Source organism: Phocaeicola sp. GP0067, assembly GCF_031119655.1.
In the GTDB taxonomy this organism is placed as follows: domain Bacteria; phylum Bacteroidota; class Bacteroidia; order Bacteroidales; family Bacteroidaceae; genus Phocaeicola; species Phocaeicola vulgatus.
The window spans coordinates 1-57,671 of the sequence record NZ_JAVHZY010000028.1 but is presented as its reverse complement, the minus strand read 5'-3'; the positions used below and the strand labels follow the sequence as shown (position 1 = coordinate 57,671).

The following is a 57,671-nucleotide window of genomic DNA, read 5'->3' as shown; positions in this document are numbered from 1 at the left end:
ATAAATAGGGTTTTAAGAGATGAAAAATAAAAAATGAATTTCGTCAGTGAAGAGGGAGAATACTTTACTTTTCTTGCGGATTGCACGTAGGTAACGTGTAAGGCTGAAGGTTAGTAACGTATGGGGTTACATGTTAGTAACATGCTAGGCCGAAGGTTAGTAACGTATCGGCTCCCTCATTGTTGACATTGCAAAGATAGGTACTGTGAAATGCGTGCTGACGCTTTATGACACCTTGTGGCACTTTATGGCTTTCATCCTGTTCCAAAGAGCTTGCAGGGCTATCCGGGGCTGCCCAGATGCCGGTTGATCAGTGTCACCTGGCGGCTCGTGAAGACTTTTTGCGAGGTATGGTAACCCGTTGCGGATAACTCTTCCATCAAAGGGGGACAGCCGTTTATCCACCTCATCAGATGCCGGGTGGCTATCCGGGGATTTGAACCGGGAAAATAGAGCAGAGCCAGGCTACCTTTTGTCATGGATGGGAAATAAAGGAAATCTTTCATATTTATACATTTTAAATTCAGGAATCTTGCAAACTTGCAGAACTTGCACTCTCTCTCACACCCACACACGTACGTGTGTGCATGCGCGCGTTGAATTCGTATTCGCCACGCCCCACTTTGACCAGCTGTCCGCGTTCGGTCATACGTTTCAGCAGCGAGTCCACCGAGCCTGCCGGAACTCCTACCTGTTCTCCTTTGTCGATGGCTTCGTTGCGGGTGAAGCGCAGGGGAAGGCAGTCGAACAGGGTTTCGGGAGTCATGTTCGCCGATGGTGCGGTGGGGGTTCCTGCGGGCAGGAGCGAGAGAATGTGGCATGCATGGCGGTACAGAGGTTCCACCAGGGCCAGCACGGCATAAAAGTCGTCGGTGCGGATGGAGAGGTTGAATTGCGGTACGATTCCGTCTGCTATGTTTTCTTGTGGAATATGGGCCGACGGGGTCAGTCCGGGACAGTTCAGCAGGGTACGCACGATATTTTCCTGTGGTTCACCGCTCCTTTCGCCTCCCGGCAGCAGGGATTCCAGAGAGCGCAGCAGGGCGATAATGCTTATGATGCGGAAGATATTGATGGCAATACGGGTTACGGCGCTTTTCATCTGGTTGCCGTGAATGGCGGAGGCTCGTCCGAATACGCGGGCAAAGTGGAAGTTGAATATCTCTTTTTGCTCGTGGGTGAGCTTCATGTTGATGTTGCTCACCGAAGCGGTGATGGCGTCCAGCACTTCTTTCCATTGTGCCCCCCATTTCAGGAAACGGGAGTCATAGTCTGTATCCGCTTCGTTGAACTGGTCTTCCCATTCTTCAATGGCAGGCATATAGTAGAACAGCTGGCGAGAGAACAATCCGTTTTCGGCCGATGGGATAAGGGGCTTGATTTGTGCAGGCGTGCCGCTGAGAAGTACGCAGAGGAACGTGACGTTACATTCGCGGTATTCGTGATTGGTGCGCCGGTTGTAGGCCAGCCGGTCATGGTCGAAACATTTCCGGAGGAGGTCGCTCCAGTGTCCGTGGTCGCCTCCAATGGCGGTGCTCACGGTGTCGGCCTCGGTTTCGCATATCAGTCCTACGCCTCCGGAGTCCATCAGGTTTTCCTGTATGCCTGTACCGGTATTGTCGCCGGCTATGAGGAGCATTTTCAGCTGGGGCTGTTCGGGTTCGGGGGTATTTGCCTTTTCCTTCCCCAAAGTGTCCCATTTGGTCTTTTCCATGCGGTAGGTCTTTATTTTTTCCCGGTAGGTGTCCAGCAGCGCGTTGTGTATGGGTTCTGCCAAACGGCGTACCTAGGTCAGCGCACCTTTGCCGGAAGCGGGAGGCGCGGTGACGAATACTTGCAGACAGGGATACTTGTGCTTTCGTCCGTACACAAAACTTACCAGTTTGTTGAGGGTGCTTCCCAGCACGGTTGCCGCACCCAGCAGCAGGATATCCCGTTGGGCGGGAGAGTTACCGCAGTCTATGATTCCTTGCAGGAAGGCGGGCCAGCGGTAGTCGGGGAAAGAGGGAAGTCGGGCAGGGAGGATGGTCTTGGACACGCCGTCGGACAGGGGGGAGGCTGGGTCCGTGAAAACGGCATCGGGCGGAGTCCCGTCGGAAGCATCCGGATGGGCATTATAGGATACGCGCGCACGTGTGTGGGTGTGGAGAGACTGCAAGTTCTGCAAGTTTGCAAGTTTCGGGTCCATTTTCACCCCGGCCACCTCTGCCAGATGGAAGACGGTTCCCAGGGAATTTCTGCCTGTTCCTTTGGTCAGGGCATGTCCGTACAGTTTGTCTGCTTCATCGTGGTGGTACTTTTCGGATATGCGGCAGATGCGGTGGAACCGGGTGCGTCCTTCTTCTCCGCAACTGTTGGCTATGGCAAAGGCCAGCGGCATATATTCCTGATAGGTGGGGGCCACATTGACTCCCGCTTGTTCGATGGCTGTTACCAGCTGTTCCAAGATAGAAATAGAATCGTTCATTTTTTAATATTTATGGTTATTGATTTTCGCTTCTCCGTCGTGCGACAGAAAACAGGCTCTGGACAAGTCGGCATTGGCCCTGTCCACTTTCAGTTCGTATTTCCATTCCAGATACTCCCATGCGGTGTGCAGGGCATTGTCGAAGGATTCTTCCACGCTCAGGAAAGGGTTTATGCGGTAAGGGATAAACAGTTTTACTCCCTGGTTTCCGGGGCTGACAAAGGAAAGTACGGGGTGCAGCACTTCATCGGCAAAGAGGCGGTCGCGCCACATTGCCGCTTCTTCGGTGGAAGCCAGTTCGTCAATATCTATGACAAAGAGGCCCGAAGGAACTTGCATGCATTGCTCTTTGCAGTAAGAGAAGATACCTGCCGGAGTGACATACGGTAAAAGGGTCTGTTTATTCTTTCGGAACACTTGCTTGTCTCCGAGTCCGGCTCTGACTTTACGCGTCAGTTCTTCCAGTTGCGGATTGGTGCTGATGTAGGTATGAAGCCCTGCCACACTGCATATACATGTGGGTATTTTATTGGTGACGGGTGCATTGAAAAATGACATGATGTATTCTTTCATAAAAGAAATTGATTTTGATTTATCTGCACAAATATACGGGTAGGGAATGACGTATGGAAATCGGTTCATAACCGTTTACTATCTGTTTACTATTGGTGCATGCTATTGATTATATATTGATAAAATATGGATTTTGATTAACGATCTGTTGATAATAATTAAAGAATAGAGAAAAGAAATAGTATATGAATGAAAAACCTGATATGATGATAAATATTTATGGCGGAAACAATCTGATTGCCCCTGTGGCGTCTTCCGCCATTCAGAACTTTTATGGCGACCGGGGTGATGAGGCCGCCGACCAACCGGAAGATTCTGAGAAAACGGAGAGTACAGAAAGTGTGACGGATGAGAAGCCGGCACAGGAGCCGGCGGAACTGTCGGATGATGAATTTTACGTATCGGTCTATATACCCGATATAAAGGTGATGAGGGCTTACAAGATACTTTTGGGAGAGTGTACCACGGCACGCGAACTGGCGGTGGTGGTAGGAAAGATGCTGGCCGATGAGAACTGTAGGAATGTAGACAAACACACGGTGGTGAAAGCGGCTTTCATCAAGTCGTTGCTACCTTTTGCCAAACGGCTTGTGTCGGGCGGTACGATAGCCAATATACGGGCGCAGATTAATAATATGCTGGCTAGTAAATAATTTTTTCAGTTATCCTCTTACTCCATTGGCACGTTAGCAAATCGGCAAATTATTTATGTTGCGGGATTATCAGATAGAGATGAAAACACGTCTGATGGAAGCGTGGAAAGCTCACCGGAGTGTGATGGTGCAGATGCCTACCGGTACGGGCAAGACACATTTGCTGGCATCTGTGGTCAGTGAGTTCGTGTCTTCTGCCGGCAGCGGGGTATGGCTTATTGCCCATCGTAGGGAACTGGTGGCGCAAATGGAGGAAACGCTGGCTAAATATGGTATCCGGAGGGAGGATACTCCGGTCAGGGTGATGTCTGTCCAATGGCTGTCCCGGCACTGGAATGAGGCGGGTGATGCTCCGGGACTGATTGTGATAGACGAGGCTCATCATGCCTTGGCCGCTTCTTACACGGAGATGTGGAAGCGTTATCCTGCCGCAAAGAAACTGGGTGTGACTGCCACACCTTGCCGCCTGAACCGTAGGGGGTTCACGGAACTGTTCGAGGTACTGGTTACTTCGTGGAGTATTGCCGAGTTTATTGAAAAAGGCGTGTTGTCTGTGTTCGATTATGTATCCATCCGTCCCGGCAGCGAGGAGCAGCGGCTCATTGACGGTCTGGAGAAACGGGGGGCCGATGGGGATTATCAGGTGAAAGAGATGGATGCGGTACTGAACAGGCGTCCCGGTATCGAGCGCCTGTACCGCAGTGTCAGGCAGTTTGCTTCCGGCAAGAAGGGGATGGTGTATGCCATCAGCATTGAACATGCCCGGCGGATAGCGGAGTATTACAGCAGGCGGGGAGTGAATGCGGTGGCTGTGGACAGCAAGACTCCTGCTATGGAGCGTAAGCGGATGGTGGAGGAGTTCAGACATGGAAAAATCGAGGTGCTGGTGAATGTGGATGTATTCAGCGAGGGGTTCGACTGTCCCGATGTGGAGTTTGTACAACTGGCCCGTCCTACTTTGTCACTGGCTAAATATTTGCAGCAGGTAGGGCGCGGATTGCGGAGATCGGAGGGCAAGGAGGCGTGTATGCTGATAGACAATGTGGGGCTGTACCGCATTTTCGGGCTTCCTACACAGCGATGGAACTGGGATGCTATGTTCCGGGGACGGATGGCGGGAAAGGGGAGTTTGCCCGGACGGATGAACTGTGATGCTTCCGTTACCGCTTTTCCGGTGGTGGAAAGGCCGGCTGAAGCCGGTGGGGACTTGGTGGTGGTTATGGAGCACGGGCGTTTGCTTTCTTCCATCAGAGAGCAGGCTTTGCCGGATGAGAAGGAGCAGTCACCGTCATGCAGGCTGAGGGCATTTGTAGATAAGGAAACAGGTCTTTGGGGATTGGAAAAGGGAGATGAGATGTTGCCGGACGCTTCGTTTAAAGAGATTTTGAGTATCAAAGGACGTTTTGCCGTGGGGAGGCTTCGGAACGGGTGTGTCCGGGTACTGGATGATACGGGGGCTTTGGTGGCCGAACCGGGGCATTGCCGTGAGGTGAGGTTTCTGAAAGATGATTTGTTGCAAGTCCGTCATGCCGGGAATTCGGTGTCTTATGTGGATTTACGGAACGGCCGGTGTTATTCTGTCCGCCCGCGTGTCCTCAGATACGGGAGCATAGAATTGTTACAGGTGAACCGTACTTATTACAGCAGGACAAGGCAGGTGTATGCCAATACATGCGGGTTGCCTTCTTCGTCCATCGTGTGGATGGGGTTTTATGTGAAGATGTACGATGGCAGAGTGCCTTCCCGATGCCGCCGCATGGAAGATGGAGGCTTTTGTTGTGAACCGCAGGTTTGTCTGTTGGAGGGGGATGAGGAGCGTGCTTATTACCTGAGCGGACGGTTGCCGGATCAAAGTATTGTGGTGATGGATGAGGAGGGACGGTATTATCATGTGGAGAAAGGGCATGGAAAGCGTTATGTGGCCTGTAACCGTCCGTCGGACCGGAGTGAGGATTTTGATGAGGCGGTGGCATTGCTCCGAAGACAGGCGGACGAGCGTGTGGAGAAACGCTTGCGTGAGGAGAAGTGCGAGTATGAACGGAAACGGCAGCGTATAATCAGCAGGAGTGTGGAGGCCGTACCTTTTCAAATAGGAGTGAAATGGGGGCTGAGGACAGCGGAGCGGATTTTGATTCCACCTGTCTATCGGAGGATATTGCATCCGGTGGGTGGTTATTGCGCCTATCAGGACAGCTCCTGCCAGTGGGGGGTACTGGCTGTAGACGGAAGGATCATTATCCGGGCCCGGTATATGGAGGTGGAGATAGACAGGGATGGAACGGCGCGTCTTACTTTGGTTCCGGGGAAGATGGAAACGGTGAAGCTGACGGACTGATAGGATAAAAAGCAGGGGATAACTTTTTGTCAAACCGATATTTGGCGATGGAATACGTGTCATTATGAAAAGTTTTGTAACTTTGCAGCCGATTTTTAAAAAGGAGATATTGATATGGAATTACCTGATGACCCGATGATGCTTTTCAGCATGGTGAATATGAAACTTCGTGACTGCTATCATTCGCTGGACGAGCTTTGTGATGATATGAATGTAGACAAGGAGCTGTTGGTGAAAAAACTGAAGGCGGCCGGATTTGAGTATAGTAAGGAAAACAACAAGTTTTGGTAGATAGAGGGATCAGCCCGTTCCGGAAGAATGTGTGGAACGGGCTGATTTTTTTATTGAGGTACCTATTGATTATTTTTGTATAAGTCCTGTTTCCGGTATTGCAACAGGGATGTTCCGGTATGCCGCTTGAAGAAACGTCTTAAGGTGGCAAGATTGGCAAACCGGGTTCTTTGAACGATTTCCTGTATGCTGATGGATGGATTCTCCAATAGTGCGTAAATCTCTTGCAGGGTATAATGTATAATCCATTCTTTGGGGGATTTTCCGCTTACCAGGGTCAAGGCTTCAGTCAGGTATTTGGAGGAAACATGCAACTTTTCGGCATAGAACGCCACTTCTTTGTTTTCTTTGTAATGCTTTAACAGCAAATCCAGAAAAAAGTATCCGATTTCTTCTTTATGCAAGGTGGTGACTTTATGTTCTTTTACCGTGCTGTAATAGTCTGCATAAAGTTCCAGAAAAGGTAATTTCAGCAGATTGGTAATAGATTCTTTTGTAAATAAATAAGTTGGCGAAGTGGCTCTGTTGTATAATAACCGGAAATAGATGGAGAACTGTTCCGCTTTCTCTTGGGATAGCGAATAGACGCAGTGGGTCTGGGTGTAGGTATGAAAACCGGTCGGAAAACGTTTGATACTTCCATTGATCACGTCATAAAAAAGGACATTTGAAAAAGTACAATAGTCGATGGTGAAAGTCGGGCTGGATTTTATAAATGAAACCAGGAATCCCGGCATGAAAATAAGAATATCGTTTGCGCAAATAACATATTTCCGGAGGCCAACCTGGATCTCGGCATTTCCTTCGGTACATATACCCAAAACTCCTGCCGGCATATAAGAGGGGTATTTGCTGAAAGGCACTGTGTGCGCATCCATATAAATACTGAAATCTTGGTCGGACAGTCCTTCTTTGGTATCCTGTGGTTTTGGGTTATTATATAACATACTTTGTATCAAATCTAGCTTCACAAAATTAGAATTTAATGATACATTCCACCGGGAGTAGTGGACATAAGGGAAAATAAAACGGAAAAAAACTACGTGTATTTGATTTTTTTAATATACTGATAGGAAAACAATTTGAGCTTTCCGTAAGTTGTAGGAGAACACGGAAAATTATTCTTTTTTACAGAAAGAAGGGTGAATTCAAAAAGACCGTTTGATTGGTTTTTGAATTCACCCTTTATGAATGGATCGGAGTTATTTTTGCGCCAGTAATTTGGCTATGGCACGGTCGGGTTTCCCGGTTTCTGTCAGGGGAAGTTTGAATACCGGAACAAAACGTTTGGGACGCCAGTAGGGAGGTAATTGATGTGTGCAGGTCTGTTCTATGTCGTCGGGCAGTTGTCCTTCGGCAAGCAGTACAATGATTTCTCCGAATTTTTCGTCGGGGGCGGAGGTGATCAGGAAAGGAACGGACAGGTGTTCTTTCAATGCGGCCTCTACTTGTTCTATCTGCACTTTTACTCCTCCTGTATTGATCGTGTTGTCTTTTCTGCCTAGAATGCGGAATTGGTTCTGTCCGTTTATCTCGGCTATGTCATTGGTCACCAGTTCTTTTTCGCAAATTTCGGGAGCGTATATCACCAAGGTGTTTTCTTTACTCAGACGGATCTGTATGCTCTCGAAAGGGGTGTACCAGTCTGAAGCTTCAGGACCGTTCAGTCTGCGTAGGGCAATGTGTGACAAGGTTTCGGTCATGCCGTAGGTAGACCATACGGCATGGGGGAAATCTTTTAACGCAGCGTTCAGTTGGGAGTCGATAGGACCGCCTCCGATAATGAGGTGTCTGATTTGTTGCAATATCGCTTTCTCTTCGGGAACTTGCAGTGAGTTATAGACTTGCATGGGGATCATGGCGGCAAAGACGGGTGCTTTTGTCAGGTCTTTTAAAGGATGTCCGGAGGGGGTGACAGGCAGCAAGTCCAGTCCCGCTACCAAGGCACGTATTACCACCATTTTTCCGGCAATGTATTGCAAGGGCATACAAAGCAGGGCGGAATCTTCTTTTTGCAGTCCGAGGAAGGAACAGGTGAGGCAGGCGCTTTCCATCATGCGTTCTTTTTCTACATACAGTTCCTTGGGTTTGCCGGTGGAGCCTGAAGTATGTACCGGCAGGGTGTCTGCCGGGTCAAACCATTCGGAAAGAAAGGAGAAAAGTTCCTGCCGGAAACTTCGGTTGTCGGCAGGGATATTCATTCTTACCATTTCAATTTCCCAGTTGGAGTAGGGGATGCTTTCTATCAGAATGGTCTGTTTGTTTCTATTGGTGCAGAATTTTGTCATTGTTTCAGCCAGTTTAGTAAGTCGGGTTCTTGTTCTTCGGGGTGGAACCAAAGGCAGTCTCCTTCGATGTGAAGCGGATAGTCTATATTGTCGGTAAACAGCAAGCCGGTACCTAGTCCTTGGGGGAGGGCGGGCTGCAAGGTGGCACACCATTGTGCGATGGCATTCAGTCCGATATTGGACTCCAGAGCGGAAGTGACCCATGAGCCGATGCCTCTTTCAGCCGCCAGTTCCATCCATTCTTCGGAGCCGCTGATTCCTCCGTGCAGAGAAGGTTTCAGGATAATGTACTGAGGACGGATGGTTTCCAGCAATTCTATTTTCCGGTCGCGCCGGTTGATGCCTATCAGCTCTTCATCCAGTGCAATGGGAAAGGGGGTGGCGGCACAGAGCCGGGCCATTTCATTCCATTGCCCCGCACGGATGGGCTGTTCGATGGAATGGAGCTGGAATTCGGAAAGACGATGTAACTTTTCGAGGGCATCGGCAGGAGAGAAAGCACCGTTGGCATCTACACGCAGTTCGATTTGGGCTGGGGTGAAATGCCGGCGGATGTGCGCCAGCAGCTCCAGTTCCTTTTCAAAGTCGATGGCGCCTATTTTGAGTTTGATGCAGCGGAAGCCTTGCTGCATCTTTTCCCCGATGCGCCGGTACATCTCGTCAAAGTTTCCCATCCAGATGAGTCCGTTGATGGGGATGCCCTCTTTGCCTTTGCTGAACGGGGTGTGCCAGAATTGCAGGCTGCGTGCCCGGAAATGCAGCAGGGCGGTTTCCATACCGAACAGGATGGACGGATAGGGAAGCAAGGCTTCCCGGTCTATTTCCCCGTTCTTTTCCAAGTTCTTGCAGGCAGTGGCCAACACCTCGTCGTATGAGGGGATATCGTCACAACTCAGGGCAGGGAGAGGGGCACATTCACCCACGCCATAGTGGCGGCTGCCGGTGTCGGTGAGGAGGATGTACCATACATCCCGGGTGGTATATACTCCTCTGGAAGTACCTGCCGGTTGCTTGAAGTGTAATTGTTTTTTTATAATTCGGGTTTGGAACATTCTTATTAGTGATTAGTGGTTAATGGGAAGCAAGGAGGACTATTGGGTTGTCCTCCACCGGAAAAATGAACCACTGATTATGGGAACTTCGGATAATCCTGGAACCGTGGCTTGCGTTTTTCCAAAAATGCCTTTCCTCCTTCCTGTGCTTCCTCTGTCATGTAATACAGCATGGTGGCATCTCCGGCAAGTTCTTGTATGCCGGCTTGTCCGTCCAGTTCGGCATTCAGTCCGGCTTTGATCATACGAAGAGCGAGCGGGCTGTGCTCCATCATCTTTTCTGCCCATGCCACGGTTTCGTCTTCCAGGCGGTCGAAAGGAACGACTGTATTGACCAATCCCATTTCCAGTGCTTCCTGTGCGGAGTATTGACGGCAAAGGAACCATATTTCACGGGCTTTCTTCTGCCCTACGATGCGTGCCAGATAGGAAGAGCCGAATCCGGCGTCGAAGCTGCCTACCTTGGGACCTGTCTGTCCGAAAATGGCATTCTCTGAGGCAATGGTCAGATCGCATACCACATGCAGCACATGACCGCCGCCGATGGCGTAACCGTTTACCATGGCGATGACCGGTTTAGGCAGTGACCGTATTTGCTTTTGTACGTCCAGCACATTCAGACGGGGAACTCCATCTGTGCCGATATAGCCGCCATGACCTTTTACGTGCATATCTCCCCCGCTGCAGAAGGCTTTGTCGCCTGCTCCGGTCAGAACCACTACATTGATATCCTGGCACTCGCGGCAGTAATACAGGGCGTCGCTGATTTCCGAAGTGGTGGTGGGGGTGAACGCGTTGCGGTAACGCGGACGGTTGATGGTGATTTTCGCTATTCCGTTGTAAAAGTCAAACAGAATATCCTGATATTCTTTGATGGTTTTCCATTCTCTTGTTTCCATTATTCATTTTTATTTTTAAGTCCGTGATAATATTCTCTTAACAGGGTGGTGTCTTTTTCCTTGTCGGTAAACACCTCCAGCAGCATGGGTTGCATCCGTGTCTCGGGTGAGGTGAATGGCTGCATCGCTTCTTCCAGCTCTTCTTCTCCGGTCACTTTCATGTAAATAAAGCCGCGTTCTTCCGCCCAGCCTTTGGCGGTGGTGTAATGCTCGGCTGTGATAAACTCCCTGGAACGGCTTGATTTGTCCATTCCAGGCAGGGTATGGAATATTTCTCCTCCTTCGTTATTCAGTAACAGGATGCGGATGTTGGCACCGTAATTTTGATTCCACAGTGCGTTCATGTCATAGAAGAAGCTCAAGTCGCCTATGATGATGAAATTCAGCTTGCTGGAAGCGGCGGCATAACCGATGGCGGTGGACAGGGAGCCTTCTATGCCGTTCACTCCCCGGTTGCAACAGATTTCCACCTGGGGAGGAACTGTAAATAACTGTGCATAGCGCACGGTGGAGCTGTTTGCCAGATGCAGGGCACAGGGTTCGGGCAATGCCCGGATGAGTTTTCCGATAACGGAGATTTCGGAATAAGCAAGGTCCGGCATCGGAATGTTTTTGCAATAGTTTTCCCACATCAGCGGATAATGGGTAGGTTTGTTGTCCAGCAGGAAAGCTATTTTTTCCAAGAACTCAAACGGATCCATCTCGATGACGGTGGTCAGGCAACCGTATAAATCGGCTATCTTCCCGTCGGCGGCAACATGCCAGTGTTCGCGCGGGGGATGATTGCGCAGGTATTTCTTCAATTGTTTGGATACGATGTGTCCGCCGTAGGTAATCAGTATTTCGGGGGCCATGTCTTCCTGGCGTTCCGGTGTCATGGAATAAACGGCGGCGTCGAAATTCTTGATAGGAATGCCGGGGATGGTCTGGTTGCCCAGATGTTCCGTCAGCCAGGCGAAATGTTTATAAAGCGGTTTCACATATTTTTTTTCGAACAGGTAAATCAGATTCATCTGGCCTACCACGACCATGCGCTTGTTGTACTTGTTCAGCCGTTCGATCAGTTCCTTATAGTCACGGTCGTACACGCTCAGTCCCTGATAACGGGTGATGACACGTACTTCGGGAAGTGTTTTGGCGGTAAAGCGGTAAATGGGTTCGGAAATGGGTACATTGATATGTACAGGCCCTTTGCCGTGGTGGGTGGTTTCCAGTATGGCTTCGTTGATAAGGCGGTTGCAAAACCATTCGTCTTCCTCAGTATGTACTTCGGGCAGGTTGACAGACATCTTGACTAACGTTCCGAACACATGGGGCTGGGGCAGGGTTTGTCCGTCCATTTGTCCTATCCAGGCAGCGGGGCGGTCGGCGGAAATGACAATCAGAGGTACTTGTTGGTAAAAGGCTTCGGCTACGGCAGGGTGCAGGTTCAGCAGGGCCGAACCGGAAGTGCAGCATACTGCGGCAGGGCCTCCCCCTTGTAAAGATAGGCCGATGGCAAAAAAACCGGCACTGCGTTCATCGGTTACAGAATAACAAGTGAAGTCCTCTATATTGGCCAGAGTATGTACGATGGCAGCATTACGGCTGCCGGGACAAAGCACTATTTTCCGCACACCGTGCGCTTTGAGAAGTGCCACCAACTGAAGTATGTTCTTTTTGTCTGAATACATTATTCTTCTACTTTAATTGTTTCCATTTATTTACTTATAAAGTCAGGATGAAGGATGCTCCGCATCGTATTCATCTTGTCTCCCGTTTCCATCCATTCCGATTCTACTTCCGAGGAAGCCAGTATTCCTCCTCCTGCATACAGGATGGCTTCACCCGGCTTTATTTCCATGCAGCGCAGATTGACGTAGATATCGGTATGCCCCTCTGTGTCCAGCCAGCCGGTGAATCCGGAATAATAACTGCGGTCGTACCCTTCATTGTCCGGAATAAACCGGAAAGCCTCCTCTTTGGGCAGGCCGCAGACGGCGGGAGTGGGATGGAGTTCTTGCAATAAATCGCCTATATGGTCTGTATTTTTCAACAAGAAATAAAAATCGGTCTTGAGGTGTACCAATTGTCCGGCACGGGCGGTATAAGGACCTTTTTCCGTCATCTTGTTGCCGAATCTTTTGGCGATCCGGCGGATGTAATCAGCCACATAGCCCTGCTCTTCCCGGTTCTTCTTGTCCCAGTCTGTCGGCATCACTTCGTTCTGCATCGGCATGGTACCGGCCAGGGCCACGGTGTGCCATTCTTTGCCGTGTCCGCTTAATAAGATTTCCGGTGTGCTGCCCAGCCAGGTTCCGGAAGCAGGGGTGTGGCATAGGTAAATCATCATGCGCGGATAGTTGTTGCAGGCCCGGACAAAAGCGCCGAGTGGTGAAAAATCATCTCCGATATGTCTGGCGGAAGAACGTGACAGAACCAGTTTCTGGAACCGCTTCTCTTGTAAGGGAGTGATGAAACGCCCGAATGCGCGGGTATATTGTTCTTTATCCGTTTCTTCGGAAACAAAAGGGGAGAGTTCACTTTGCCGGCTTTTGCAGGTGAGCAGGGCATCCGCACATTCCAGTGAAGACAGTGCTTCGCTGATTTCGCTCCAGTCGTATGCGGTGACATCCGGACGGATAAGTACCAAGGGATGTTCCTCCGATATCCGGAAAGGAGCCATGACAAATCCTTTCTTTCCATTCAGTTCCTGAATGTCCGCTAATTGTTCCACATCGCCCGAGGTTTGCAATACCAGGTAGCATTCGTCTGTCCAAGGTAACCGGTAGAGGGCGAAACCGAGGCGGCTGTGTGTCAGGCAATCCAATAATTTTTGCGTATGTATATCTGGTAGATTCATTTCTTTTTCAGTATGAAATTAACGACACGAACAGTAGAAACCAGTTGTCCTTGTGGAGTGGTGATATCTATATTCCATATATGCGAGGATCTGCCGCGGTGAATCAGTTTGCCGGTAGCGAATACTTTGCCTCCGACGGGCACGGCCGACAGATGATTTCCACTTACTTGTACTCCGCAGGCATATTCGCCTTCCCGGCATAGCGACATGGAGCCATGCCCTGCCACAATCTCGGCCAGAGCCAGTGACGCGCCGCCGTTCAACATACCAAAGGGTTGTGAAGTACGATGGTCTACAGGCATTTCGGCATGTACCGCATCCTCGGTGGAGGGTAGAAACCGGATACCCAGATGTTCCGCCATCGAATTCGAATAATCAGGTTTGCAGGTTGTTTCTTCCATCATTTGTATGTCTGTTCTTTTCTATAGGGCTACAAAAATACATAAATTTTAGATGAAAATGTCGTTCATGTTGTTCTTTTAAGAACAAAAACATTCGGGGTTTGTTTCTATTATCGGAATATATTTTTTATTTTGCAAAAAGAACTTGTACAAATGCAACAACGAATGAATAAAACAATAATTTAATACTTATGCTCATTACGATTATTATCCTTGTACTGTCCGCAGTATTTTTTGTAAATGGCAAGATACGGTCGGATCTTGTGGCTCTTTGTGCTTTAGTGGCTTTGTTGATTTTTCAGATATTGACTCCTGACGAGGCTTTGTCCGGATTCTCCAATTCGGTCGTCATTATGATGGTGGGGCTGTTTGTGGTTGGCGGAGCGATTTTCCAGACAGGACTTGCCAAAATGATCAGTTCACACATTCTGAAATTAGCGGGTAAGAGTGAATTGAAATTATTCTTGCTTGTAATGTTGGTGACTTCTGCCATCGGGGCTTTTGTGAGCAATACAGGTACGGTGGCTCTGATGTTGCCTATCGTGGTCAGTCTGGCAGTCAGTGCCAACATGAATCCCAGTCGTCTGCTTATGCCGTTGGCGTTTGCCAGCAGTATGGGAGGTATGATGACACTGATTGGTACGCCGCCCAACCTTGTTATTCAAAATGCGTTGACTTCGGCCGGTTTTCCTCCGCTTTCGTTCTTCTCTTTTTTCCCGGTAGGGATTATTTGTGTGGCAGTGGGTACTTTGGTGTTGCTTCCGCTCAGTAAATGGTTTCTTTCGAAACGGGGGAAAAACGGGGAAGACAATGTTCATTCGGGCAAATCCCTGAAACAGTTGGTGAAGGAATACGGGCTATCCAGTAATTTGTTCCGGTTGAGGGTGGTGGGTGACTCCCGGCTGCATGGAAAGACGATTATAGAGTTGGATATCCGGCGCAAGTATGGATTGAATATACTGGAGGTGCGTCGTGGGGATATGTCACAACACCGCTTCCTGAAAACAATTACTCAGAAGCTGGCCGATCCCGGTACGGTTCTTCAGAAAGAGGATATTCTGTATGTGACGGGGGATTTTGAGAAAATAAAGTTGTTTGCCGAAGATTATCTGCTGGAGATGCTGGACGAGCATACTACCGAAGAAGCGAAAAACTCAGCCAATTCATTGGATTTTTATGACATAGGTATTGCTGAAATCGTTTTGATGCCTTCCTCCAATCTGATAAACCAGACGATAAAGGGGGCGGGCTTTCGTGACAAGTTTAATGTGAATGTACTGGGTATCCGCCGGAAGAAGGAATATTTGTTGCAGGACTTGGGCAATGAGCGGATTCATAGCGGGGATGTGTTGCTGGTGCAGGGTACATGGAACAATATCGCCCGGCTGAGCAAGGAGGATGCCGACTGGGTGGTACTGGGACAACCGCTGGCCGAGGCTGCAAAGGTCACGCTGGATTACAAAGCACCGGTAGCTGCCGTTATCATGGTGCTGATGGTGGCAATGATGGTGTTCGACTTCATTCCGGTAGCTCCGGTGACGGCAGTGATGATTGCGGGTATCCTGATGGTACTGACAGGATGTTTCCGCAATGTGGAGGCGGCTTACAAAACCATTAACTGGGAAAGCATCGTACTCATTGCGGCCATGCTGCCTATGTCGCTGGCATTGGAAAAGACAGGGGCTTCCGAATACATTTCGAACAGTCTGGTCAGTGAACTGGGAACATACGGACCGTTGGCACTGATGGCGGGTATTTATTTCACTACTTCCCTGATGACGATGTTTATCAGCAACACGGCTACCGCAGTGCTTCTGGCTCCTATCGCGATGCAAAGTGCAACGCAGATAGGGGTAAGTCCCGTACCTTTTCTCTTTGCGGTGACACTGGGGGCAAGTATGTGTTTCGCTTCTCCATTCTCCACTCCGCCCAATGCGCTGGTGATGCCCGCCGGACAATATACCTTTATGGATTATGTAAAGGTAGGGCTGCCGTTGCAGATTATTATGGGCATTGTCATGGTGCTGGTACTTCCTTTGCTGTTTCCTTTTTAAGTTGTTTATAATATATGATGCCGATGACGTCCGCTATAAACCATCCGATAGGAATAGACCACCAGATTCCGATGACCCCGATGGCAGGAATGCCGGCAAGCCAATAGGAAAGGGCTACACGGGTTCCCAACGATACCACTGTGAGCACTACGGACATTCCCGGCATACGGATGGCACGATAATATCCGTATAACAGGAACAAAATCCCGATTCCGCAATAAAACGCTCCCTCGATGCGTAAATAACTGATACCGATGTTCAGAATTTCCGTTTCGTGGGGACGGACAAAAATCAGCATCAATGGTTTGGCGAATAAAAAGACCAGAATGGAAATGACCAGAGAGAAGAGAACGGTGGTAATCAAGGCACTTTTCACTCCTTTGCGGATCCGTTCCTCTTTTCTCGCTCCGAAGTTCTGGGCAATAAAGGTGGAAAAGGCATTTCCGAATTCCTGTACCGGCATATAGGCGAACGAGTCTATTTTTATTGCTGCCGCAAAGGCGGCCATGACTACAGTGCCAAAACTGTTGACCAATCCTTGTACCATGAGAATGCCCAGATTCATTACCGATTGTTGTACACAGGTCAGTGCGGAGAACGAAGTGATCTCTTTCAGGCAGTGACGGTCGAAATGCAGGTCGTTGCGGTGTAATCTCAGTTCGGGGTATTTCACGTAGGCATATCCCATAATTCCCAAAGCGGATACTCCCTGTGCGGCTACCGTGGCGATGGCTGCTCCCTTGATTCCCCAATCCAACTGCAAGATAAAGAACAAATCCAGCCCGATGTTCAGTACAACGGAAACCGCCAGAAACCAAAGAGGAGTGACGGCATCTCCTATGGCACGCAGCAATGCCGCATAGAAATTATAGATAAAGGTAAAGCCGATTCCCCAAAAGATAATCCACAAGTAATCATACATCATGCCATAAATATCTTTGGGAATCTGCAATATCCTGAGGATGGGATGAATCCAGACGAAAACCGCTATATTTAGAATCAATGTTACTGTGCCGATCAGCAGGACGGATACATAGATGCTACGGCGTAGGGAATCCGTCCGTCCGGCTCCATATTGCAAGGAAAAAACGGTTCCGCTTCCCATGGACAATCCCAGCAGGATGGAAATAAGGAAAACCATCAGCGTGTAGGCGGAACCGACGGCGGCCAATGCGCCGGAACCTATACATTGTCCTACAATCAGCGTGTCGGCTATGTTGTAACACTGTTGTAGCAGTGAGCCTATAATCATAGGTAAGGTAAAACGTAGCAGAGTGCCGGTGATGCCTCCCTGCGTCAAGTCTATTTTAGATAACATGATGTGTGTCTGTTCGATTCAATTTCTTATTTATTTTGAAATTTATTGCGAAGGTAGGGAATAAAATATCAAACAACAATAGAGATTGTCTATTTAATACCCGGAATGTTCTTTCTCCTTAAAAAGAGTTAACTTGATAATATTTTCCATAGGAAACTTTTTATTATAAGAAATATCATGTATGTTTGCATAAAGTTTCCATTGGAAAATATTAAATCAAATAAAATAGTTCGATTATGAAGTATATAGTAATAGGAGGCGTAGCAGGAGGTGCAACTGCTGCCGCACGTATCAGAAGAAACACGGAACAGGCGGAAATCATTTTGTTCGAGAAGGGAGAATACATTTCGTATGCCAATTGTGGTCTGCCTTATTATATAGGAGGTGTGATTGCGGAGCGGGAAAAATTGTTTGTACAGACTCCGGAGGCTTTCGGGAAACGTTTTAACATAGATGTGCGTACCCGGTCCGAGGTAATAGCCATCCATTCTGCCGATAAGACAGTGGATATTCGTACTTCCGACGGGAAAACTTATACGGAGAGTTATGACAAATTATTGCTTTCTCCGGGTGCGTCGCCTGTTCGTCCTCCCTTGCCGGGCATTGACAATGAAGGAATTTTTACCCTACGTAATGTGAATGATACCGATGCTATCAAGAGTTACTTGCAGCAGCATAAGGTGAAACGGGCGGTAATCATCGGGGCCGGATTCATCGGGTTGGAGATGGCGGAGAATCTGCAGGAAGCCGGTGCGGAAGTGGCGGTTGTAGAGATGGCAAATCAAGTCATGGCTCCTATTGATTTCTCTATGGCTTCTTTGGTGCACGAGCATTTGTTGCAGAAAGGAGTGCATCTCTACCTGGAAAAGGCGGTGGCTTCTTTCGAGCGCACGGTCAACGGACTGGAGGTTATTTTTAAATCGGGCGAAAGGCTGCCTGCCGATATGGTGTTGTTATCCATCGGGGTACGTCCCAATACCTCATTGGCGACAGAGGCCGGACTGGAGATAGGGGAGATGCGCGGCATTAAGGTGAACGATTACTTGCAGACTTCCGACGAGCATATTTATGCGGTGGGCGACGCTATCGAGTTCCGTCATCCGCTGACTGATAGACCGTGGTTGAATTATCTGGCTGGTCCGGCCAACCGTCAGGCGCGTATTGTGGCAGATAACATGGTTTTTGGAAATAAGGTTACATACGAAGGGGCTGTCGGTACTTCCATTGCCAAAATTTTTGATATGACTGTCGCTGCTTCAGGCCTTCCGGCAAAGCGGTTGAAACAGGCAGGCATTGATTATTTGTCGGCAACCATCCATTCCGGTTCCCATGCGGGATATTATCCCGATGCTTTACAGATGTCCATTAAAATAACCTTCTCTCCTGTGAACGGGAAATTACTTGGAGCGCAGATTGTGGGGTATAACGGAGTGGACAAACGTATTGACGAATTCTCGCAAGTGATTAAGCATAACGGAACTGTATATGACTTGATGGCTTTGGAGCAGGCATACGCTCCTCCTTTCTCTTCGGCAAAAGATCCTGTAGCAGTAGCCGGATATGTAGCCGGAAATATACTGAGCGGAAAGATGAAGCCTCTTTATTGGCGCGAGTTGCAGGCTGCCGATTTGAGTAAAGTTACGTTGGTTGATGTCCGTACTCCCGATGAATTTGCACTCGGTGCTTTGAAGGGGGCTGTCAATATTCCTTTGGATGATATGCGCGAAAGGATGAAAGAGATTCCTCAGGATAAGCCGGTCTATTTGTATTGTGGAGTGGGGTTGAGAGGGTATCTGGCTTCTAATATATTGTTACAGAATGGCTTTGGGGAAGTAAGGAATTTAATAGGAGGTTTGAAACTGTATAAAGCGGCAACGGCTCCTCTGCCCAAGCCGAAGGAGTTCTCAAATTCCGGATCTTCAAGTTCTGATTCTTCAAAAGTTGATCATTCTGAACACAGTAAAGATTCTGCTGAAGCTTATACTATTGCCTCTTCCGTCATTCCTTCTATGAAAGCAATAAAAGTGGATGCTTGTGGCATATCTTGTCCCGGTCCTATCATGAAGCTGAAGAAGAGTATGGAAGAACTGGCGGACGGCGAACGTCTGGAGATTGTCGCTACGGATGCCGGTTTCCCCCGCGATGCCGAAGCATGGTGCCAGACTACCGGGAACCGTTTTGTCTCAGTAAAGTCAGGAGCAGGAAAGTATGAGGTAATTGTTGAGAAAAGTACTCCGCAATCTTCTTCCTCGGAGGTTTGCCGGGAGGATAAAGGGAAAACTTTTATTCTGTTCAGTGACGACCTGGACAAAGTTTTAGCTACTTTTGTACTCGCAAACGGTGCGGCGGCTACGGGAAAGAAGGTGACCATCTTCTTTACTTTCTGGGGGCTGAATGCTATCAAAAGATTGGACAAGCCTGCGGTGAAGAAAGATATCTGGGGGAAGATGTTCGGCATGATGCTGCCTTCCAGTTCTTTAAAGTTGAGATTGTCTAAAATGAATATGGGTGGAATGGGAGCCAGGATGATGCGATATATCATGAATAAGAAAAATATCGACTCACTGGAATCTCTGCGTACTCAAGCCATTCAGAACGGAGTGGAATTTATTGCTTGCCAGATGTCAATGGATGTAATGGGTGTGAAACGTGAGGAATTGCTGGATCATGTGACTATTGGCGGAGTGGCAACCTATATGAACCGTGCCGAACAGGCGAATGTAAACTTGTTTATTTAAATTTGCATGGAGAAAATAAAATCAATATGTGTCATGAGAGAGCTGTTCAAGGCTCTCTCTGAACTTGAAACCCGCTTGATGGAACAATATGGAGTGTCATTGAATGAGGCAATGGCACTTTGTTGCATTGGCGGAGATACGCTGACAGCCAGTGTGATATCGGAAAACACAGGTCTGTCTGCTTCGCATACTTCTAAAGTCATCCGTTCCATTGAAGAGAAAGAATTAATCGTCCGTAATTTGGGGGATAAGGATAAACGGCAGATGCATTTTACTTTATCCGATAAAGGGCGTGAATGTTTGGAAGCGCTGAAAGCAAATGAAATAGAAATACCGGAACTATTAAAGCCATTGTTTAAATAAACCCTTCTCTTTTCCATTTGTTTATTCCGGATATGAAACTGGAGAAATGGAAAAACAAGTGGAAGGAGTGGAGCAATCTGCGCAAATGGCAAATATGGAAACTGAAGCTGATTGATGCCCGTCTGTATTTCGTGAGCATATTCGTGGGGCTGCTTACGGGACTGGTTGCTGTGCCTTATCACTATCTTCTCTGGTATTTCTTTGATGTGCGGAAAACTTTTTTCACGGCGCATTATCCGTGGTATTGGCATGTATTGTTGTTTTTTATCTTATGGGGGATTCTGATCTTTGTCGCTTCTTTGGTAAAACGTATGCCATTGATAGCCGGAGGCGGTATTCCTCAGACACGTGCGGCCAATAACGGTCGTATCCGTTATGAGCATCCTTTTAAGGAACTGGTGGCCAAATTCTGCGGAGGTGTGTTGGCTCTCAGTGCGGGGCTGTCCTTGGGACGCGAGGGGCCGTCTGTTCAGATAGGGTCTTATATAGGAACACTTATCTCCCGTTGGGGACATATCCTGAAAGGGGAACGGAAACAATTGCTGGCTGCCGGAGCCGGTGCGGGCTTGTCTGCCGCTTTTGCCGCTCCGTTGTCTTCTTCTTTGCTGGTAATAGAATCCATCGAGCGTTTTGATGCGCCTAAAACCGCCATTACTACCTTGTTGGCCGGCGTGGTAGCCGGAGGAGTGGCTAGTTGGATGTTCCCCACGACTCCTTATCATCTGATTAGTGCGGTCGTTCCCGGTTTATCTTTTATCCGTCAGGCAGAGCTTTATATTATCTTTGCCGCCCTTATGGCTGTCATTGCAAAGTTTTATTCGCTCATCGTTCCTTTCTTTCAAGAAAGGATACCTGCCATGAAACTCTCCATTCCTGTCAAGATGTTGTATTTATTGATCATAGCTTATGCCATATCGTTAACAGAGACGAATCTGACAGGTGGCGGAGAGCAGTTTTTGATGATGCAGGGAATGAATGGAACTCATGATATCCGGTGGCTTACTATCATGATGCTTATTCATTTTGTTTTTACGCTGTTTTCTCTTTCTTCGGGTTTGCCGGGAGGAAGTTTCATTCCTACCTTGGTTACGGGAGGATTATTGGGACAAATCTTCGGGTTGGTATTGGTACAGCGCGGATGGATAGGGTATGAGAATGTGAGTTATATGATGCTGATCGGGATGGTGGCTTTTTTGGTGGCTGTGGTGCGTACCCCTTTGACTGCCATTGTCCTGATAACGGAGATTACCGGTCATTTCGAGGTGTTCTATCCTTCCATCGTGGTAGGTGGGTTGACTTATTATTTCACCGAATTGTTACAGATAAAACCTTACAATGTATTGCTGTATGACAGGATGTTCCGTAGCCATAATCCGGAGTCTTCCGAAGAGGCTGGTGCCCGCTATCATCTTTTTGTCGAGATAATGGATGGGTCTTATTTTGACGGAAAGGAAGTGGATACATTGGCTTTACCTAATCATTGTATCATTCGTAGTATACATCGGAATCGTAAAAACTTACTTCCTCAGGGGCAAACCCTGGTTCCCGGTGATCAAGTGGAGATAGAAATGGATGCGCAGGATATAGAAAAATTATACGAACCGTTGGTCAGTATGGCAAATATCTATTAAATTTGCCGTATGAAAAAGAAATTCCAGCTTGAAGTTCCGGGAGGAGCCGACAAAGTGTTGCTTCATACTTGTTGTGCTCCTTGTTCATCAGCCATCATAGAGTGCTTGATGCAGCATGGTGTCACTCCGGTTATCTATTATTGTAATCCCAATATTTATCCGTTGGAGGAATACATTATCCGCAAGGACGAATGTACGCGGTATGCCCAGTCCTTGGGATTGGAAATTATAGATGCCGATTATGATCATGATGCCTGGCGTTGTCGAATGGCAGGAATGGAGCAAGAGCCTGAAAGAGGAGGCCGTTGCTTGCGTTGTTTCAAGATGCGACTGCAGGAAACCGCACGTTATGCCCACGAACATGGATTCCCGGTTATCACTACTACGCTTGCTTCCAGCCGTTGGAAAAGTTTGGAACAGATAGAGGAAGCGGGCCGATATGCTACGGCTCCTTATCCGGATGTCACTTATTGGGAACAGAACTGGCGTAAAGGTGGATTGAGTGAGCGTCGCATTGCTATCATTAAGGAATATAATTTTTATAATCAGCAATATTGTGGCTGTGAGTTCAGTATGCGGAAAGAAGAAAAGGGAGGATGACGGGAATGAAGATGTTCAAACTGTGGATGGTTGTGATGTTATTGGGACTCTTGTCCGTTGTCTCAGAGGCGCAAGAAGACATAAATAATGCCATTAATGTACAGTTGGAGTATCTGAAAAAGTATCCTAAAGACAAAGACGCGCTTCGGAAAGTTAGTTTTCTCTATCTGAATAAAGCAGATTATGATCAGGCTATCTTTTATGGTCGACAATTGTTTGAGATGGGTTATAATGAACGGGATTACAATGGCGCTGTAATTTATTCTCATATTTGTCTGGGGCAGGCCCATATGATGAAGGGAAATGTAAAGGAGGCTTATAGTCATTTAGGGCAGGCCAGGCTGATAGGTGAAAGTAATAAAAATGATTCCGCCTTATGTTCCGTATATAATGGGCTGGGACTTTATGCATCGAATGTCCAAAAAGACTATTATCGTTCACTTACTTATTTCTTCAAAGGAGTTGAAGCTGCAAGATGTTGTCATTATGACAGACTCTATTCCATTTTGCTTTCTAATATTGCCGGTATTTATTATTTGAAAAATGATAGCACAGGATTGAAATCTTACTTGGGAGTACAGGCTATTTAGGGGAGCCGGAGATATACCTTTCTTTATTTTTAGATTATGCAAACTAACGGTGTAGATTTAATATACCTATAGGCTTTTCAAACTGAGCACTGCGATTAGGGAAGATATTTTCAGACTATACAGATAAAGATGTGGTTCGTGTTAAACTGGCACTTTGGTATAATGAAATTGAGGAGTTTGGCTATGATACATTTACCACGGTTGCAAATTCCATTGAGAATCATTACGAACGGATATTAAACTACTTTGTAAACAGAAGAACAAATGCTGCTGCGGAAGCTTTTAATGCAAAAATTAAAGCATTTAAGGCTTCATTTTGTGGAGTAGTAGATAAGAGGTTCTTTCTGTATGGATTACAAAGGTCTATGCATAAAGGGGAATTAGCAAAGATTAATCCCCCAAGAATTATAACTGATTCCTTATACCGACATACCCTGCACAAAGCAGGGCTACCAAATAAAAAAGCCATCGATTTATCGATGGCTTTTTTATTTGGTAGCCCGTGGGGGAATCGAACCCCCCTTTCAAGAATGAAAATCTTGCGTCCTAACCGATAGACGAACGGGCCATCCTTTTTATCGAGGATTTCTCTCTCGATTGCGGATGCAAAGGTAGTGACTTTTTTTGAATTTGCAAACATTTCCCAAACTTTTTTCTAAACTTTTTGTTCATAGTCCATTGAATTGACTATTTACCTAAACTTAACTTTTATGAAAAGTATCTTTAAATCAATGAGTTGCCTTGTATTGGGCGCAATGATTGTTACGCCGATGTTTGCGCAACAAAAAAAACTTTATCCGGAGCTGGAAGGACCGGGACCTGTTGTTATTATCTCAAAAGATAAAAATGGCAAGGAAGAATTAATCAATGTATTTGAAGAAACGCAACGTCCGCATTTCCATGATCCCCGTGCTCCTCGTTTTTTACTTACTGACCAACAGGGAAAGTTTGCATTGGGTATCGGTGGTTATTTGAAAACTACAATGGAATATGATTTTAATGGGATAGTGGATGACGTTGACTTTATCCCTGCACTCATTCCGCAACCGGGATCCACGTCTGTCCGTAATCAGTTCCAGATGGATGCAAGCACTTCCACTATCTTTTTAAAGTTGGTGGGGAGAACCAAGCATTTGGGTAACTTCATCGTTTATACAGCCGGAAACTTCCGTGGAAGTGGAAAGACTTTTGAATTGCAGAATGCTTATTTATCCTTCCTGGGCTTTACTATGGGGTATGATACCGGATTGTTTATGGACCTTGCCGCAGCTCCTCCGACTATTGATTTTCAAGGACCTGACGGGATGACTTTCTATCGCGCCACCCAGTTGCGTTATGAAGCCAATGTGATGAAAGGTTTGAAAGTGGGTGTCGGTGTGGAAATGCCGTCAGTAGACGGTACTCCGGCACAAGATGTGAGAATCGGTAAGCAGAGGATGCCGGATATTCCTGCCTATGTACAGTATTCTTGGGCAAAGGCTAGTCATATACGTGTGGGAGGAATCTTGAGAAGTATGACTTATGAGGATCAAGTGAATAATAAGGCAAAGTCATTGACCGGTTGGGGGATACAGGCATCGGGGACAGCAAGACTGGGTGGTTTCCAGCTTTACGGACAATATACTTATGGTAGAGGTATTGCTCAATATTTGAATGATATCAGCAACTTGAATGTAGATATCGTTCCTTTGGCCGATGAGTCCGGACGTATGCAGGTACTGCCCATGAAAGGATGGTATGCCGGATTACAGTATAATTTCTCGAAACGGGTATTCGCATCGGCTACGTATAGCCAGTCACGTCTGTTTACAGAAGATTGCTATGCTCACTTTAATGAAACTCAGTATAAAAAAGGTCAGTACCTGGTTGCAAATGTATTCTGGAATGTAAGTCATAACTTGCAGGTAGGTGCGGAATATCTTCATGGTTGGAGAGAGAATTTTAATGATGTGAACCGTGAAGCAAACCGTATAAACTTGAGTGCGCAATATAATTTCTAACTTATTTTTCCTATCTTTGTGTCTATCAATAATGGAAAGAGAATGAAAAAAATAGGTGCACATGTATCCGTAAGCGGGGGCGTGGAAATGGCCCCCGTTAATGCATTAGGGATAGGAGCGGACGCATTCGCTCTTTTTACAAAGAATCAGAGGCAATGGATTGCAAAACCTTTGTCTGTCGAGAGTGTTACTCTGTTTAAAGAAAACTGCGAGAAAGAAGGTTTTGATGCCCGGTATGTTCTTCCTCATGACAGTTATCTGATAAATTTGGGACATCCTGACGAGGAAGGGCTGGAGAAGAGTCGTGCAGCATTTTTGGACGAAATGCAGCGTTGCGAGCTTTTAGGATTGAAAATGCTGAATTTTCATCCCGGAAGTCATTTGAACAAGATATCCATAGAGAAGTGTCTGGACAGGATTGCCGAGTCTGTCAATATGACTTTGGATAAGACGACCGGTGTGACTGCTGTGATTGAGAATACGGCCGGACAGGGAAGTAATGTGGGAAATGAATTCTGGCATTTGAGATATATTATAGATAAGGTAGAGGATAAATCTCGTGTGGGAGTTTGCCTGGATACTTGCCATACCTATACCGCCGGTTATGATATTGTGAATGAATATGACCGGGTCTTTACCGAGTTTGATGAGGTAGTGGGGAGAAACTATTTGTGTGCCATTCACTTGAATGACTCAAAGAAACCATTGGGTAGCCGGGTAGACCGTCATGACAGTATCGGAAAGGGGCTGATTGGTATTGATTTCTTCCGCCGCTTTATGCAGGATTCCCGTTTTGACAATATGCCCGTTATTCTTGAAACTCCCGATGACACCATTTGGCGGGACGAGATTAAAATGCTTCGCAGCTTTGAACCATAGTTTGTGGCTGGATGAAAACATATTTAAGGAATTCAGCTATCATTTTGCTTGTAAGAGCGAGGCTTGCTCGCCCGAAAATAGGCTGATTTGCATATTCTCCCAAGATCGTGCCCGTTAGTTCGGGCAGGCAAAAAAACTTATATTCGTCAATCTGAGTTGGCAAATAGTATTTTCACCACCGTAGGGGCAGGCTCGTGTATCTGCCTGATAGTACGAAAGCAGTTGCAGGTTCTCTTTCCAAAGTATGACCGACCGTGGTCTTGTAAGCAGCTTCTTGACGATAAAGTCGGGAGAGAAGCGGAACTCTGGAGGAGCCTGCAGACTGTTATCTAAAACTTATAAAATGAAGAAACCGACCCTTTTGGGTCGGTGTTCTACGGTAGATGTTTTTCCTTTGCTTGACGGCTATGAGGCAATCCCTGCCCCTACAGCTGAATACATGACAGCACTATCGGACTTTCGGCATCTCCTCATTTACTTGAAATCCGTGCCATACTCCAACCAAAATACCATTGCCCAATCCTGGTCATTGGCAAACGGGTCATAAAGATGAGCTTTTTGTCCGTTCACTTTGTCCGGATAGATAAAGGCGCAGCTTCCTCTTCCGTCTTCGGTGAAGAGGCATAGATTGTTCCGGAAAATATTCAAGGCCCGTTCTGTATATTCTTGTTTTCCGGTCGCTTTGGCATAAAGACGGAAGGCAATACCCGATAAAGTGCTCCAGTAATGTGGGAAGGTATCTCCCCAAATCCGGTCTTTTCCAAACCAATAACCATCCCAGTGACGAATAGCGATGTCATAAAGGTGGAAACTGGGCTGTTTTCCGCCAAATGATTCTAATAAAGGAAGCTGGCTTTCGGCCCCTTTCAGATATTTTTCATCCCCGGTGAGCATATATACATTCAGCAGATGGATAATGGACGGAGCTACGATGCTCTGTTCGTAATTGACTTCGGAGGTCGGATAATTAGGCCCGTTTTCACAAAATACGTCTGCCATTGATTTGAAATCGTTCAGCAGAGTGTCCGCTTCGGCAGTAAATCCGTTTTCTTTCAATAGAGTATAGCCGTAGGTCGGGATATTGATGCAATAAAAACCATGCTTGAAATAACGGACCAGTGCACGCAGTGTGCCGTACCCGTCTTTCAGATATTGTTTATTGCCTGTGGTGCGGAACATGGTAAACCAGAAATCGGCTACCCACGGATAGTTGTATCCCCGGTTCTTGCTCTTGAAGTCTACGGTGGAATTGGTTGTGTAGTCCGGTTTCTGGATGCGGCGGATGAAAGATACGTAGTTGTTCAGGGCATCCATTAATTTTTTGTCGGAAGTACGTTGGTATTGTAGAGCCAGCAGAATCCCCATAGCTACCCTTTCTCTGGCTTCGTCGCAGTCAGAGCGTTTGCTGCCACTTTCTCCGTTGATGTAAAGGGATTCGGTATCGTTGTCATAAACAATGAAGGCACCGCTTCTAGGGTCACCGGGCTTGATGAACTGTTGGTGTCCGGCAATGAACTGACACCGGTGGTTGACCAGGCTGTCAAAGTTGCTGACGGCAAGACACTCTACCGACGTTTGCTTTCCGTTCCCGTAAGCCAGTGTGAAAATCTTCTCTCCGGGTTCATTTATTATGGTGGTATAATTGATGTTGTCACCGCTTACTTCTGCCACTTCTTTACCGTTCAGCAATAGCTTGCCTTTCAGTGAGGGGCAGTTGCTTTTGAACGAAACATTTATTTTTTCGCCTGTTTCTACTACATAACGGTCTGCTGAGGCTATGATCAGACCGTTGTCTATGGCTTTTGCTTGGAATTCATCCCAGTTGTCCGCCGATAGGAGTAACCATTGTATGGTATAACATTCTCCCGGCTTTAAAGTCTTGTCCTGTGGATTAAGTTGGAAAACACCGCGGAAGTTGGAGCTTCCTTTTTTCTGCGAGCGCTCCCTCACTTCATAGCCTTTAATGGCACCTTCTTCCATAATCAGTCCCAATCCGCCGGGGGCTCCGCTCATCCGGGTGCAATAGACATAGGCTTCATTTCCTCCTGCCCATATATGTGCATTGCAACGGGCTTCGTAGCAAGTCCGGGCATCCGGATAATTGTCATTGAAAGGTGTGTTGATGGCAATGTCCTGTAAGTCGGCGTCTTTTTCTCCGGTGTTTGCGAATTCGTAGGATTCTACCAGGTTCCCGTCCCTGTTCCATTTTCGGGCTACGTTTATTTCTATGTCACCTGTCTGGTATTTCACGGTCATGTGATGGCTCGTGTCATGTTTTTTTGTCGGGATATTCCAGGAGTATTCAGTGCCGTTTATCCGAAGATGTCCCAATCCCCATCCATAGCGGGAGTCCACCCATTCGTATTGTGTTCCATCCGTACGCAGGATCCAGTTCATGGAAGTGTCGCTTGTCAGATAAAGTCCGCTTAGCGCCCCTGTTTGTGAGTCGGCTTTGAACGTGATGTTTTTAGGGTAGCTACAACTGCCTAGTGCAATTAATGCCAAAGGTAATGCAGCATACAAGAAAAGCTTCATGATGTTTTTCATACTTATTTGGATTATTGATGTAACTGTGCAAAGAAAGGAATAAAAAGGGAAATTAATTTGTACTTTTCATACATAATCCTGTAAAATAGTTCATTTTCTTTATAAACAGGCTTGAAGTGCCTGTTATTTTGTGGTTTTGAATCATTTTTTAGGTGCGGGTTGTGCGGGATAACGCGGATTTTTTCTTATGATAACATGAGTTTATTATAAGACTAGCTTATAACTGACAGGAATATGAGCAAGACTGATATTGAATTTTAATAATCCTTTTGTCATTTAACTCAAAACCATCCTGTAACGAGTTATTTCTTATATCGAACTTATGTTAATGTTATATCCCGCCGGTAGAGTGGTTTGTGTCTTTCATTGTATGGTTAAGCCTTTTCTATCCTATCCCTAAGCTTAAACGAACGTATCCTTTCTATCTCCATAGCCTTTGGAGTTAACTCCCAAGCTTATGGAGATAACTCCAAAGGCTATGGAGTTAACTCCGCAAGTTTGGGAGATAGAAGTTGTCAGTAAAAGAACCCTTAACCTGAAGGATACAACCGCTTAGCTTGCCGTAGTTTATAGGATAATATATCCTTTCCGTATCCTTCGTTTATTTTATGTCCTGATTACATGTCTTTTATTTCATCCAAGTTCTTCTGGATATCTTCGTCTTTTAACTCATAATTCATCAAGTTACCTGCCAGGTATTGGTCGTATGAGGCCATATCAATCAGCCCGTGACCTGAAAGGTTGAACAGGATCACTTTCTCTTCACCGGATTCTTTGCACTTGTTCGCCTCGCGTACAGCGGCGGCGATGGCATGGCACGATTCGGGAGCCGGAATGATTCCTTCTGCTTGTGCGAACAAACAACCAGCCTGGAAGGATTCTAATTGCTGGATATCAACCGCTTCCATCAGATTGTCTTTCAATAATTGTGAAACGATGACACCTGCACCGTGATAACGGAGACCTCCCGCATGGATATTGGCCGGAGAGAAATTATGCCCCAGTGTAAACATGGGCAGCAACGGGGTATATCCGGCTTCGTCGCCAAAGTCATACTGGAATTTACCACGGGTCAGTTTCGGGCACGAAGCCGGTTCGGCAGCAATGTATCGGGTTTGTTTCCCATTCAGGATAGTGTGGCGCATAAAGGGGAAGCAGATTCCTCCAAAATTGGAACCGCCACCAAAGCAACCGATAATCATGTCGGGATATTCGCCTGCCATTTCCATTTGCTTTTCGGCTTCCAGACCGATAACCGTTTGATGCAGTGTGACATGGCTTAATACCGACCCTAGTGTATATTTACAGTTGGGAGTGCTCATTGCCAGTTCGATAGCTTCGGAGATGGCTGTTCCCAGTGAACCTTGATAATTGGGATTACGGGTAATGATATCCTTGCCGGCACGGGTAGACATGGATGGAGAGGCGGTGACCGTTGCTCCGAATGTCTGCATGATGCTGCGGCGATAGGGCTTCTGATTATAGCTGATCTTTACTTGATAAACGGCAGCTTCCAGCCCGAATACCTTTGCGGCATACGATAGAGCGGCGCCCCATTGTCCGGCACCGGTTTCTGTAGTGACATTGGTTACGCCTTCTTCCTTGCAATAATATGCCTGGGCCAGAGCCGAGTTCAGTTTGTGGGAGCCGATGGGGCTGACACTTTCATTTTTGAAATAAATATGTGCGGGAGTCCCTAGTGCTTTTTCCAGTCCGTAGGCACGTACCAATGGTGTGCTGCGATAGTATTTGTACATTTCACGCACTGCTTCGGGAATTTCAATCCATGCGTCTGTCTGGTTTAATTCCTGTTTGCAAAGTTCTTTGGCAAAAATGGGGTAGAGGTCTTCCGGTTTCAGCGCTTCTTTGGTTTTAGGGTTCAACGGCGGCATGGGTTTGGTCTTCATGTCTGCCTGTATGTTGTACCAGTATTTAGGAATTTCATCCTCTGGTAAGATAAAACGTTTCTGTTTTGTGCTCATAATCTTTCAATTTAATAGTTTTGCGGTCAAAATTAGGTAAAAAAAAGTATTCCTTACTAATTTTCAACTGCTTTTTTGTCGGGAACAATAAAAAAAGGGATGTCAGAGTAAAAATGCGAAGTTATTTGTTATTATAGGCAGAGATGTGAATATTTTGATTAAGTTTGTTTTCTGTTAATGCAAGATGATATCGACATGGAACCTTTACACAAACTATTTATCTATCGTAAGAAGTTAGTAAAACCGTACATAGAGCGATTGCTGAAATGGATGGACGGGATAACTTATATGATGTCGGCCTTGTTCATCCTTACATTGGTTTATGAGCATGGATTTCTTATTTCTTTTGAAGAAATGGAGATGATAAACACGCTGTATCATTTTGTCTGGATTGTTTTTCTGGTTGATATTTCCCTGCATCTTTTATTAAATTACTCGGATACCAAGCGGAAGTACCGGGGACTGGCATGGATACTGAGTCTGATGCTTTATCTGACTTTGATTCCAGTTATTTTCCATGAACCGGAGGTGCAAGGGGGAATTCATGATTTCTGGTCTTTTTTCCACAGTCGTTTATATCATGTGGTGCTGCTCACTTTGCTTTCGCTGCTGCAATTGTCTAATGGGATAGTCCGGCTGCTGGGCAGGCGCACCAACCCGTCTTTGATCTTTGCATCCAGTTTTCTCATATTTATTCTGATAGGGGCAGCGTTACTGATGCTTCCGCGTGCCACTTATCATGGCATTTCCTTTATCGATGCTCTGTTTACCGCTACCAGTGCCATTTGTGTCACGGGGTTGGTTTCGGTCGATGTCTCTTCTACATTCACGTCCGAGGGGTTGTTCATCATTATCATGCTGATACAAATCGGCGGTTTGGGAGTCATGACCCTGACCAGTTTCTTTGCCATGTTTTTTATGGGGAATACTTCGCTCTACAATCAGTTGGTGGTCCGTGATATGGTAAGCTCGCAGTCACTCAGTTCGCTGCTTTCCACCTTATTATATATATTAGGGTTTACCTTGGTGATAGAGGCTGCTGGGATGGGGGTTATTTTTTTAAGTATACATGGCACTATGGGCATGGATATTGAGGAAGAACTGGCTTTTTCTGCTTTCCATTCCATCTCTGCCTTTTGCAATGCCGGATTCTCTACTTTGTATGGAAACTTAGGTAACGAACTGGTACTTCATAATCATAACTTGCTATATATCACTATCTCTTTCCTGGTTATTTTGGGAGGTATAGGTTTCCCGATTCTGGTAAATCTGTATGAAACGGTTTCTTATGAAAGCAAGCGCTTGTATCACCGTTATGTCAAAAAGAATAAGAGGACAATCCGTAAAATACATTTATATAACCTGAATACCCGTATCGTATTGATTATGACGGCTATCTTGCTAGTGACGGGTACTGTGGCCATTGTTGTTTTCGAATGGAATCATGCTTTTGCGGGAATGACGGCTACAGAGAAATGGGTGCAGGGCTTTTTTAACGCAACTTGTCCCCGTACGGCAGGATTTTCAAGTGTGGGCATGACTACTTTCAGTGTGCAGACGTTGCTGCTGATGGTGGTGCTGATGATGATTGGCGGCGGTACGCAGTCTACGGCCGGTGGTGTGAAGGTGAATGTGTTTGCTGTAGTCATGTTGAACTTGCGTGCTATTCTTATAGGTGCCGATAAAGTCAATATTTTCAACAGGGAGTTATCTCATGATTCCATCCGGCGTTCTAATGCCACATTGATTCTTTATCTGCTGATTGTTTTCGCGGGTATCTTCGGTTTAAGCATTCTAGAGCCGCAGGCTTCAGTGATGGCGTTGGTTTTTGAGTGTACTTCGGCACTCAGTACGGTAGGTTCAAGCCTGGATCTGACACCTACTTTGGGAAGTGACAGCAAACTGATTGTCATTGTTCTGATGTTTATCGGACGAGTAGGGGTGCTTACTTTGATATCCAGCCTTATTAAACAGAAAAAAATAACAAAATATAAATATCCGAGTGATAACATCATAATCAACTAGTTATGAAATACATTATTATTGGTTTAGGAAATTACGGCGGAGTGTTGGCCGAAGAGCTTTCCGTATTGGGACATGAGGTGATAGGAGTGGATACAAACGAGCATCGTGTGGATGTGTTGAAGGACAAAATCGCGACTTCTTTTATTATTGATGCTACGGACGAACAATCGCTCAGTGTGCTGCCACTGAAAGATGTGGATGTGGTTATTGTTGCTATCGGCGAGAATTTTGGTGCTTCTGTGCGTGTGGTGGCACTGCTGAAAAAGAAAGGAGTGAAACATATCTATGCCCGTGCGGTAGATGATGTGCATAAGACCGTGCTTGAGGCTTTTAATTTAGATAGTATTCTGACACCGGAGAAAGAAGCGGCACGGAGCTTGGTTCAGTTGTTGGATTTACACGTCAATGTGGAGTCTTTTCAGATTGACGAGGAACATTATGTGATGAAGTTCAAACTTCCTTCTTGTTTTGTAGGCTATAAGGTGAGTGATCTGTCATTAGAAACGGAATTCAATATAAAAATCATTGCATTGATAAAAGGGGAGAAAGTGCTGAACGGTTTGGGTATTTCGATATTGGAGCATCAGGTGGAGAATCATTTTGAGGAAAATTATGAGTTGGAGGAGGAAGATCAGTTGGTCTGCTATGGGCTTTATAAGAATTTTATGGATTTTTGGAAGGCGTTGTAGCAGGAATGCCTTTCAAAGAAAGAATATTTTTTTCTAAGTGAGATTAAACCTTTTCTTTTGGGTTTAGTCTAACTTAATAAATAATTTAGTTTAGTTTTTAGTTTTCTCTGAAGGCCGGCCAATGTGATATTGCCCGGTTTTCGCTTTTTATGGAGGTTTTCTTGTGAGTGTCCGTTACTTTTTGTTACTTTGTCACCTAGAAATCGAGATTTAGATGAAACAGATATATTTTTTATTTGTCGTTTTGCTGGTTGTAATGACCGCTTGCGGAGGTAAGAAAGAGGCTTCCGTTGATGCAGAACAATTGATGTTCCAAATAGACAGTGTGGATCATGTGACAGGTTTGCAGCGTATGCAGGTTTCACGTATTGACCAGCATATTGTCAGTGGCGGAAAAAAATATAATTTGTTTATAGAGCGTGCTCCCAGTGATTCTCTGCCTTCAGTCAAAAGTGACTTGGGAATTTTTGCCGACAATCGTATTATCGTTAGAATTTCCCGTGAAAATGGGAGCCGGGTCTTTGCCAAAACTTTTACCAAGCAAAGTTTCTCTGGATTCGTAAGTGCTGATCATCTCCGTCATTTTATATTGGAGGGCGTGGTATTTGATGAAGAGAAGACCCGTGAGGGAAAAAATATCATATTGGCTGCCAGTGTGAGTTATCCTCAGACAGATTTGTATATTCCTTTCTCCATCACTATTACTCCTGAAGGAAAAATGAGCATATCTAAAAATGAGGATATGGAGGAGCTTCCTCCCATGTTGGGAGACAGCCTTAATTAAATCTAAAATACAGGAATAATTTTTCGCGTCATAATCTTTTTAGGCGGTTAGTTGTTGGTATGGCATTAACTAACTAAAGAATAAATTAGATTATGAGAAAGATTTTATTTTTAATGGCTATGCTGGTATGCTCTCTTCAGTTCGCCATGGCAGGCGATGTTGTGACCCGCGATGTGAATAAGCTTCCTGTTGCCGCACGTGAAATGATCGGCAAACATTTCTCTCAGACTAAAGTTGCGTATATCAAGATTGAAAAGGACTTGTTTCAGACCACTTCCTATGATGTGAAATTGGCCGATGGCATTGAATTGGAGTTCAATTCAAAGGGAGAGTGGCTTGAGATAGATTGCAAGAACAAGTCGGTTCCTTCTACTTTTATCCCTCAGGCTATTTCCAAGTATATGAAAGCTAATTATAACGGGCATAAAACGGTGAAGATAGAACGTAACCGCAAGGGATATGAACTGACATTGGAAAATGGATTGGAAGTAGACTTCGATCAGTTTGGAGGATTCTTGAAGTTGAGCGATTAAAAAAGATTTTTTCTGTAATAGGGGAACTATCTCTCCTTATAGTAATGATGCCATAAGAGGGTGTATCAGAAATAAATTGAACTATCTTTTTATTATCAGCGTTGAAAAAGATAGTTGCAACGAATTTTGATTCACCCTCTTATGTATTATAAATACAGTTCTCGGTCTTTGCCCTGTTATTAATCCATCGGCTCGTAATCCTTTGCCAGACCGCCTTCGCTGGTTTCCTTATATAAGGAAGGAAGGTCATGACCGGTCTGTTTCATTACTTCCACCACTTTGTCAAAGGATACACGGTGATTACCGTCTGTAAAGGCAGAATAGATATTGGCATCAAGAGCTCGGGCCGCTGCATAGGCATTTCTTTCGATACAAGGGATTTGTACCAATCCGCATACCGGATCGCAAGTCATTCCCAAGTGATGCTCCAAGCCCATTTCGGCTGCATACTCTATCTGGGCCGGGCTACCTCCGAATAATTGGCTGGCAGCGGCGGATGCCATTGAACAGGCCACTCCTACTTCTGCCTGGCAACCGGCTTCGGCTCCGGAAATGGAGGCGTTGTGTTTTACTATATTTCCTATCAATCCGGCAGTAGCCAGTGCTCTTAAAATCCGCATATCGCTGAAGTCACGGCTTTTTTGCAAGTGATAAAGTACAGCCGGAACCACTCCGCATGATCCGCAAGTAGGGGCTGTGACGATTTTGCCACCTGAGGCGTTTTCTTCACTGACTGCCAGAGCGTATGAGAATACTAACCCGCGGGAACGCAGATTGTCCTTATAACCTTTTGCCTTAATATAGTAAGTGGAGGCTTTTCTGCGCAGATTGAGTGGCCCGGGTAATACGCCTTCTTGATCCAAACCACGCTCAATGGCTTCTCTCATGGTTTTCCATACTTCTGCCAGATAGTCCCAAATGTCTTCGTCTTCACATTGCTGGACGTATTCCCAGTAATTGCGTCCGGTACGTTCACACCAGTAGAGGATTTCACTCATACGGTTCATATCATAGATTTCCGGAGTTGAGCCTTTGTCGTGCCCTTCTTCGGCTAGAGCACCTCCGCCTACACTGAAAACAGTCCATTCATCTGTCACCTTTCCTTTTTCATTCAAAGATTTGAAAGTCATTCCATTGGGATGAAACGGATAGAAGACATGGGCTTTCCAGATAATTTCTGTAGGCGCATGCGGTTGCAATGTATCTAAAATGGCTACATCGGTCATGTGTCCTTTACCGGTAGCGGCGAGGCTTCCATAAAGAGTAACTTGAAAAGCTTTGGCTTCGGGATGTTTTCCTAAGAAGATTTCAGCAGCCTTGCGCGGTCCCATAGTATGACTGCTGGACGGACCGGTGCCGATGCGGTATAGTTCTCGGATAGATTTCATTTCGTTTTATAAGGTTAGTTATTATGAGGAACAAAGGTATAAAATAAAAGGGGGAAAGTAGCAAAAAAGGAAAAGAAAAACTCTCTTGACAAATAGGAAAGTTGTCAGGAGAGTTTGGAAAACCACCGGTAGGATTTGGTGTATTGTCTTTATTCTAATTGTCTTTGTATACCTTTGTCACCGACGACAAAATACTGATTATTTTTAATCAGCATGGCACGTCCGCGCTTTTTTTCCCGGTTTTCTTTATTGTCCACATTTACTCCGATAACCTTGCCGTTATAGAAAGTGGAAATATCTTTGAAAATGGTATGTCCCACAATAATATGTTTTGCCTTATAACGGTCCATAATCATTTCTAGGGAGTCTTTTGCCAGCGGATTGTATTTGCCATCGGTGCGTACCAGTCCGCGATACCAGATGGGACCGCTGTTTCCATACAGGAAGGCTGTGAGTGGAGAAAGCGCTTTGCGTTCTTTTTTCGTCATAAATAGCCCTTTACTCATTTCTTCATTGACAGTGGGAATGCTCAAGTTCTTGTCATAGAAGTCTTTGCCCAGTCCGGCATGTACATATAGGTCGTTACCTATCATTTGCATGGTGTTACGGGTTCCCAACCATCTGCCCAGTTCGGTATCGGGACCGAATAGCCGGGGGTACTTCATCTTTAGTTTTTCTGCTAATATTTTATATTTTTCTTTGGTGTATCGGAGGTCATTGGCCAGTACCATCGGTTCATGATTTCCCAGCATGAACGATACGTGTCCTCCGGCTTTGGCTGCTTCCTCTTCCAGTTTGTAAAATAGCCAGAAGATTTGCGGTACATCTTTTCCTCTGTCAAAAATATCACCGATAATCATCAGATGGTTTTTCCCGAAGCTCCATTTGTAGTCTTTATCAATGATATGATTGCCTTGTAACAGGCTGATTACACAGTCCAGCCTTCCATGAGGGTCGGACATGACAAAAACTTTGTCTGCCTGGGGATAATTCCATCCGGGACGTTTTACCGGGTGTAGTTTTACATCAAATGGAAACCTGCCTTTGTGGTCTGTCACATGCAGGGTAAAGTTTTGAGGTAATGTGGTATAAGTGGTATCAATGATATTCCCTTTCTTATCTACATTGATTACTCTGATTTGGCCGTCAGGCTGATACAATACGTATGGACCGTCGGCTGTTAATTCTTCTTTTTTCTCTTTGTCTTTCTTCTTGTCTTTGAAATCAAGAGTTCCGGCACTAAGGCCGGAACTGATGAATGCGAGGGTAAATGCAAGAAGAAAGTAGTTGATAAAATTAGTCTTGCTTGTCATCGATTTGGTATTTGAATTATTTAATCGACATATCCTGGATTCTGTTTCATATTAGGATTTGCGTCCATTTCTTTTTTGGGAATAGGAAGTAGAATTTTATGGAAATTCCAGTCATATTCCATGTAAGCAGTATTATGTTTGGTTTTGTTTATATCACTGTCTTTCACATCGATTCGTTTGACAGTCATTCCATTTCTGATAACATCGTACATACGATGTCCTTCTGCTACCAATTCTTTACGACGTTCGTCTAATACATTTTCTAATGTTAATGTTTTTCCTTCCACTGAATTTTCCGGATTAGCTCGTTGTACTATGGAATTCAAATATTTCACTGCTTTGGCATTATCTCCTGTCTGTACGGCCGCTTCAGCAGCATTCAGATAGGCTTCTGAAAGGCGTATAAGCGGAATATTGGCATCGGTTATGTTTTCTCCTTGCTGAGGTTGGTATTTATTGACGTATGCGTAGTACTTTTTGTCAAAACTCAAGATTTTCAACCGGACGTCTTTGGGATCTTTCTTTAATAATTGATAAAAAGAGCAAGTAATACACATATCGTCATAACCGTTGTATGAGTTCAGATATCCCATGCTTTCTTTGCCCGGACTGTCTGTAGTCAGATTGACAATTTCGAATAATATTTCACCAGGATTGGATGCTGATGCGTCATTGCCCCATGCGGTTGGATATTCTTCGTTTGTCCAAAGAGCGTAGCCTTCTTTTTCTGCACCCTTTATTGCATTTTCAGCCATGGTCAATGCTTCATTGTATTCTCCTTTATATAAATATACTCGGCTCAACAATGTCATAGCAGCCCATCTGTTTACTTTTCCTTTATTAAAATCACCGCTCAGCAGCTCTGTACTGTTTTTGAGGTCGGAAATAATTTCCGTATAACATTCGGCTACTGTATTTCGTGCGGGTTTACTGTCTATAGTTGATAACTCTTTCACAATGGGCACGCCTAATGAAGCTCCGTTATCTTTTAGGTAGGGATAACCAAAAATACGTGTCAGGTCGAATAGTGCCATACCACGGATGGCTAATGCCTGGCCTTTCAAATCATTTTTATATTCGGTTTCATCTTCATCTATAGATAGTTTATCAACATTCATTAGAATCAGATTACAGTTCTGGATAATAGAGTACAGATATGACCAATGACTGCTGGGACCATTGTCTTTAGTAAAATTGAAACGGTAATAATTACCGGTTCGTTTCGTTGAACTTACAGCCTGCATGTCATCTCCAGTTACATCTCCATAATATACCAGACGGCCGGAGTATGCATCTGAACTTTGCATTGTGCTGTAGATTCCGTTCAATGTGAATTCAATATCTGACAAAACATTGATACTGGTTTCTGTATCCACTTGTGTGGAGGGGGCTAGATCTAGCCAGTCATTTCCGCACGAAGTGACGGCAAACATAATGGAACTGATAAATAAATATTTAAATACTTTCATAATTCAAGTTTTTAATGGGTTAGAAATTAACGCTTAGACCAAAGGTTACAGTCTTCAAAGGAGGAGTCCCCCAGATGGCACTACCACCACTGACAGCTTCAGGATCATAATAATCATAAGCAGCCCATGTCCAAAGGTTGTTTGCGGAAGCATATACACGTACATTGTTAACTCCTATTTTTTGTGTCCATACTTGGGGCAGAGTTATTCCAAAAGTTAATGTTTTCAGGCGGATGAAGTCAGAACTGTGTAACCTGCGAGTAGTAGTGGATTTGTTCATCGCTACATCAGGACTTTCAATAAATAGTTCATATTTTGTGATATCACCAGGTTGTTTCCAACTATCGCGATAATAGGTTGGTATATTTGCTTCTAGGTCGTTACCACCATGCTCTGTTTTTTGTGCCCAATTGTCATAAGAATAACCGCCAAATTGGTAAGAGAACATGAAGTTTAAGTCGAACCATTTATAGCGTAATGTATTTGATAAACCTCCGATAACATTAGGCTCTGCATGCTTATCTAATACAATAGCATTGGCTTCACTATATTTTTCTGTAATCTCTTTTATATAGTTGCCGTTTTCGTCCAAATCATTGGTATAGAATTGGGGAGCGCCTGTTTCGGGATTGATCCCTGCGAACTCTATCATATAAAATGTACGGTATGATTTTCCTACTTTCCGTATTTGGGTACCACTGATAATTTCTGTTTGCATGCCATCCAATGTCACAATTTCATTTTTGTTGTGCGAGATGTTGAAAGTGGTATTCCAAGAGAAATCTTTAGTCTTTATATTGGTCGAACTGATTTCCAATTCCACTCCCTTATTTTTTACTTCACCAATATTCATAAGATAGCTGCCGAAACCTGTTGTCATAGAGATAGGACGATCCATCAACAAATTTTTAGTAGTACGAGTGTAGTATTCCAAAGTTGCGTTTATACGATTGAACAAACTGAAATCCAGACCTAAGTTAAGGTTGTAATTGGTTTCCCATTTTAAATCTGTATTTTTGATTTGTGATTGGATAATACCCGGTTGTTCCAAATAACCATTGGTTAAACTACTCAAACCCATATATCCGAAATAGTCAGATGGAAGTGTGCCATTGACACCATAAGATGCGCGTATTTTCAAATCGGTCAGCCAACCTTTGGCCGGATTCATGAATTCCTCTTCAATCATACGCCATGCGGCAGATACTGACCAGAAACTACCCCAACGGCTGTCTTTATGCAAACGGGAACTACCGTCAGTACGGAAACTACCACCTAGATAATATTTATTTTTATAGTCATAGTTTACACGTGTCAGATAAGATACCATGCGGGTTCTGGTAGAGCTGCCACCAACGGATTCGGTTTTCATACCATTGCTTATTTCATCTTTGTCTGCTGTAGCGAAATTAGTTGCATACCCTGACAGATAGTCACGATATTGGTCATCAATTTCATAACCTACCAATGCGTCAAAATGGTGATCGTTGGCTATATTAAACTTATAACTCAGTTGGTTTGCCCATACCATTTTCTTGTATTCGTAGAATTTTTTGCTCATGCCGCCATTTACATCCTCACCATTGGAAGTGCGGGGATCACTCCAATCCTTGCCTTTAGTGTTGGTGTAGTCATAGCTGAATGTTGATTTGAATTTTAAGTTTTTAATAAATTCATATTCGCCATAAATAGTGTTGAAAGCACGATTAACATATTCACGTTGATAGTCGTAAGTTGCAGATAATAGTGGATTACGATCACCGTTGCGGATAAAATCGCGGTTCCAGCTTCCATCTTCATTGTATGGTGTGTCTGAGGGGACAACAGCGTTACGTGATGAATAGAAAGGAGAAGTGTAGGAGGTACCTTCACCATATACATCTTGATTAACGGTAGCAAATAACATATTTGCCCCTAATTTTAATTTATCAGTTGCTTGATAATCTACATTTAAACGTCCGCTGATACGTTCTAAACCGGAGTTGATAGCAATACCTTCTTGTTTTAGGTAAGAGATAGATGAATAATATTTGAATTTGTCTGTTCCACCAGAAATGGAGGCTTCATAAGTCTGGTGATTTCCTTTTTTGAACATGATATCATCCCAATCGACATATCCACACCAAGGAACAGGAGCATAATCGTCAATATTTTCATTAGCATATGCTATGGCTTCGTCGTGACTATTTCCGTCTCTTAACGCACCGGCTACTAGACCGTTATAAATATATTCGCGGCGTTCTTCTCCCCCCATAACAGGACGATAATCCATTGCGAAATCAGAACTACCCCAATCTGCTTTGAATGAAATTTGTGGCTTTCCACTTTTACCTTTTTTAGTAGTAATAAGTACTACACCATTGGCAGCACGTGAACCGTAGAGAGAGGCGGCAGCGGCATCTTTAATGATTGTTATGTTTTCAATATCAGAGCTATTGATAGTTGACATAATGTCAAGACCTGCATCTGAACTCATCGTATTGATAGAACCTGAACGCATAGGAATTCCGTCAATTACGTATAATGGAGAATTACTGGCATTAAAAGATCCCATACCGCGAATATTCAAAGAGGAAGAAGCTCCTGGTTGACCTGACGATGAACTGAATTGTACCCCGGGTGCATTACCTTGTAGTAAATCTTTGAATGAAACAGCCGGAATATCTTTCATTTTATCAGCCTTCATAGTAGAAGCAGACCCTGCGTATGCCGACTTCTTGAAAGTACCATAACCGGTAACAACCACTTCTTCCATAACATTATTATCAGGAGCCATGACTACTTTCAGTATCTTTCCGGCAGTGGCTTTTATTTCCTGCTTGCCATAACCTATATAGGAGATAATCAAAGTGGCAGGTATACGGTCTACATCTAATGAGAAGTGCCCGTCCAAATCTGTAGTAGTTCCATTCGTAGTACCTTTGACTAAGATATTCGCTCCAATAATAGGTTCTCCCGTCTCATCCAGTACTGTACCGGTTAATGTTGTTTTCTGTTGAGGAACAGCAGACTCTTTTTCTTCAATTTGCTTGATAGCAATAACGCCGTTGTGAACTGAATAGGTCAAACCGCTATTCATAAGACATTTATCAAGCACATTGGCTATTTTTTCGTTATTTACATTTAGGTTTTGGACTTTTATTTGTTTTACATCATTGGTGCTGTATACAAAAGTAAAGTCGGTTTGTCTTTGGATTTCCCAAAGAATTTCACTCAACGTGGCATTCTTGAATGAGGCTGTGACAGTGGCTTGTGCAAACACTTTGTTGGCAGCCTGCATAAAACCTGTGGTAATGATACAGAAAAATAGGAACGTAATCCACAAACGTTTACTACTTTTACCGTGATTGGTGTAGTTGTGTTTTTTGTCCATAATACATCATTTTTATTAGTTATAGAATGTGATTGTTTTGTTATTGACTTTTACGTGTACTTTTTGAGTCTCTTCCAACAAACGTACAAATGGAGTGATTTCCGAATACCGATCTACATTGCATCCAAAGCGTAGGTCTTTTATTTTCTCATTGGCAAAAATTACTTCCATGTCATACCAGCGTGATAGTATTTTCATGATATCTTCCAATCGCTGGTCTTTGAAATGAATTTTTCCTTTTATCCATGAAGTATAAAATCCGGCATCTACCATGCGTATCTGTATGCTGCTGTTTCCGAGGCTGATGGTAGCTTGCTGGGAAGGCTTTAAAATACAGCTTTCTCCAGTTTCTGTATTTACTTTGACAGAACCGTTTACCAAAGTTGTCTGATACTCTTCCTGTGGATAAGCAGAGATGTTGAATGTGGTTCCCAACACTTCTACTTGCATGCCTTGAGTGCATACTATAAATGGTTGCCCTGTTTTGCAGACTTCAAAATAGGCCTCGCCTTCCAGTTCCACTTTGCGTGGACCGTTATCAAATGTCACAGGAAAGCGGAGACTGGTCATTGCGTTCAGATGCACTTTTGTTCCATCACTTAACAATAGAGCATATTCTCCACCTCGTGGAGTTTCCACTTTATTATATACAGGCTTGTTTTTTGGGGCTGTTTTTGATGTTACTTGGTAATTCAGCATTGTAGAGTCCATGTGGACTCGGGCTCCGTCTATTTTCTCAAGCAGACTCTCTGTTTCTTTATTTATATGGATTGTCTGGCCGTCCTCCAATGTCAGAATAGCTTGGGATTCCCCAGGTAGAATGGATTGTGCGATGAACTGTTTGTCCGAAAGAGAAACGGGCGAGGTGAATTTCATGGAAATACTTACAAAAAGGACAGGTAACAGAATGATTGCGGCATAACTTACTATTTTGATATATCTGCTTCTGTTATTATTTCTTTTGATTCGCTTTTCCACTTCTTTCCATCCGGATGAAGGATTGAATGCCGTATTTTTCCGGAAATGTTGCTTTTGGTTTTCTTCATCACAAATTTTCTTGAATAAAATCTCGTGCGCTGTAGATTCTTCTCTCCAAGCAGTTAGTTTTATTGTTTCTTCCGGGGTTATTTCTTCCGACAGATACCTTGCTATGAGGTTGGCTATATAGAAATCTTGTTTTATCATATTTTGACCTGTTTTTTATCTCTTTTATAATAAAACAGGTCTGTTTGAAATTTGGGTGAATAATAAAACGACTTTTTTTGAAAAAAAACAAATTAATGTCTTTTTATATAAAGAACAAGAGGAAGTAATAGTAGTCTTTCAAATTCTCTCTGAGTTTCTTGTAGGCTATTTTCTTTAATGTATGGACTGTTTCTGTAGATATGTTTAGTCTGTCTGCTATTTCTGCGTTTTTTTTCCCTTCCAGAGATAGTTGCATAATGGCTTTCATTTGGTCAGGTAATTTATTTATGGCTTCAGAAACGATACGATAAGTTTCCTCTTCAACGATTGCATCGTGAAAAAAGGAATCCTTTTTCTTTTCGATGACATTTTGAGCGTATTCATATACTACTTTTGAATGCTCCAGTTCATTGAGTGCTTTATTGCGTACAGCTGTATATAAAAATGCTTTTACCTGATGCAGATAAAAAAAATCTTCTCTTATTTGCCATAGTTTGGCAAATGAATCTTGTACAATATCTGCTGAAGTTTCTTGGTTTTCTGTATATTGATTGGCAAATAAGCATAGAGTTACATAATATTTATTGAAAATATCATGAAACCCTTGCTCATTAAGCTTAATACTTATAGTTGTATGAGAAGTTCCCGCTGCCACCTTTGCTTTTAATTTTCTCTAATTTTAGTGCGAATATAGAGAAAATTAATTAAAAACAGCCTCTTATTCTATTAAAATATTATTTTAAGTCTACTACAGTAATACCTGCCCCACCAAATTGTACGTGTTCGTCTTGATAGTGTGCTACTCCTGGAACACTTCCCAAATAGCTGCGAATCAGGGTGCGCAGTATGCCTGTACCTGTTCCGTGAAGGATACGTACACGGTCTATTCCCAATAGTATGGCATCATCGATAAAATAAGTTACTGCCTGTATCGCTTCATCGCCACGCATACCGCGTACATCAATATCTTGTTTGAAATTTAGTTTCTTTTCATATACCCGATCTTGTGTTTCACTGCTGACGAAGGTACTTTTTACCATTGTTTTCTGGGTGGGCTGTATTGGTGTGCTACGTTCCAGCTTATCCAGTTTTACATTGGTTTTTATCATTCCGAACATAACTATTGCATTTTTGCCATTAATTCCTAGTACTTCTCCGACACTGGATTGACCTTTGATCTTTACAGTGCTACCTACAGTGATAGGCTGTTCTTTGGGTATTGACAGTTGGGAAGATTCCGTCTTGGCTTTATCCTTTTTGTTTTTTTTCCGCTCTTGTTTTTCACGGAGTTTTTCCATTTTCCGGATGATTTCATCTTCCTTGTTCTTTTTCTCGATATCTTCTATCTGATTTTTAAAATCAGTCAGTTCCTGACGTGCCGATTGTGTACGTTCTTTGTCGGCTTGTGCTTCCTTGATGATACGGATGGTATTTTCAATTCGGGCATTTGATTCCTGTATCAATCTTTCCGCATCTTCTTTGGCCTTTCGCAAAATCTCTTTACGACTTTTCTCCAGTTCCTGTAGTTCTTCTTCGTATTTGGCGATGGTTTCTTCCATCTGTTTTTCTCGTTTGCGGATGTTCTGACGCTTGGTTTCCCAATAACGTTTGTCACGTACGATATCTTGTAGATATTTATCAGCATTGATATATTCACTCCCTACAATTTCGGATGCGTCGGCTATTACTTCTTCCGGTAAACCTATTTTCCTAGCTATTTCTACTGCAAATGAACTTCCCGGATTTCCTATTTGTAATTGGAATAAAGCTTGCATTAAATGCCTGTCATATAACATGGCACCATTAACCACTCCTTCGTGATCTTCGGCAAAATGTTTCAAATTTTGATAATGAGTGGTGATAACGCCGAATGTGCCCTTTTCATTGAAACGTTTCAACACAGCTTCAGCTATGGCTCCTCCAATTTGTGGTTCTGTACCTCCGCCGAATTCATCAATGAGGATAAGGCTGCGTTCGTTACAGCTTTTCATCATTGTTTTCATGTTGGTAAGGTGTGAGGAGTAGGTACTCAGATCGTCTTCGATACTTTGTTCGTCACCTATGTCTATAAAGATACTGCCGAATAATCCGGCATGGCTACGTTCATGCATCGGAACCGGCATACCACATTGTAACATATATTGTAGTAATCCCACAGTCTTCAGACAAACGGATTTACCTCCGGCATTCGGTCCGGATATAATTAGAATGCGTTGATTTTTAGTTAGTTCTATATCTAGAGGAACAACCTTTTTATTATGCTTGGCCAGCGAGAGTTGCAATAGTGGGTGTATGGCCATGGTCCAGTCCAAAATCTGTTTGTCTTCCAATGATGGTTTGGTGGCGTTCGTCTGAATGGAAAAATGGGCTTTGGCACGGATGAAATCAATTTCTGCCAAAAATTCGTATGACTGGAGGATGGCGGGGACCTGTGGGCGGATTATGATAGAGAAATCTGTCAGGATACGGATGATTTCCCGGCGTTCTTCTCCTTCCAATTCCCGTATTCTATTGTTTGCTTCCACTACTTCGGCCGGTTCTATGAAAACTGTTTTGCCGGTGGATGATTCATCGTGTACAATTCCCTTGATTTTCCGTTTTAATCCCGGTGCGACAGGGATGACGAGTCTTCCGTCACGCATGGTAGGAGTTACATCTTTATCAACATAACCTTCTGCTTGAGCGTTGCGTAGAATTGCATTCAAACTGCGTGATATGCTTCCGGCTGTCGAGGCCAACTCTCTGCGGATGCGTAATAATTCGGAAGAAGCATTGTCTTTGATTTTTCCGAATTTGTCTAAGATGTTGTTAATACGCGTGATGAGTTGAGGAAACACGATAATATCTCCTGCCAGTTTTTGTAGGGCAGGGTAGGGGGAGTTTTCTTGTTCTTCGTCATTCGGGGTCAGTGTCAGAAAATGGATGATATCACGAATTGTTTCTAAAGAACGACGTAAATCAAACAGTTCTTGCTCATCCAAATACATACCTTCTACGCGGATACGTTTTAGTGATGGGCGTACATCAAAAAAATATTGGTCGGGAAAACTGTCTTCCTCTTGTATGATGCGTATGAATTCCATCACCTGTTCCAGCCATTCATTAATATCCTTAAAGGATTCTGAGAAGTTCATTTCATCTACTCTTTCTTGACCTAATGTGCTGAGACATTTCTCTTTTAGTAAATGACGGATGGAATCGAAACCTATTTTCTGTTCGAAATTCTGAGGGTATATCATGATTTATTTCTTTCGTTTATTATTCGTATGCAAAAATACGATTTGAAAATTTTATAGCAAAAAAACTGGTAAACTATTTGCTTATTTAAAATAAAGTCGTACCTTTGCAGCGCTTTCAACAGAAAGTACTTCTGAAAAGGAGTCTTGGAGAGGTGGCAGAGTGGTCGATTGCGGCGGTCTTGAAAATCGTTGTACTGCGAGGTACCCGGGGTTCGAATCCCTGTCTCTCCGCAATAAACATTGAAAATCAATAGTTTACAAGAATTGCACCCAGCTTTACACCCGATAATGTGAAGTTGGGTGTTTTTGATAAAAATTAATGTTTATATATTAAACTGTTAAAGTTTTGAATATCTAATTGTTACTGGTGAATTTAGTGAATTCTTCGGGTTTATGAAGATAGTAATCCATAATAGCGCAAACTAATTTGTGAAAAGATGTTTTTCTAAGTTCAGTAGATCCTAAATCTGTTCTGTTACATGCCAAACCTCCAATATAATCATCATCATATATTTCAAAATAAGAATACCCTATCGAATTAGAATCATTTTTTGATTGGTAAAAGGTTAATTTTATTTGTAGCAGTTCATTTATTTTCTGTATTAATGCCATATTTGGTCTAAAATCCGAAAGTAAAGGAAATGTAAAAGATAATTCTTTCCACTCTTTGTCATCTCGTCCAACTCTAGTTATGCCATCTTGAAAATGCGTTGCATCCATATTTGAAAAGAAACTGAAAATTTGAATTAACTCTTTACTTGGAATTAATTTTTCAACAAAATTGATTTTGGAAGTTAATGAAAGGCCTTCTATTGGTACTGCTATCAGATACTCTTGTTTTGCAAGATTATCATTATAGTTTTTTATAATGCCTAAATAGAGCAGGCAAGAAATGTATTCTTTTAAAGAACCATATGTTCTTTGTTGGGAAATATATGGGAGTTCTGAATATATTGTTTTGGTCTGTATGTCATATTTTAGATTAATATTTAGGATGGAATTTATTAGATTTGCTATATAGAAATTTATATATTCTCCCATTCTAGCTCCAAATCTGATAATTTTATTGCCATTTATATTTTTTATTTCCATGCTGTATATAATATTCAGTGCATCGGATTTGTTAAAACGATGAACATTAGAGGTATAATTGTTTCTTTGTGGCAATGTTTTTTCAATGTAGTTGAAATTAACCAGATTTATGGGTTTTTGATACTTTACATATTCAATCAACAAAGGAATAGTCTTCTGAAATAGATACTTCATTGTTAGAGCTTTAGATTTATCATATTCGCCCCATGGCTCTTTCCGAATGAGATCATTTGATGTGAATATGTGATTGATATGTTGTTCATTCTCATGATTATAAATCTCTACTGAAATTTCATAACTATATGATAATTCAAGATCGTCTCGACCATAACGATAACCGTATGAGTGATGTTGCTGAGAAATTCTTAGTACTTTGATGGAATTGATTATTATGTGGTCAATTTTAATCGGTCTATAGTCTTTTGTCTTTTTTATAATATCAAAATAACCAATTTCGCATTCTGTCCATATTCGTTCTTGGAGGAAAGGGATATTTATAAATGGGAAAATGGTTGAACGAGTATTTTTTAATCTACATATAGGATTTTCACAATAGCATGAGTTATAATCTTTATGTACTATTTTTCTTAGTTTGCACCATTGGCACGTTGAAATGCAAGTGGAATTAGGAAATTCTACTGTTTCTATTTCATTTAGCTTATCTGCTCTAATTATATCGCAATCATTAATAAGTATCATGTCTTTAATAGGGGTATTCAAGATGTATACTAAAATAGCTGTCATTAAAATAAAAAAGAATGTTTCTTATATCTTTTATACTTATATGGCATATAAATATCTAGCTCAGTAGTGATTACTCTCAATATATTGAAAGCATTCCCCCATCCATTACAAAACTCTGGACTAATTGCAATTGTTACAACATCTATTTTGGGCAGTGAGTTTTTTATCTCTTTACAAATATTCTTTATGTATTTTCTTGTGATGAATTGAGAACACTCACCATCTTCTCCTGTAAAAAAGAAATCTAAGTCAATATTAACAATCCATTGGTCTATATCTTTATGACATTCAGTGAGCCAATAATTAATATTAGTATCTAATTCCCACAAGTTAGGCTCGTATGTATTTATATGCTCAAGACTTGTGCCATTTTGATCCGTTCCATCTTTATGTGTTGCATAATAAATTTGCTGTAGAAGATTGGGGTGTAGTTTGTTAAAAGCATCAATATAATTATCATATCTAATAGCTTGGTTGTTCATGTTATCTTTTAAAGATAAGTAAAAAAAGAAATCTTTATTAATTAATTCACTCCTATTCTCTGCTATAAAATCATCGGTCAGGTTATTTAATAAATCATAGTGTCTGTCAATATGAAATAGTCCATATCTTTTGGATGTGTCTATTTTTTGTAACCAACACCAAGCAGCAGCTAAATGATTATCCATTATGTAAAATTTACCATTGTTGAACAGAAAGTTCATATTATAACAACCCGATGTTTTAAGTTCGTGGTTTTTGTATATCCAGTTCATATTATATATATTATTTTTGTCAGACAAAAATAAGAAAAAACATCCTGATACTTGCTTGATATTATCAAATTATAGCTTTAATCCTCTATTTTTTCTTGGTTCTTCTGTCGTGTGACGTAAACTTTGCCACAATTTTTCCATTTGTTCCTTGAACCAATCTCCAATTGGCTTCTTGTTTATGGTTAGCACAAGTTTACTGCTATCGGTTGGACTTTTCTCTACCTTGAAAATATCGTTCTTGATGTCAAACTTTCGTCTGTGCTCTTCGGAATAGATTTTCCCATTGCATCTGATTGCTTCTTTTTTTGTCAAAAGACTGTTTACCATATCTTTGGTAAATCCGATGGCATAGCAGAGTTTTTCCATTCTCAACATCTCTTTGAGTAAAGGAAACCAGTTGAACGCTTTTTCAAGAATGGTGTTCAATCGTGATATTTCCTTGTCTTTTGCTTCAAGTTCTTGGTTATGTATTCCTTGAAGATCTTGAATCTGTTTGCCATACTGTTCCTGCATATGCTTCATTTGGATTTTCAAACCATTAATGCTTTTATCACGTTTTGCTATTTCCTTATGCAGTTCCGAATTGCTATGCTCCAACTCTTTCAGTTTTCCACTTCCGAAAAGAGAACCGACTCCGCTTGCTATGGCGGTGGCCGCATCGGTGGCTACGCTTTTGAGCTTGTTCGTGCGTATCTCGGATTTTACCTGTTTGAGTTCTTGTTCAGCAAGAGTTACTTGCTGCTCCTTGTGCCTTTGGGTTTCCTCTATACGTTGCAGTTCGGCTTTCTGCTTCTTAATAATGAAGTCGTTCCGTTCCAGATGCTCTTTACCTGTAACAGCTTTTGCCTGCCCACGTTCCATCAGAAGTATATTGGAAGCCAGGGTTTGCATGGTTGCCATATCCTCGTCATTGAGTTTTTGGCTCTTTCCGGTTTCGTGGTTCATCCAATCGAAAACGATATGAGCGTGATAATTCGGCTTGAACCACTTTCCAGCAATTTGGAAACTCTCCCTGTCTTCGGCTTCGGGTTGTCCGCTCAGCCAATGTCCTTCATCTTTGTGCAGGAAGATTTGCAGCGGAGTAATACCCCAGCGTTGTTTGCACTCCTCGCCAAATTTACGCACATCTGCCAATGTGGTGTCTGGCCTGACGAGCAGTACACCTTCACGGATTGGCGAACATCCTGCCACTTTGATTATTTTGCCGTTCTTGCCTTTGCGTTCACGCTCTTTCTCTTGCATGGCACGACCTGTCTTTTCCTTGACCATGCATTTGATGTTATCATAGTGCGTCCGCAAGTCGGGAGTGCCGAAGCTGGGATTTATCCACTGTTCGTTGTCGACAGAGAGTTCAGAAACGATATAGATTTTGGACTTGCCGATGTTACGCATATACTCGGCAGTCCTACGGTTATGAGCCTCGCTTGATGCAATGTTGCAAGGCTTGATATGTATGCTTGATTTTGTTGCCATAGCTGTTCTGTTTTATTGTTCGCAATAGATTGTTTCTTCGCTTCCGCAGTGGGGTTCTTAGGGGTACAACCCATAAGCGGAGATTGCAAAGAGAGGGTCACTCTTTGCTCTGGGTTCTCAGGGGAGAAACGCCCTGAGTGGGTCATTAGGGCAAAGCCCTAATCCCCTCGGGAGAGCCCACAACTACGAAAGCGGAGCGTGTAGTTATAGTGGGCTATAACCGAAAGCCGTTTTTCTTTTTCGGTGACTGGCTGCGCACCCCTTTGACGGATTGGACTTGCCCTTTTCTCTCAGCCTGTTTCTGTAAGTATTCGTTCAAGTCCTTGCATCCGTTGTAAGTCTGCGAAGCGTCACGGATGTATCTGTTTCTGCCGTATTCCTTGCGGATTTGCCGGAGTGCTTCCATGCCTGCATGGTCGTTGTCGAAAAAGCAGTGAATGCGTTCGTAATTGCCCAACGAATAGAGAATCTTGTTTATATTCGATACGGAATTCAATACAATGTAGTCCTGCCCGTCCAACTCCGGATAATTCGGGCAGCTCTCCTGTCTCAATGTCAAAAAGGAGAGGTAATCCATGAACCCCTCGAATACATAACAGGTATTCCTCGCTTTCCCTGATTGTCTGATGTGGGAGATTTCCTTTGGGGCGATACAGCCCTTGAAATAGCGGTTGCGGATTTCATATCCATCCGATACATTGGGAAAGGCGATGGCAAAGTACCGCTTGCCGTTGTGGGTGAAACGGGCTTCACTACATTCTCTTTTCGCCAGTTCTGTATTTATTCCTCTACCTTGCAAGTAGGCAAGCAGGGCAGGAGATGACAGCGGAACAATCTCCAACTGTTGGAAGCTCGGCTCGGAAGAGTTTTGCTTGCCAAAAGAGAAAGATACCGGGCGCACATATGGTGTCTGTTCCGCTATCCGTTTCAAGATGTAAGGTACATGGTCGGTAGCATATAGGTGTGCAGCCAGTTCAATGATACCGCCACCTTTGCCCAAACCGAAGTCATACCATTGGTTACGTTCGGTATTTACCTTGAACGAAGCTTCTGCTTCTTCCCTTAACGGTGATTTATACCACAGGTTGATACCTTGTTGCTTGACGGGAGAATATCCCAAACTGTGCAGAAAATCTGCTATCCTGATTTGCTTGGCTGTCTGTATATCCATAAAATGATTGTTTTAGTAGTTGGTAAATTGATTCATTTTTCTTTTCGCCCGTACCTTTTTAGGAAGTACGGTCTATAACCACTTCACTAAATTCTCGTATATATAGGATACGGTAATAAAGTGAAGCGATTTAGTCCCGTTCCCCAACCACTTCACTATATTCCTAATATATACACCCCGAGAATAAAGTGAAGTGATTGCAGGGAAATGGGCTAATAGTGGAAGTCGGGCATGAAGGTGTATTTCCTGCCGTTCTCCTGCACTATCATCCGCTTGTTGCGGAGCATGGTGATGAGCGATACCGCCTTTTTATGGTTCAGTTTTACACCCACGGACATATAGGTCTTGATTAAAGCATCTTCCAGTTCCTTGTAACCATATTCCTCTTTCAGACCGAATGCGGCTTCCAATGCGATGCGGTGCTGCTGCTCGGTGATATGCCTGTAAGGGTCGAACTTCTCTTCTTCGGGTCTTCCCGGTTTCTTTGTTTCGGGTTTGTAACCTTCTATAAGTTCGGGAAGGGCTTTGTCGTTGATGCGGAACGCAAAAGGCTCAAAGTCCATTGCTCGTATGTGAATGGCTGAAACATGGCTGATGTCACCGTTGCCCTTGTCCTTTTCTACCTGCAATACGGTTTCCGCCTTGTTGTTCAACTCCGTACCGATATGCCCTCTCGCATTCTCATCCCCCTTGTTCTGATGCAGTATCGTATGGATGTGTATCTGCCTGTCGTCCGTCCACTGCATCAGTTTGGATATGATGCGTGTGGATTCACCGGGACTGTTGATGTCGTACACCATATCACGGATGCCGTCTATGATTACAAGACCAATGTCGGGAGTGTTGTAGATAGCCTGTTCTACAATCCTGATACGTTGCTCAGGCGTGTATTTTCTCAAAGCGAGAAATTCAAGGTTCTCATTGTCCCTGTCATCTGGCAAGCCGACCATCCGCAAAATGCGTGTCATGACTTTCAGGCAATGGTAAGGGCTTTGCTCTGTATCAACATAAAGCACTTTCCGCTTATCTTCCGGCAGTTCCGCCACATACCGCAACACTGTGCCGTTCTTCAATGCGGCGGCTACGATAGCCGATACATTGAATGTCTTTTTACTTTTGGCTTTGCCGATGGATGCGCTGAAATTGCCCAATGTCCCAATGACAGAACCATGTACTTTGAGGATTTCAGGTGCTTTCTCATAACTTTTCGACAGGCTCAAACGTGAGGCTTGCCAAAGGATAATGGCTTCTTCTGCCGATATGTCCTTAGTCTCTTTAATATAGTCCATAGCCATGCCTCCCGTTATTTTCGTCCTCCTGTTTTCTTCCCGGCCAGTTCAAGGGCAAGCTCCACATCTACGATAATCTTGCGTCCTATCTGGGTGATTGCCTTGTCAATCTTTCCGCTTTTCTTGATGCGGTTGGCAGTGGGCAGGCTGCACCCGAACAGTTTGGCAATGCCCAGTATTCCGTACACATACTTCCTTTCTGTGTCCGTAACGGGCTGTGGCTGCATTTCCGTTTGACCGGAAGCGTGCTTGCTTAAGAATATGAACTCTTCGCCTGTCATCTGCCAGACGGGTTTTGATAATAACTCTTGAAGATTTGTCATCGTCTAATCTATTTAGTCGTTTAACAATCAGCCCTGCGCACTGGCTGTTATTTCCGTTCTCGAACGATGCAAAATTAGGAAGGTTTGTAAGTGGTAAGGATGTGGTTGATGTAAATGGAATATCTTGTTATTTCTTTGAATATCAGACAATAAAAATACCACTCAAAAATTAGTTTGAGTGGTAAAAGTGGTTGTTTCGTAATATGTCAGGGTACATCACGGATTATCGGAATATTGCGTCCATTTCTTTGGCGAACTTCTGGTTGCTGTCACTTGGGAAATCGGAAACAGGTTCCTTGTATTTTGACTTGTAATAGTTCTCTTCAATATCCAGCATTTTGAGGATATTCTTTTTCCAATTCTCCCTGTCAAGTTTGGGCAGTTGTTCACCCATCAGGAATATCAGGTAGCAGACACGTATTTTCTCTCTCGTTTTTATTTTCAGCTTGCATTTGCCGGGGTGCAGATTCATACAAGCATAGAAATCATATTCGGAAATATTCTCGAATTGTTCTCCTACGCAGGTCGTGTAAACGAGCGAAAGCAACTCCATGTCGAAATATTCGTATTGTTCCTCTTTGGGCGCTTCTTCTTGCATATCGGGTTCGCTTGGCTTGGTTAGCTCTTCCGGTTTATCTTTAGCTACGGGAATATATTTTGCTAATATTTCCATAAAATGGAAACTCAATTTATAAATATCTCCGCAGCAGTTCTCTATATATTGGAAAGCCTCTTTTCTTGCTTGCTTTTGCAATTCATAAAGCCTGTTCAGTTCTTCTTTTTCTTTCTCATATTCAGCCTTGCAGCGTTCATATTCCTTTTCGGCTTGCTTTTCTTCTTCTGCCGTATGTTCCCTGTAACCAATAGAATCATATCTGTTATATGCCTCGTTCAAAGGCTTGTTTAGTCTTTGTGTAACCTCCAGTTGTTCCTCTATATCAATATTATATCTATCAGCGAAATGGTAGCACACACGAGAAATTATCTCATCATCAAGCAATGGATATTTTTCGTAAAGCATCATGTTTTTCTCTATCTCGGCTCTTAGACTGTCGAGAATCAGAGTGTACTGTTCTTTCTGCTTGTCAAGTACCAATTCAAGGATAGCGGCTTCAAAAACTTTTGTGTCATTGTATTGCTTGTAGAAGTTCGTGATGAATTTCTGCTTGTCAAAAGAAAAAGTATGGCTTACAATAAAGTCACTGTATATTCGGTTGAGTTCACCGTATTGGGGAATCATAATCAGTATTTCTCCTGCCATATATCTTGGGTTTATGGATTTTTGTCTTTATCAAGAAAGGAAGCCAGTTCTTCTTCCACTTCTTCTATACTTGGCAGAGCCGATTTTAAGTTTTCAGGTATAGCCTTGCTCAGTTGGTAATCGCTGATGCCTATCGGCTGGTCATAGCCTGTCAATGCGTATTGTGCTACAACTTCGTCTTTTCCCTTGCACAGCAACAACCCGATAGTCTTGTTGTCATTCTCTCCCCTCAGTTTATCATCCACCACATTGATGTAGAAGTTCAGTTGCCCTGCATACTCCGGTTTGAATGGGGTAGCCTTTAATTCTACCACGATATATGCGTGCAGTGGAATAGAATATAATATCAGGTCTGCATAGAAATCGCTGTTTCCGACTTGGAAATGCTTCTGTCGTGCAACGAAAGCAAAGCCATTGCCCATTTCCAGCAAGTAACGGGTAACGTGCTTAACCAACTGTTCTTCTATGTCCCTTTCGTCTGCTTTCTCTTTAGTTCCAGCCAAATCAAAGATGTACGGGTCTTTCAACAGGTAATTGGCGAGGTCGCTTTGCGGTGCAGGAAGCGTGGCTGTGAAATTGTTTACCTTATTATTGCTGATTTGTCTGCTGTACAGGTTGGTTTCAATTTGTATTTTAAGAGCATTGCTGCTCCAGCCCATTTCCACAGACTGCTTCATGTACCAATAGCTTACACCTAATGGAATTGAATTGTTAAGCATTATCACATGGCTTGCCCAATTGGTTCTTGCAACAGGTGATGCCATGAATACGCTTTCTATATCCTTAATTTCCATCCGGTAAATATCAGATACGGTTCTGGCAACATTATGAATTTGCGCAAGAGGTTCTTGCGTGATTATAATTTCATTGTTATCAGTGGATTGGATTTGCGCAAGAGGCTCTTGCGTAAATTGCGCATCGTTTAAGTAGCGTACTTCGTTTGCTATTTTCTCCACACTTGGAGCTATCAACTTTGCATCCGTTTCTATGAAACTTTGCAATGCCCTCAAAGGATATGCTTTTGCAAACTGACACATATAGGTAAGGTTGCGTTCCGAATAGCCCTTCTTTTCGGGATAATTGAACCGGATAGCCTTTGCCAACTGTTTGATGGTTTTGCTTCCCCATCCGTGCAGTTGCTGATGATAGAGAATATAGTTACCCATTTTCCAGTAATGGAACAACATTTGCGCATTGGCTGCGGTAATCAGCCGTACTTGTGCCTGTTGTATTTCCGAACCGACAGCATTTATAAATGCGTCAAAGTTCGTCTTTTCTATGTTATGTCCGTTGTTGTTCATCTTATGATATTTTCAGAATACAAATATAATTCAAAGGTGGTAATCTATGAAACTAATTGATACTTTTATAGTTGATTGAACTTGTTCATTGCATTTGCCCTAATGTCATCCGCTATGTCAATATAGGGTTTCATGGCTTTGTAGTCACTGTGTCCCGTCCATTTCATAACCACCTGTGCAGGGATTCCGAGAGCCAACGCATTGCAGATGAATGTTCTTCTTCCGGCATGGGTGCTTAACAATGCGTATTTGGGCGTGATTTCATCTATGCGCTCATTTCCTTTGTAGTAGGTTTCCCGTACAGGTTCGTTGATTTCCGCCAGCTCGCCCAGTTCCTTCAAATAATCGTTCATCTTCTGATTGCTGATGACGGGCAATGCCATGTGATTCTCGAAATGAACATCCTTGTATTTTTCAAGAATGGCTTTGCTGTGGTCGTTCAGTTCGATTATCAGGCTGTCCGCAGTCTTGACTGTGGTAACTTCAATGTGGTCGGGTTTAATATCGCTTCTTTTCAAGTTACGGACATCCGAATATCGTAAACTCGTGAAACAACAGAACAGAAAGACATCCCTGATACGTTCCAAATATTGTTTGTCATGCGGTATATGATAATCTTTCAATTTGTTCAGTTCATCCCAAGTCAAGAAGATCACTTTTTTCGAGGTGGTTTTCAGTTTCGGTTTGAATGTATCGTATACAATGTTCTGATGATGTCCTTTCTTGAAGCTCCAGCGCAGGAACCATTTGAGGAATCCCATTTGCTTGCCGATGGTGCTGTTTCTCATATCCTTGGTATCACGCAGGAAATTGACGTATTCGTTCAATCCAAACTCGTCGAAATAGTTAAATGTTGCATCCTCCTTGAACTCTTTGAGGTGGTTCCTCACTGCTGCAAATTTTTCATAGGTGGATGCCGTCCAGTTATTCTGGTTACCGCACTCTTTTACAAACTCATCGAACACCTCCCAAAAGCTGACAGGGGCTTCTTCCGGCTGTTCTTCGCTGGTTTTCATTCTCATGTTGAAAGCTTCTTTCAACTGTTGGGTCGTTGGCATGACCTCCTGTACCTCGAACTCCTTGAAAATATTCTGGATTTCAGCATAGTATTTCAGCAAGTCCGTATTGATTTCGGCTGCACTTTGCTTTAGCTTGTTGGTACATCCATTCTTTACCCGCTGCTTGTCTGCATCCCATTTGGATACGTCAATCCGGTAGCCCGTTGTAAACTCGATGCGTTGGCTGGCAAAGATGACACGCATACGGATAGGTACGTTCTCTACGATTGGCACACCGTTCTTTTTCCGGCTCTCCAATGCAAAAATGATGTTACGTTTGATATTCATAATTGGGTGCGTTTGAAATTCTACACCCAAATATACACCCAATAATTGAGATAGCAAAAGACATTTAGAAAGATTTAGTTTTACTCTGTATCTTGATTAATATTTGATTATCAGTAAATTGTAATTCTATGATATTTTCTGAAAGTATAAGTTCGAGAGCCTGTCTCTCCGCTGAACGCTAAAGATAAATAGTGGAAAAGCTAAGATAAGTTCCGTAAAATCAATATTTTACGGAACTTTTTTCATTTTGTCGACAGGCAAGAAAAGGACAAGAACAGAGTCTCCTTGTCAAGGCCGAGTGCGTTCAGATCTTTCCACGGCAACTGGTGCTCATCAAACGGCTCAGCGGAAATTTCTGGTTGTTAAGTTTTAAAATTAGCTACCTTTGCTTACCTTTGTTTTATGAAACCCGAAC

The 57,671-nt window shown here is 43.7% G+C and carries 43 protein-coding genes, 2 tRNA genes and 3 pseudogenes; 17 read left to right on the top strand and 31 right to left on the bottom strand.

Annotation, left to right across the window (positions count from 1 at the left end; translation table 11 throughout):
- Nucleotides 1-281 precede the first annotated feature (281 nt).
- From RE317_RS17490 to RE317_RS17480, 3 genes and pseudogenes are all read right to left on the bottom strand, one after another.
- Nucleotides 282-506 carry a DUF4248 domain-containing protein gene (locus tag RE317_RS17490; protein WP_005840510.1) on the bottom strand — a complete coding sequence of 75 codons (225 nt, stop codon included), beginning with the start codon at nucleotides 504-506 and terminating at the stop codon, nucleotides 282-284.
- A gap of 17 nt (nucleotides 507-523) precedes the next feature.
- Nucleotides 524-2,467 (bottom strand): annotated as a pseudogene (locus RE317_RS17485) (DUF3987 domain-containing protein).
- Nucleotides 2,468-2,470: 3 nt separating this feature from the next.
- On the bottom strand, nucleotides 2,471-3,040 hold the full coding sequence (locus RE317_RS17480; RefSeq protein WP_005848379.1) for a BT4734/BF3469 family protein: 570 nt from the start codon (nucleotides 3,038-3,040) through the stop codon (nucleotides 2,471-2,473).
- A gap of 185 nt (nucleotides 3,041-3,225) precedes the next feature.
- Here RE317_RS17480 and RE317_RS17475 point away from each other — a divergent pair, with 185 nt between their 5' ends.
- The 3 genes from RE317_RS17475 to RE317_RS17465 all read left to right on the top strand — a co-directional run bounded on the left by RE317_RS17475 (nucleotide 3,226) and on the right by RE317_RS17465 (nucleotide 6,319).
- Nucleotides 3,226-3,693, top strand: a complete 468-nt coding sequence (locus tag RE317_RS17475) for a hypothetical protein (RefSeq protein ID WP_005840504.1) — start codon at nucleotides 3,226-3,228, stop codon at nucleotides 3,691-3,693.
- Nucleotides 3,694-3,748: 55 nt separating this feature from the next.
- On the top strand, nucleotides 3,749-6,028 hold the full coding sequence (locus RE317_RS17470; RefSeq protein WP_117697325.1) for a DEAD/DEAH box helicase: 2,280 nt from the start codon (nucleotides 3,749-3,751) through the stop codon (nucleotides 6,026-6,028).
- A 114-nt stretch (nucleotides 6,029-6,142) separates the two neighbouring features.
- Nucleotides 6,143-6,319: a DUF4250 domain-containing protein gene (locus RE317_RS17465; protein ID WP_005840500.1), complete on the top strand. Its 177-nt coding sequence runs from the start codon at nucleotides 6,143-6,145 to the stop codon at nucleotides 6,317-6,319.
- 62 nt (nucleotides 6,320-6,381) lie between these two features.
- On the opposite strand, the gene RE317_RS17460 is transcribed toward RE317_RS17465, so the two are convergent.
- The 7 genes from RE317_RS17460 to RE317_RS17430 form a co-directional block, all read right to left on the bottom strand.
- Nucleotides 6,382-7,266 carry a helix-turn-helix domain-containing protein gene (locus tag RE317_RS17460; protein ID WP_008781967.1) on the bottom strand — a complete coding sequence of 295 codons (885 nt, stop codon included), beginning with the start codon at nucleotides 7,264-7,266 and terminating at the stop codon, nucleotides 6,382-6,384.
- 255 nt (nucleotides 7,267-7,521) lie between these two features.
- Nucleotides 7,522-8,607, bottom strand: coding sequence for an AMP-binding protein (locus RE317_RS17455; RefSeq protein ID WP_005840495.1), 1,086 nt, complete (start codon nucleotides 8,605-8,607; stop codon nucleotides 7,522-7,524).
- Nucleotides 8,604-9,659 (bottom strand): o-succinylbenzoate synthase, encoded by a 1,056-nt coding sequence (locus RE317_RS17450; protein WP_117616317.1) that lies wholly within the window; start codon nucleotides 9,657-9,659, stop codon nucleotides 8,604-8,606. Before RE317_RS17450 ends, RE317_RS17455 begins: the two co-directional genes overlap by 4 nt.
- Before the next feature lie 77 nt (nucleotides 9,660-9,736).
- A complete protein-coding gene (menB, locus tag RE317_RS17445) occupies nucleotides 9,737-10,558 on the bottom strand; it encodes a 1,4-dihydroxy-2-naphthoyl-CoA synthase (RefSeq protein WP_005840491.1) in 822 nt (273 codons plus the stop codon).
- Complete coding sequence (menD, locus tag RE317_RS17440; protein WP_117873891.1) at nucleotides 10,558-12,231, bottom strand: 2-succinyl-5-enolpyruvyl-6-hydroxy-3-cyclohexene-1-carboxylic-acid synthase; 1,674 nt, start codon at nucleotides 12,229-12,231, stop codon at nucleotides 10,558-10,560. The genes menB and menD overlap by 1 nt, the downstream gene beginning before the upstream one ends.
- A 26-nt stretch (nucleotides 12,232-12,257) precedes the next feature.
- Nucleotides 12,258-13,400: an isochorismate synthase gene (locus RE317_RS17435; RefSeq protein ID WP_005840487.1), complete on the bottom strand. Its 1,143-nt coding sequence runs from the start codon at nucleotides 13,398-13,400 to the stop codon at nucleotides 12,258-12,260.
- Complete coding sequence (locus tag RE317_RS17430; RefSeq protein WP_005840485.1) at nucleotides 13,397-13,804, bottom strand: PaaI family thioesterase; 408 nt, start codon at nucleotides 13,802-13,804, stop codon at nucleotides 13,397-13,399. Before RE317_RS17430 ends, RE317_RS17435 begins: the two co-directional genes overlap by 4 nt.
- 188 nt (nucleotides 13,805-13,992) lie before the next feature.
- Here RE317_RS17430 and RE317_RS17425 point away from each other — a divergent pair, with 188 nt between their 5' ends.
- Complete coding sequence (locus tag RE317_RS17425; RefSeq protein ID WP_005840483.1) at nucleotides 13,993-15,855, top strand: SLC13 family permease; 1,863 nt, start codon at nucleotides 13,993-13,995, stop codon at nucleotides 15,853-15,855.
- On the opposite strand, the gene RE317_RS17420 is transcribed toward RE317_RS17425, so the two are convergent.
- A complete protein-coding gene (locus RE317_RS17420) occupies nucleotides 15,818-17,173 on the bottom strand; it encodes an MATE family efflux transporter (RefSeq protein ID WP_005848362.1) in 1,356 nt (451 codons plus the stop codon). The genes RE317_RS17425 and RE317_RS17420 overlap by 38 nt on opposite strands.
- 236 nt (nucleotides 17,174-17,409) lie before the next feature.
- Between RE317_RS17420 and RE317_RS17415 the strand changes: the two genes are divergently transcribed.
- The 6 genes and pseudogenes from RE317_RS17415 to RE317_RS20995 all read left to right on the top strand — a co-directional run.
- On the top strand, nucleotides 17,410-19,911 hold the full coding sequence (locus RE317_RS17415; RefSeq protein ID WP_005840479.1) for an FAD-dependent oxidoreductase: 2,502 nt from the start codon (nucleotides 17,410-17,412) through the stop codon (nucleotides 19,909-19,911).
- Nucleotides 19,912-19,944: 33 nt separating this feature from the next.
- A complete protein-coding gene (locus RE317_RS17410) occupies nucleotides 19,945-20,274 on the top strand; it encodes a MarR family winged helix-turn-helix transcriptional regulator (RefSeq protein ID WP_005840477.1) in 330 nt (109 codons plus the stop codon).
- A gap of 32 nt (nucleotides 20,275-20,306) precedes the next feature.
- Nucleotides 20,307-21,905 carry a ClC family H(+)/Cl(-) exchange transporter gene (locus RE317_RS17405; RefSeq protein WP_008670961.1) on the top strand — a complete coding sequence of 533 codons (1,599 nt, stop codon included), beginning with the start codon at nucleotides 20,307-20,309 and terminating at the stop codon, nucleotides 21,903-21,905.
- A 9-nt stretch (nucleotides 21,906-21,914) separates the two neighbouring features.
- Nucleotides 21,915-22,505, top strand: a complete 591-nt coding sequence (locus tag RE317_RS17400) for an epoxyqueuosine reductase QueH (protein ID WP_005840472.1) — start codon at nucleotides 21,915-21,917, stop codon at nucleotides 22,503-22,505.
- Nucleotides 22,502-23,068 (top strand): annotated as a pseudogene (locus RE317_RS17395) (tetratricopeptide repeat protein); the annotation flags it as partial. The gene RE317_RS17400 and the pseudogene RE317_RS17395, both read left to right, overlap by 4 nt.
- A 158-nt stretch (nucleotides 23,069-23,226) precedes the next feature.
- Nucleotides 23,227-23,373 (top strand): annotated as a pseudogene (locus RE317_RS20995) (transposase); the annotation flags it as partial.
- Nucleotides 23,374-23,588: 215 nt separating this feature from the next.
- Here RE317_RS20995 and RE317_RS17385 read toward each other — a convergent pair.
- Nucleotides 23,589-23,663: transfer RNA gene (locus tag RE317_RS17385), tRNA-Glu, on the bottom strand.
- A 142-nt stretch (nucleotides 23,664-23,805) separates the two neighbouring features.
- Between RE317_RS17385 and RE317_RS17380 the strand changes: the two genes are divergently transcribed.
- Both RE317_RS17380 and nfo read left to right on the top strand, forming a co-directional pair.
- On the top strand, nucleotides 23,806-25,095 hold the full coding sequence (locus RE317_RS17380; protein ID WP_005841764.1) for a DcaP family trimeric outer membrane transporter: 1,290 nt from the start codon (nucleotides 23,806-23,808) through the stop codon (nucleotides 25,093-25,095).
- A 42-nt stretch (nucleotides 25,096-25,137) separates the two neighbouring features.
- Nucleotides 25,138-25,974, top strand: coding sequence for a deoxyribonuclease IV (gene nfo, locus RE317_RS17375; protein ID WP_008670969.1), 837 nt, complete (start codon nucleotides 25,138-25,140; stop codon nucleotides 25,972-25,974).
- A 474-nt stretch (nucleotides 25,975-26,448) separates the two neighbouring features.
- On the opposite strand, the gene RE317_RS17370 is transcribed toward nfo, so the two are convergent.
- Entirely contained in the window at nucleotides 26,449-28,521 is a 2,073-nt protein-coding gene (locus tag RE317_RS17370; RefSeq protein WP_008670971.1) for a hypothetical protein, read from the bottom strand.
- A gap of 617 nt (nucleotides 28,522-29,138) precedes the next feature.
- Nucleotides 29,139-30,503, bottom strand: a complete 1,365-nt coding sequence (locus tag RE317_RS17365) for a TrpB-like pyridoxal phosphate-dependent enzyme (protein ID WP_005841771.1) — start codon at nucleotides 30,501-30,503, stop codon at nucleotides 29,139-29,141.
- A gap of 195 nt (nucleotides 30,504-30,698) precedes the next feature.
- On the opposite strand from RE317_RS17365, the gene RE317_RS17360 reads away from it, so the two are divergent.
- The 4 genes from RE317_RS17360 (at nucleotide 30,699) to RE317_RS17345 (ending at nucleotide 34,534) form a co-directional block, all read left to right on the top strand.
- Complete coding sequence (locus RE317_RS17360) at nucleotides 30,699-32,528, top strand: TrkH family potassium uptake protein (protein ID WP_008781969.1); 1,830 nt, start codon at nucleotides 30,699-30,701, stop codon at nucleotides 32,526-32,528.
- A gap of 2 nt (nucleotides 32,529-32,530) precedes the next feature.
- Nucleotides 32,531-33,217 carry a TrkA family potassium uptake protein gene (locus RE317_RS17355; RefSeq protein WP_005841775.1) on the top strand — a complete coding sequence of 229 codons (687 nt, stop codon included), beginning with the start codon at nucleotides 32,531-32,533 and terminating at the stop codon, nucleotides 33,215-33,217.
- 214 nt (nucleotides 33,218-33,431) lie between these two features.
- The gene (locus RE317_RS17350) at nucleotides 33,432-34,001 is read left to right on the top strand and encodes a DUF4738 domain-containing protein (protein WP_005841778.1); all 570 of its coding nucleotides are present in this window, start codon (nucleotides 33,432-33,434) and stop codon (nucleotides 33,999-34,001) included.
- A gap of 92 nt (nucleotides 34,002-34,093) precedes the next feature.
- Complete coding sequence (locus tag RE317_RS17345) at nucleotides 34,094-34,534, top strand: PepSY-like domain-containing protein (RefSeq protein WP_005848318.1); 441 nt, start codon at nucleotides 34,094-34,096, stop codon at nucleotides 34,532-34,534.
- Nucleotides 34,535-34,713: 179 nt separating this feature from the next.
- On the opposite strand, the gene RE317_RS17340 is transcribed toward RE317_RS17345, so the two are convergent.
- From RE317_RS17340 to RE317_RS17310, 7 genes are all read right to left on the bottom strand, one after another.
- Complete coding sequence (locus RE317_RS17340; RefSeq protein WP_005841782.1) at nucleotides 34,714-35,922, bottom strand: L-serine ammonia-lyase; 1,209 nt, start codon at nucleotides 35,920-35,922, stop codon at nucleotides 34,714-34,716.
- 149 nt (nucleotides 35,923-36,071) lie between these two features.
- Nucleotides 36,072-37,235 (bottom strand): metallophosphoesterase, encoded by a 1,164-nt coding sequence (locus RE317_RS17335; protein WP_008670976.1) that lies wholly within the window; start codon nucleotides 37,233-37,235, stop codon nucleotides 36,072-36,074.
- A 20-nt stretch (nucleotides 37,236-37,255) separates the two neighbouring features.
- Nucleotides 37,256-38,704: a RagB/SusD family nutrient uptake outer membrane protein gene (locus RE317_RS17330; RefSeq protein WP_005841786.1), complete on the bottom strand. Its 1,449-nt coding sequence runs from the start codon at nucleotides 38,702-38,704 to the stop codon at nucleotides 37,256-37,258.
- Nucleotides 38,705-38,723: 19 nt separating this feature from the next.
- Nucleotides 38,724-42,077 carry a TonB-dependent receptor gene (locus tag RE317_RS17325; protein ID WP_117695288.1) on the bottom strand — a complete coding sequence of 1,118 codons (3,354 nt, stop codon included), beginning with the start codon at nucleotides 42,075-42,077 and terminating at the stop codon, nucleotides 38,724-38,726.
- A 15-nt stretch (nucleotides 42,078-42,092) separates the two neighbouring features.
- Nucleotides 42,093-43,262: a FecR family protein gene (locus RE317_RS17320; RefSeq protein WP_117695290.1), complete on the bottom strand. Its 1,170-nt coding sequence runs from the start codon at nucleotides 43,260-43,262 to the stop codon at nucleotides 42,093-42,095.
- A 103-nt stretch (nucleotides 43,263-43,365) separates the two neighbouring features.
- Nucleotides 43,366-43,917 carry an RNA polymerase sigma-70 factor gene (locus RE317_RS17315; protein ID WP_005841792.1) on the bottom strand — a complete coding sequence of 184 codons (552 nt, stop codon included), beginning with the start codon at nucleotides 43,915-43,917 and terminating at the stop codon, nucleotides 43,366-43,368.
- 79 nt (nucleotides 43,918-43,996) lie between these two features.
- Nucleotides 43,997-46,501 carry an endonuclease MutS2 gene (locus tag RE317_RS17310; protein ID WP_117695292.1) on the bottom strand — a complete coding sequence of 835 codons (2,505 nt, stop codon included), beginning with the start codon at nucleotides 46,499-46,501 and terminating at the stop codon, nucleotides 43,997-43,999.
- Nucleotides 46,502-46,647: 146 nt separating this feature from the next.
- Between RE317_RS17310 and RE317_RS17305 the strand changes: the two genes are divergently transcribed.
- A tRNA-Ser gene (locus RE317_RS17305) sits at nucleotides 46,648-46,732 on the top strand.
- A 123-nt stretch (nucleotides 46,733-46,855) separates the two neighbouring features.
- Here the strand turns inward: RE317_RS17305 and RE317_RS17300 are convergent.
- The 10 genes from RE317_RS17300 to RE317_RS17255 form a co-directional block, all read right to left on the bottom strand.
- Entirely contained in the window at nucleotides 46,856-48,292 is a 1,437-nt protein-coding gene (locus tag RE317_RS17300; protein WP_133302557.1) for a hypothetical protein, read from the bottom strand.
- Nucleotides 48,293-48,336: 44 nt separating this feature from the next.
- Entirely contained in the window at nucleotides 48,337-49,005 is a 669-nt protein-coding gene (locus RE317_RS17295; protein ID WP_133302556.1) for a hypothetical protein, read from the bottom strand.
- Nucleotides 49,006-49,161: 156 nt separating this feature from the next.
- Nucleotides 49,162-50,565 (bottom strand): mobilization protein, encoded by a 1,404-nt coding sequence (locus RE317_RS17290; RefSeq protein WP_117652900.1) that lies wholly within the window; start codon nucleotides 50,563-50,565, stop codon nucleotides 49,162-49,164.
- Between the two features lie 214 nt (nucleotides 50,566-50,779).
- Complete coding sequence (locus RE317_RS17285) at nucleotides 50,780-51,736, bottom strand: toprim domain-containing protein (protein WP_117652899.1); 957 nt, start codon at nucleotides 51,734-51,736, stop codon at nucleotides 50,780-50,782.
- A gap of 212 nt (nucleotides 51,737-51,948) precedes the next feature.
- Complete coding sequence (locus RE317_RS17280) at nucleotides 51,949-53,025, bottom strand: AAA family ATPase (protein WP_117652904.1); 1,077 nt, start codon at nucleotides 53,023-53,025, stop codon at nucleotides 51,949-51,951.
- 14 nt (nucleotides 53,026-53,039) lie between these two features.
- A complete protein-coding gene (locus tag RE317_RS17275; protein WP_009121544.1) occupies nucleotides 53,040-53,348 on the bottom strand; it encodes a DUF3853 family protein in 309 nt (102 codons plus the stop codon).
- A 223-nt stretch (nucleotides 53,349-53,571) separates the two neighbouring features.
- Nucleotides 53,572-54,609 (bottom strand): hypothetical protein, encoded by a 1,038-nt coding sequence (locus RE317_RS17270; RefSeq protein ID WP_117652898.1) that lies wholly within the window; start codon nucleotides 54,607-54,609, stop codon nucleotides 53,572-53,574.
- Nucleotides 54,610-54,620: 11 nt separating this feature from the next.
- Nucleotides 54,621-55,910: a YhcG family protein gene (locus RE317_RS17265; RefSeq protein ID WP_117652897.1), complete on the bottom strand. Its 1,290-nt coding sequence runs from the start codon at nucleotides 55,908-55,910 to the stop codon at nucleotides 54,621-54,623.
- 65 nt (nucleotides 55,911-55,975) lie between these two features.
- Complete coding sequence (locus tag RE317_RS17260) at nucleotides 55,976-57,256, bottom strand: site-specific integrase (RefSeq protein ID WP_117652896.1); 1,281 nt, start codon at nucleotides 57,254-57,256, stop codon at nucleotides 55,976-55,978.
- A 242-nt stretch (nucleotides 57,257-57,498) separates the two neighbouring features.
- Nucleotides 57,499-57,609, bottom strand: a complete 111-nt coding sequence (locus tag RE317_RS17255) for a DUF4099 domain-containing protein (protein WP_259321095.1) — start codon at nucleotides 57,607-57,609, stop codon at nucleotides 57,499-57,501.
- Nucleotides 57,610-57,671 lie beyond the last annotated feature (62 nt).

What these genes read in the sequence shown, in the direction of transcription:
- RE317_RS17490 (WP_005840510.1), bottom strand. Translation starts at nt 506, where the DNA reads ATGAAAGATTTCCTTTATTTCCCATCCATGACAAAAGGTAGCCTGGCT.
- RE317_RS17480 (WP_005848379.1), bottom strand. Translation starts at nt 3,040, where the DNA reads ATGAAAGAATACATCATGTCATTTTTCAATGCACCCGTCACCAATAAA.
- RE317_RS17475 (WP_005840504.1), top strand. Translation starts at nt 3,226, where the DNA reads ATGAATGAAAAACCTGATATGATGATAAATATTTATGGCGGAAACAAT.
- RE317_RS17470 (WP_117697325.1), top strand. Translation starts at nt 3,749, where the DNA reads ATGTTGCGGGATTATCAGATAGAGATGAAAACACGTCTGATGGAAGCG.
- RE317_RS17465 (WP_005840500.1), top strand. Translation starts at nt 6,143, where the DNA reads ATGGAATTACCTGATGACCCGATGATGCTTTTCAGCATGGTGAATATG.
- RE317_RS17460 (WP_008781967.1), bottom strand. Translation starts at nt 7,266, where the DNA reads ATGTTATATAATAACCCAAAACCACAGGATACCAAAGAAGGACTGTCC.
- RE317_RS17455 (WP_005840495.1), bottom strand. Translation starts at nt 8,607, where the DNA reads ATGACAAAATTCTGCACCAATAGAAACAAACAGACCATTCTGATAGAA.
- RE317_RS17450 (WP_117616317.1), bottom strand. Translation starts at nt 9,659, where the DNA reads ATGTTCCAAACCCGAATTATAAAAAAACAATTACACTTCAAGCAACCG.
- menB (WP_005840491.1), bottom strand. Translation starts at nt 10,558, where the DNA reads ATGGAAACAAGAGAATGGAAAACCATCAAAGAATATCAGGATATTCTG.
- menD (WP_117873891.1), bottom strand. Translation starts at nt 12,231, where the DNA reads ATGTATTCAGACAAAAAGAACATACTTCAGTTGGTGGCACTTCTCAAA.
- RE317_RS17435 (WP_005840487.1), bottom strand. Translation starts at nt 13,400, where the DNA reads ATGAATCTACCAGATATACATACGCAAAAATTATTGGATTGCCTGACA.
- RE317_RS17430 (WP_005840485.1), bottom strand. Translation starts at nt 13,804, where the DNA reads ATGATGGAAGAAACAACCTGCAAACCTGATTATTCGAATTCGATGGCG.
- RE317_RS17425 (WP_005840483.1), top strand. Translation starts at nt 13,993, where the DNA reads ATGCTCATTACGATTATTATCCTTGTACTGTCCGCAGTATTTTTTGTA.
- RE317_RS17420 (WP_005848362.1), bottom strand. Translation starts at nt 17,173, where the DNA reads ATGTTATCTAAAATAGACTTGACGCAGGGAGGCATCACCGGCACTCTG.
- RE317_RS17415 (WP_005840479.1), top strand. Translation starts at nt 17,410, where the DNA reads ATGAAGTATATAGTAATAGGAGGCGTAGCAGGAGGTGCAACTGCTGCC.
- RE317_RS17410 (WP_005840477.1), top strand. Translation starts at nt 19,945, where the DNA reads ATGAGAGAGCTGTTCAAGGCTCTCTCTGAACTTGAAACCCGCTTGATG.
- RE317_RS17405 (WP_008670961.1), top strand. Translation starts at nt 20,307, where the DNA reads ATGAAACTGGAGAAATGGAAAAACAAGTGGAAGGAGTGGAGCAATCTG.
- RE317_RS17400 (WP_005840472.1), top strand. Translation starts at nt 21,915, where the DNA reads ATGAAAAAGAAATTCCAGCTTGAAGTTCCGGGAGGAGCCGACAAAGTG.
- RE317_RS17380 (WP_005841764.1), top strand. Translation starts at nt 23,806, where the DNA reads ATGAAAAGTATCTTTAAATCAATGAGTTGCCTTGTATTGGGCGCAATG.
- nfo (WP_008670969.1), top strand. Translation starts at nt 25,138, where the DNA reads ATGAAAAAAATAGGTGCACATGTATCCGTAAGCGGGGGCGTGGAAATG.
- RE317_RS17370 (WP_008670971.1), bottom strand. Translation starts at nt 28,521, where the DNA reads ATGAAAAACATCATGAAGCTTTTCTTGTATGCTGCATTACCTTTGGCA.
- RE317_RS17365 (WP_005841771.1), bottom strand. Translation starts at nt 30,503, where the DNA reads ATGAGCACAAAACAGAAACGTTTTATCTTACCAGAGGATGAAATTCCT.
- RE317_RS17360 (WP_008781969.1), top strand. Translation starts at nt 30,699, where the DNA reads ATGGAACCTTTACACAAACTATTTATCTATCGTAAGAAGTTAGTAAAA.
- RE317_RS17355 (WP_005841775.1), top strand. Translation starts at nt 32,531, where the DNA reads ATGAAATACATTATTATTGGTTTAGGAAATTACGGCGGAGTGTTGGCC.
- RE317_RS17350 (WP_005841778.1), top strand. Translation starts at nt 33,432, where the DNA reads ATGAAACAGATATATTTTTTATTTGTCGTTTTGCTGGTTGTAATGACC.
- RE317_RS17345 (WP_005848318.1), top strand. Translation starts at nt 34,094, where the DNA reads ATGAGAAAGATTTTATTTTTAATGGCTATGCTGGTATGCTCTCTTCAG.
- RE317_RS17340 (WP_005841782.1), bottom strand. Translation starts at nt 35,922, where the DNA reads ATGAAATCTATCCGAGAACTATACCGCATCGGCACCGGTCCGTCCAGC.
- RE317_RS17335 (WP_008670976.1), bottom strand. Translation starts at nt 37,235, where the DNA reads ATGACAAGCAAGACTAATTTTATCAACTACTTTCTTCTTGCATTTACC.
- RE317_RS17330 (WP_005841786.1), bottom strand. Translation starts at nt 38,704, where the DNA reads ATGAAAGTATTTAAATATTTATTTATCAGTTCCATTATGTTTGCCGTC.
- RE317_RS17325 (WP_117695288.1), bottom strand. Translation starts at nt 42,077, where the DNA reads ATGGACAAAAAACACAACTACACCAATCACGGTAAAAGTAGTAAACGT.
- RE317_RS17320 (WP_117695290.1), bottom strand. Translation starts at nt 43,262, where the DNA reads ATGATAAAACAAGATTTCTATATAGCCAACCTCATAGCAAGGTATCTG.
- RE317_RS17310 (WP_117695292.1), bottom strand. Translation starts at nt 46,501, where the DNA reads ATGATATACCCTCAGAATTTCGAACAGAAAATAGGTTTCGATTCCATC.
- RE317_RS17300 (WP_133302557.1), bottom strand. Translation starts at nt 48,292, where the DNA reads ATGATACTTATTAATGATTGCGATATAATTAGAGCAGATAAGCTAAAT.
- RE317_RS17295 (WP_133302556.1), bottom strand. Translation starts at nt 49,005, where the DNA reads ATGGATAATCATTTAGCTGCTGCTTGGTGTTGGTTACAAAAAATAGAC.
- RE317_RS17290 (WP_117652900.1), bottom strand. Translation starts at nt 50,565, where the DNA reads ATGGCAACAAAATCAAGCATACATATCAAGCCTTGCAACATTGCATCA.
- RE317_RS17285 (WP_117652899.1), bottom strand. Translation starts at nt 51,736, where the DNA reads ATGGATATACAGACAGCCAAGCAAATCAGGATAGCAGATTTTCTGCAC.
- RE317_RS17280 (WP_117652904.1), bottom strand. Translation starts at nt 53,025, where the DNA reads ATGGACTATATTAAAGAGACTAAGGACATATCGGCAGAAGAAGCCATT.
- RE317_RS17275 (WP_009121544.1), bottom strand. Translation starts at nt 53,348, where the DNA reads ATGACAAATCTTCAAGAGTTATTATCAAAACCCGTCTGGCAGATGACA.
- RE317_RS17270 (WP_117652898.1), bottom strand. Translation starts at nt 54,609, where the DNA reads ATGGCAGGAGAAATACTGATTATGATTCCCCAATACGGTGAACTCAAC.
- RE317_RS17265 (WP_117652897.1), bottom strand. Translation starts at nt 55,910, where the DNA reads ATGAACAACAACGGACATAACATAGAAAAGACGAACTTTGACGCATTT.
- RE317_RS17260 (WP_117652896.1), bottom strand. Translation starts at nt 57,256, where the DNA reads ATGAATATCAAACGTAACATCATTTTTGCATTGGAGAGCCGGAAAAAG.